Below are 44188 nucleotides of genomic sequence, written 5' to 3'. Positions count from 1 at the left end.
CTCCTTCTCCCTTTACTCTTCCTTGTTCGTGGCTTTTTTTTTTGTATTGTTTGTGTTCGCTGGCTTGTTCGTGGCGTCTGGGGGGGGGGGGGGGGGCCCCCCCCCCCCCCCCCCCCCCGGGCCGGTCACCTCCGGTAGCGCGCGGAGACGCGGGCGAGCTCGTCGCCCCGGCCGGTCATGTACCGCTGGCGGACCCAGGAGGTGAAGGCGGCCAGTGCGGCCGGTGACGAGCCCGGCGACCACGCCTCCTCCTTCGTCAGATCGAAGTAGGTGAGGAGCTTCAGGTCCGGGTACGCGCCGGAGCGCAGGGTCGCGTTCATGTCCCTGATCCACCGCGCCTTGTCGCCGCCGTCCTCGGTCGAGGCGAACTCGGCGATCATCACCGGCCGGCGTGGTGCGACGGCGCGGGCCTTGGCGTACGCGGAGGCGAACGTCGCGTCGAAGGTCGTCCAGTGGTCGGCGGCCGGGTCCCAGGAGGGGCCGAAGCCCCAGTTGTAGCCGTCGACACCCACCCAGTCGACGTACGCGTCACCGGGGTAGGCGGCGGCCGGGTCGTTGTACGGCGCGTCCGGGGACGAGCCGTTGTTGAAGGCCCACACCCATTGGACGTTGCGCGCGCCGGCGGCCACGACGAGGTCGTGCACGTGGCGGTACGCCCGCACGTACAGGGCCGGGTCGGCGCCGTTGTTCGCGATCCCCCACGGATACCAGTTGCCGTTGAACTCGTGGCCCCAGCGGACCAGGATCGGCTTGCGCACGGCGGCGAACTCCCTGGCGCGGGCCTTGATGTAGTCGTCCCACGAGCCGTCGACGACGTCCTGCAGGTGGATCTGCGCGGGGTCGTCCGGGCCGAGGGCGGTGTCCCAGGGCTCCCACGTGTAGTGCGGCATGATGCCGTGCCGCCACAGTGCCTTCGCCTCGGCCACGGGGAACGGGCGGCCGCCGGCCCAGCTGTCGAACCACATCACGCTGGCGGGCGTGACGCCGTACAGCTTCCGCACGTCGGCGGCGATCGCGGTGGGGTCCTCTTCGCGGAACATGCCCAGGTACCGCGGCGGCGGCCCGGCCGGACCGGGGGCGGCCTCGGCGGCGGTGCCGGTCGCCGCCACGGTGGCGGTCGCGACCGCCGCGCCCAGCAGTACTCGTCTGCGCATGGTGCCTCCCGATCGGTGGTGAGCACGCTCCGGTTGTGTTCTGATAGACATTCATAGTTGGTAGCGCTTCCAGTTTCAAGACTGATCTCACACCACCCACCGAGCTGAACGCGCTGGAAGCGCTTCCGGTATCCGCCAATACCGCGCAGGACAGGAGACCGCACATGCGACGGACGAGACTGATCGCGCTGCTCCTCGCCACCCTCGGCATCACCGCCACGCTGGGCGTCCACCAAGCGGAGGCCGCCATCGGTCCCAGCTTCGTGGACAACTTCAACAGCTTCGACACCGGCCGCTGGCACAAGGCCGACGGCTACAGCAACGGCAGCATGTTCAACGCCGGCTGGCGCGCCGACCACGTCAAGTTCAACGGCGGCGTCATGAGCACCAACCTGAACACCACACCCTGCCCGGGCGGCTGCTCCGGCAAGCCGTACGCGTCCGGCGAGTACCGCAGCAACGACCTGTTCACGTACGGGCGCTTCGAGGCGCGGCTCAAGGCCGTGAAGAACCCCGGCACCGTGACGTCGTTCTTCACCTACACCGGGCCCAGCGACGGGCAGCCCTGGGACGAGATCGACGTGGAGATCCTCGGCAAGAACACCAACCAGATGCAGACCAACTACTTCACCGGCGGCGTCGGCGGCCACGAGACCGTCATCAACCTCGGATTCGACGCCTCGGCCGGCTACCACAACTACGCCTTCGAGTGGTGGAACGGCGGCACCATCAACTGGTTCGTCGACGGGCGGCTCGTCCACCAGGAGAACGGTTCGCGCGGGCCGCTGCCCACCCGCCCGCAGCGCATCATGATGAACCTGTGGCCCGGCATCGGCGTCGACGGCTGGCTGCAGCCGTTCACCTACCCGGGCAGGACGCTCACCGCCAGCTACGACTGGGTGCGATACACCAGGTACTGACGCGGGTCAGGCCGACTCCCTCACCACCATCCTGGTCGGCAGGATCAGCGACGACGGTTGCCCGCCGTCCAGCAGCTCGACCAGGATGCGCGCGGCCTCCCGGCCCAGCGACTGGACCGGCTGGTGGACGGTGGTGAGCCTCGGCTCGGTGTGCAGCGCGATCGGCATGTCGTCGAAGCCCACCACCGCCACGTCGCCGGGCACCGCCCGGCCGGCGTCGCGCAGCACCGCCAGCGCACCTGCCGCCATGTTGTCGTTGGCGACGACCACGGCGTCGAGGTCCGGCCGGGCGCTCAGCAGCGCTCGCATGGCCTCGGCGCCGCTCGCCTCCAGGAAGTCGCCGGGGGCGGTGGCGTGCGGCTCGAGGCCGGCCAGGCGCAGCGCCTCCACGTAGCCGCGCAGCCGCTCCCGGCCCACGGCGGTGTCCTCGGGTCCGGTGATCATCGCGATGCGGCGGCGGCCGCCGCGCAGCAGATGCTCGGTCGCCGCCCGCGAACCACCGGCGTTGTCGACGTCGACGTACCACGGCGGCGTCCCGTGCGGCGGCAGGCCGATGAACACCGTCGGCAGCTCCGAGCGCGTGGCGATGTCGACCAGGGGGTCGGCGCCGCGGGTCGCGACCAGCATCACGCCGTCGGCGCCCCGGGTCTGCAGGAAGTGCCGCAGCCGCCGCTGGCCGTGGTCGTTGGTGACCAGGCTCAGCATGAGGTGCAGGTCCGTCTTCTCCAGCGCGGCGGACGCGCCGACGATGACCTGCGCGAAGAACGGGTCGCCGAACACCTCGGGGCCGTCGCCGGAGACCGCCAGCACCACCACGCCCGTCTGGCGGGTGGCCAGCGCCCGCGCGCTGCGGTTGGGGGTGAACCCGAGCTCGCGGATCGCCTTCTCGACCGCGTCCCGCTTCGCGCGGCTCACGTTGGGCCCGTTGTTGATCACCCGGGAGGCGACGGTGCGGGAGACACGGGCGCGCTCGGCGACCTCGTCGAGCGTCGGCGGTCGGGACGGCCCCGTTGACGGCATGCTGGTCCCTCCGCTCACGGTCCAGCCATGGTAGGAAGCCCGCGCGAGCCCTGTAAAGCCGTCAGGCCCGAGCCGGGCCCTGCGGCCGGGGCCGGCCCAGCGCGGCGAGGACCGTGTCCGACCGGCTGTCGAGGGGTCCGTTCAGCTCCAGCACCGGCGTGTCCTCCCAGGCGTGCAACGGGTCGTCGTACACCAGCTCCAGCATCGCGGCGTTCGCACGCGAACGGAGACCGGGCAGCTCCGCGGCCGGCAACATCCGCTCCGTCTCGGCCGTGATCACCGTGATGACCAGCAGGTCCAGACCGGCGAACGCCGGCCGCAACCAGGCACCGTCCACCTCCTCGGCGGGGTCCGCTCCGGCCGCCACCAGGTATGCGAGGTAGTCCAGCGGCGTCCGGTCGAAGATCACGCCGGACGGCGACGGCGGCGAGCACAGGCTCCGCACCGAGCGGGCCAGCATCGCCCGGTAGTCCTCGGGTGAGGGCGGGAACTGGAACTCGTGGCCCTCTCCTCCAGCAGGTAGTACGGCTCGTCGGCGGCGACATGCCCGGGCAGCCGCGCGCACAGCGCCTCGACCAGCGTCGTCTTCCCGGTCCCGTGCGTCCCGGAGATCCCGACCCGCATCCGCACCCCCACCACCCCGGCCAGCGGCACCCAGGAGGCGATCATAGGCTCCCGCGCACGTGGCTCAGTGCGATTCGCGGCTCACCCGGGAGCCGGAGGAGCCCAGCAGGAAGGAACAGTCGGCGCCGGTGTCGGCGCCCAGCACCGTGTCGACGTAGAGGCGCTCCCAGCCGCGGGTGGGGCGGGCCAGGGCGGCGAGCAGCGCGGGCGCCGGCGGGCGGGCGTCCAGCTCGGCCTGGGGCACGTCGACGGTGAGCGTGCGGCCCGGGACGTCCAGGACGATCATGTCGCCGGTGCGGATGCGGGCGAGCGGGCCACCCGTGGCGGCCTCGGGGGCGACGTGCAGCACGACGGTGCCGTACGCGGTGCCGCTCATCCGGCCGTCGCAGATGCGGACCATGTCCCGGACGCCGGCGCGCAGCAGCTTCTCCGGCAGGGGCATGTTCGAGACCTCCGGCATGCCCGGGTAGCCCTTCGGGCCGCAGCCGCGCAGGACGAGGACCGTGGACTCGGAGACGTCGAGCGACGGGTCGTCGATGCGGGCGTGGAAGTCCTCGATCGAGTCGAAGACGAGCGCCGGGCCGCGGTGCCGCAGCAGGGCGGGCGAAGCGGCGGCGGGCTTGATGATCGCGCCCAGCGGGGCGAGGTTGCCGCGCAGCACGGCGATGCCCGCGTTGGCCAGCAGCGGCGCGGCACGGGGGCGGATGACCGACTCGTCGAAGACGGCGGCGCCGGCCAGCGAGTCGACCAGCGGCGCCCCCGTCACGGTCACGGCCTCCGGGGACAGCAGGTCCAGCACCGAGTGGAGCACCGCCGCGAGGCCGCCCGCACGGTACAGGTCCTCCATCAGGAACCGGCCCGCCGGCTGCAGGTCGACCAGCAGCGGTACCTCGGCGCCGATGCGGTCGAAATCGTCGAGGCTCAGCGGTACACCCAGCCGACCGGCGATCGCGAGCAGGTGCACGACGGCGTTGGTCGAGCCGCCGGTCGCGGCCAGGGTGACGATCGCGTTGTGGAACGCCTGGGCGGTCATGACGGCACCCGGCCGGCGGTCCGCGTGGACGAGCTCGACGGCGAGACGCCCCGACGCGTGGGAGCGGGCGAGGAGCCGGCTGTCGGCGGCGGGGATGCCGGCGGTGCCCGGCAGGGTCATCCCGAGCGCCTCGGCGAGCAGCCCCATCGTCGACGCGGTGCCCATCGTGTTGCAGTGCCCGCGGCTGCGGATCATCGAGGACTCCGAGTCCAGGAAGCCCTGAGCGGACAGCGTCCCCGCGCGTACCTCCTCCGACAGCCGCCACACGTCGGTGCCGCAACCGAGCGGCGTGCCCCGGAAGGTGCCGGTGAGCATCGGGCCGCCGGGCACGACCACGGCGGGCAGGTCGACGGAGGCGGCGGCCATCAGCAGCGCGGGGATCGTCTTGTCGCAGCCGCCGAGCAGGACCACCCCGTCGATCGGGTTGGCGCGCAGCATCTCCTCGATCGCCATCGCGGCCATGTTGCGCCACAGCATCGCGGTCGGGCGGACCTGCGTCTCGCCGAGCGACACGACCGGCAGGTTGTGCGGGACGCCGCCGGCCTCCCACACGCCGCGGGCGACGTGGTCGGCGACCTCGTCGAGGTGGCGGTTGCACGGGGTGAGGTCGGAGGCGGTGTTGGCGATCGCGATCTGCGGACGGCTGCCGTCGAGGGCGTCGGCGGGCAGGCCGCGGCGCATCCAGGCACGGTGGATGTAGGCGTTGCGGTCGTCGCCCGCGTACCACTCGGCGCTTCGCAGTCGTGACATGTGACCCGCTTCCCGGAAGATGGAGCCCGTGCGCGCATTCGTCATCATCGGCCCCCACCGCGCCGAGGTCCAGGACGTCCCGGAGCCGGTCGCCGGCGCCGGGCAGGTCGTCGTCGACGTGGAGCGGGCCGGCGTGTGCGGCACCGACGTCGAGTTCTTCACCGGCGAGATGTCCTACCTGCACGACGGCCAGGCCGGGTATCCGATCCGCATCGGGCACGAGTGGTGCGGCGTGGTCCGCGACGCCGGTCCCGGCGTCGACGGGAGCTGGGTCGGCAGGCGCGTCACGGGCGACACCATGCTCGGTTGCGGCGGCTGCGGCAGGTGTACGGGTGGCCGCCAGCACCTCTGCGCGGACCGGCACGAGATCGGCATCCGCCACGGGTGGCCCGGTGCCCTCGCCGAGCGGCTCCTGGTGCCGGCCCGGGCCCTGCAGGCGCTGCCCGACGAGGTGGGGCCGGCGCTCGGCGCCCTCGTCGAGCCCGGCGGCAACGCGCTGCGTGCCGTCCGCGGTGCCGCGCTCTCCCCCGGCGACCGGCTGCTCGTCGTCGGGCCCGGCACCATCGGGCTGCTCGTCGCGCAGATCGCCGCCGCGCGGGGCGCCGAGGTGCACCTGCTCGGCGTGACGGACGCGTCGGTCGCCTTCGCCCGGGGACTCGGCTGCGGCGCCGTGTGGACGGCCGGGACGCTGCCGGCGCTGCGGTGGGACGCGGTCGTCGACGCCTCGAACGCGGCGACGTCGCCGGCCGCCGCGCTCGACCTGGTGGAGCCCGGCGGCCGGGTCGTCTACATCGGGCTGTCCGGGACACCGAGCCTGCTCGACTCGCGGACCCTCGCACTGAAGGACGTGACCGCGGTCGGGGTGCTCAGCGCGTCCGGCGGCCTGGCCGGCACCGTGGAGCTCTACGCCTCCGGCGCCGTCGACCCGCGCCCCCTGGTGGCGGCGACGATCGGGCTGTCGGAGGCGGCGTCCGCGCTGTCAGGCTCCCGCCCGGCCGCGTGGGGCGCCGCCCCGAAGATCCACATCGACCCGTCGCTGCCTTAGCTGTGCAGCACCCACAGGTCGCGGAACGACGTCCAGTCGCCGTTCAGCGTCTCCTTGCACAGCGTCTCCATGAAGAACCCGGCGTTGCCCTCCGGCACGTTCCACCAGATGCCGCACAGGGGCCGATCGTCGCCGCCGGTCAGCGCGTACTCGACGTACTGGCCGGACGCGCCCGAGCCGCCGGTCTTCGGGCCGGGCCGGGTCTGGCCGGGGGCGAGGGTCGCCGACGACACGCTGAGCGTCGCGCGGAACGCCCGTGAGCCGTCCCGGTCCGCCTGCTTCTGGAACCGTACGAAGTGCAGGTCGACGGCGCCGTACCGGCACAGGACGTGCTTCGCCTCGTCGTTGCTGAGCTTCGGGCCGTCCTTGTCCGTGTCGGCGACGCAGCCGCCCATGTCGGCCAGCCACGGCGTGGCCAGCGGCAGCAGGTCGCCGTCGAACTTCGCCTCGTTGAGCTTGCGCTGCCCGGCCTGGAACGTGGACAGCGTCGGGCTCACCGACGGGCTGGGCGCGACGGTGGGGGCGGCCACCGGCTGGTCCTTGTCGAAGCCGCCGCCGAGGAAGTAGCCTCCGCCACCGGCGAGGACCGCGACGACCACCGCCACGACGATCCCCAGGACCAGGCCGCCGCGGCCGCGGGACGGCTCGAGGTCGACGGGTTCGGCGAACGGCTCGGGTCGCGCCGGCGGCCGGACGGGCGCCGGGCTCGGCGGCACCGAGGTCTGCGCCGCGGGCCATGACGACTGCTGCGGCGGCGGACCCGGCACCTGCACGTACGGCGGGGCCGACGCCTGCCCGTACGGCGGGCCGGAGACCTGCCCGTACGCCACGGCCGGTGGCTGCTGCGGGTGTCCCACGGCAGGCTGCCCGGCAATCGGCTGCGCCGGGTACTGCTGCGCCGGTGCGTGCTGCTGGGGCGGTCCGTATTGCTGGGGCGGCGGTCCGTACTGCTGGGGCGTCGCCGGCCCGTACTGCTGCGGTGCGGGCTGACCGTGTTGCTGCGGCAGTGGCGGATATTGCTGCGGCGGCGGGCCGCCGAGCGGCGCGGCTCCGGGCATGCCCGGCTGTGCGCTCATCGGCGCCACACCCGGCATCGTCGGCTGCGCGCTGACCGGTGCCACACCTGGCATCGTGGGTTGGACGCCCATCGGTGCCGCGCCGGGCATCGTGGGTTGGACGCCCATCGGTGCCGCGCCGGGCAACGTCGGCTGCGGAGGGTTCGGCGGTGGGCCCTGCTGCGGGTTGAGCGGCGCGGCGCCGGGCAGGCTCGGGCCGGGCTGCGCGGCGGGGTCGGCAGCCTGCGCTGCCGGGGGTCCGGCCGGGGTGCCGGGCGGCGGCAGCCACGCCGGTGACAGCGGCTCGGTCAGCTGCTCCCACTCCGGGTCGTGGTCGACGCCCCCCTGCATCGGCCAGGCCGCCGGCGGATGCCCGTCCCCGGCCGGGTCGCCGCCGCCGGGACGCTGACGCGCATCATCACTCACGAGCGGCAGGGTATCAATGCACACCGAACTGGGCAGGCCCACACCGGCCGCAGGTGCGCGCTACCCTGTCGCACGTGCGGCACATTCGACGGATCGGCGCTCAGGCGGTCGCCGGGCTGCTCGCCGCCTGCGCGCTCGGCGCCGTCCCCGGCCCCGCGTTCGCGGCGCCGTCGGCGTGCGGGCCGAGCTTCACCGACAAGCTGACCGAGACCCCGTGGCCGCTGACCCGGCTGCACCCGGAGCTGGCGTGGCCGATGACGAAGGGCGACGGGGTCATCGTCGCCGTCATCGACTCCGGGGTGTCCACCACCCACCCGTCGCTGAAGGACCAGGTCCTGCCGGGCAAGGACTTCGTGCAGGCCAACGGGGTCGGCGACTGCGACCAGGTCGCGCACGGCACGTTCGTCGCGGGCATCATCGCCGGGCTGCGCCTGCCCGGCGCCGGGTTCTACGGGGTGGCACCGGGCGCGAAGATCCTGCCGATCCGGGTCCTCGAGGACGACGGCAAGAACTTCGACCAGGAGCTGCCGAACACGATCGCCACCGCCATCGACTACGCCGTCGACCACGGCGCGGGTGTGATCAATCTTTCGCTGGTGACGCAGCCGACCCCGAAGCTCGCCGCCTCGGTCAGCCGGGCATTGAGCCGCAACGTCGTCGTGGTCGCCGCCGCGGGCAACGACGGCGCCGCGCAGAACGCCAACCAGCCCGCGTATCCCGCCGCGTACGACGGGGTGATCGCCGTCGCGGGCGTCGACGAGCAGGACAAGCACGTGTCGACGTCCACGTCCGGCGACTACGTCGACGTGGCCGCGCCCGGCGTGCGGATCCAGGGTCCGGCACCGCAGGGCGGCGGGTTCGGGCTGCGCTCCGGCGGCGGGACGAGCTTCGCCGCGCCGTATGTCGCCGGCACCGCCGCCCTCCTGCGCGCCTACTACCCGCAGCTGACGCCGCAGCAGATCGCGGCCCGGATCACCGGCACCGCCGACCAGCCGCCCGCCGGGCGCAACGCGCAGGTCGGGTTCGGCACCGTCAACCCGTACCGTGCGGTCGCCGCCCTCATCGACGACACCGCACCCGCCGAGGCCGCCCCGGCAGGTCTCGGCCCGGACGACGGCGGCCCGGCGGCCGAGTCGCAGCTGCCGGCGATCTGGGTCGCGTTCGCCGCCGTGCTCACCACCGGGCTCATCTGGGCGGGCCTGTTCGTGCAGCGCGCCCGCCGCCGGCTGCGCGGTGTGCCCGCGGCCGCGGCGGTGAGCACGCGACAGGACCCACGGCGGGGTTCAGGAGACCGCTTCGAGCCGACGATCGGCCCGATGAACGTCCGCCCACCGACCGTCCACCGCACCCCCTCGTCCCGCGGGCTGGCCAACGCGTCCCGCTCGATGAGCATGCCGACGTCCAGCACCGGCGGCGGCACCGGCGGCCGCTAGTCCACAGCACCGGCGCGGCCCGCAGCGGCCGGTCCTGCGACGGCCGGCGGGTGGACGCACGACCGAGTTGTCTGACGCACGCCGAACCGCCGCCTGTCCCACTCGGGCCGCCCTCACCGCTCCTGCCGCGCGACCGGCGCCCGGGGCGCGCCGCTGGCCCGAGCGGTCCGACGGCAGCGGTGGCACGGTCCACAATGGCCGGTCCTGCCACGAGCGGTGCCCGCCGACCCGGCGCGCGGCCGCCGGCCCGAACGGGTCGGCCGGGAGCAGCGACACAGTGGAGCAGCGACACGGTCCACAGAGGCCGGTCCCGCCGCGAGCGGTGCCCGGTGCGCGGCCGGCCGTCCCGAGCGGGTCGGTCAGCGCTGGTCCTGTTGCGGGGGCGGGCCCCACTGCGGCGGGCGGGGTCCCGGCGGCGCGGCCGGTGGCTGCTGCCCGGTGACCGGCCCGGTCCGGGGGTCGACCGGCGGCTGCGGTCCCGTGACAGGTCCGGTGAGATATCCCGTCGGTGACGGCTGGCCGGTGACGGGTCCGGTGTGGTGCCCGGCCGCCGGCTGCTGGCCCGTGAACGTCCCCGTCTGGTAGCCGGCCTGCTGATGCCCTGCGGGCGGGTGGCCGGGCGGCGGGGGATATCCGGGTGGACCGTACGCGCCTGAGCCCCCGGGCGGACCGGTGGCGCCGGGGGCGCCGGGCGGGCGGTAGCCGGGGAGGGCCGCGGTGCGTTCGCGGCGGCGGTTCATGGCGCGGATCGGCAGGACGATGGCGAGGACGAGGACGGTGAGCACGACGAGGCCGACGCCGAGGACGATGGCCGCGCGGATCGCCGGGCTGCCGAAGTCGCCGTCGCCGGTGCCGCCCGTGGTGCCGGGGTCGGCGGACGCGGTGCCCGCCGCGACGGGGCCGAGCGGGTCGGCGGTGACGGCCGGCACGTCGGCGGTGAGCGCGGCCAGGGGGTCGATGAGCCCGTTGCCGAAGCGGTCGTCACGGCCCGCGGGGCCCTTGTCGACGGCGGTCTTGAAGAGGCGGTTGACGACGTTGGCCGCGTCGAGCTTCGGGTACTTCGACCAGATCAGGGCGAGGGTCCCGGAGACGAACGCGGCGGCGTCGCTGGTGCCGGTGCCGGTGCCGAAGCCCGACGCGACGAGCTTCTTGGGTTTGGCGCTGATGATGTCCTGGGCGGGTGCGGCGATGTCCATCGTGTCGTCCTGCAGCGAGCCGCTCCACAGGTTGCCGTCGCGGTCGGTGCCGTTGACGGTGATGACGCCGGGGTAGCTGCCGGGGTGCGGGACGTGCTGGTCGCCCTGCGTGGTGTTGCCGCCGGCGGCGACGACGATGACGCCCTTCGACCGGGCGTAGGCGACCGCGTCGATCTCCGACTGGATCGGGTCGCCCTTGCCGCCGAGCGACAGGTTGATGATCTTCGCGCCGTTGTCGGCCGCGTAGCGGATCGGGCCGGCGAGCGAGCCGGAGAATGGTGCGGGCAGGGCGATCGGCAGGATCTTCGCCTTGGGGGCGACGCCGAGCATCTGCATGTTGTTGGCGCCGCCGCGGGCCGCGATGATCGACGCGATGCCGGTGCCGTGCCCGTTGGGGTCGTCCCAGCCCTTCGCGCTGGTGCTGCCGAGCATGCCGGTGCCGGCGAGGACGGCGCCGCTCAGGTCGGGGTGGGTGGCGTCGACGCCGGTGTCGATGACCGCGACGGTGACGCCCTCGCCCTGCGCGACCTTCTGCGCCTGGGTCAGCTTCAGCGCGGCGATCCACCACTGCCGCTCACGGACCGAGTCGGCGTGCGCGGCCCGCGGCGCGACCAGCCCGGCCGCGACGCCGCCGGACAGGCCGAGCAGGACCCCGGCGACGACCGCCGCCGTCATCCGCCGCACGACCCGCCCCCGCCGCGCCCGCACCGCCGCCGGAGAATGCGCCGGAGAAGGCAACAGAGAAGGCGTCCGAGAAGGCGCCGACGGTGCCCGTACCGACGCCGCGGGCGATGCCGGAGAAGGCACCGGCGACCCGGTGGACGAAGAACGCGCCGGCGTCGCGGTGGACGGAGCACCCGCGGGCGCCGCCGGCAGCTTGGAGCGGCCGGGCAGCGCCGCCGTCGTGTGGTCGGGCACGGGGGTCAGCCCAGCACCGAGGGTGGCGCTTCGCTGTCGGAGCCCCATGGGTCGTCGTCCTCCTGGAGCCACGTCGTGTGGTCCTCGCCGTCTCCACCGTGACCGGCCGCACCCGGTGCGCCGCCCATCATCCCGCCGCGCAGGCCACCGGCGGCACCGCCGCGGCCGGCGCCCGCGCCGGGCACGCCGCCCCTGCCGCCGCCCGCGCCCGTGACGCCGCGGGCCGCGCCGCGGCCGGCACCCGCGCCGCCCATGCCCATGCCCGGCATCATGCCGCCCATGCCGCCGCCCATGCCGCCCGCGCCGGGGCCGCGGCCGATGCCGCCCGCGCCGAGACCGCCGGCGCCGAGACCGCCCGCGCCGGGGCCGATGCCACCGACGCCGCCGCCGAGGCCACCCGCGCCGGGGCCGGCGCCGACGAGGCCGCCGCCCGCGCCGGCCAGGCCGCTGCCGGGCAGGTCGTCAGGGTCGTAGCCGCCGCCGGGGCCGCCGCCGGGGTTGGTCAGGTTCGGGTCGTTGATGCCGCCGCCGGGCGGGTCGGACATGTTGTCGAGGCTCGGCCCGCCGCCGATGCCGGCGCCGCCGCCGGGCATCTTCGTGTTCGGCATGCCACCGCCACCGCCGCCACCGCCGCCACCGGGCAGGTCGGTCACCGGCACGGTGGTGTCCCGCGGGTCGGTGTATCCCTGCGGGTTGCTGCCGGGGATCAGCGCCATCGTGTTGACGTGCTGCTTCGCCAGCGCGTGGTAGGCGTCCTTGGCCTTGTCGTCCTGGCTGGAGATCCAGTCCCGCAGCTTGTTCGACGCCCAGTCCCACGTGAAGAACTCGCGGGCCTCGTCGAACCACTTGTTGCCGTACACCGGCAGCAGGTACTGGTAGATGGCGTTCGGGCCCCACGTGTCGGAGATCATGCCGTGGTCGATGTAGCCCTGCTTGGCCGCCATCACCTCGGCGATCATGTCGTCCGGGATGGGGATCTTCGCGATCGCGCCCTCGAGGTCACCGGCGGCCATGTCCAGGTAGTGCGGCAGGCTGGTGTGCTCGTCGATGATCGTCTGGATGGTGGTCACCATCGACGTGATGTGGGTGCGGTACGCGTCGCCGCCGGCGCCCTTCCAGATCTCCAGGTCCTTGCCGACCGCCTTCAGGACGCGCTCGACCTCGCTGAGGCGGGTCAGCAGCGCGCTCCACTCGCCCGAGGCCTGCTTGATGCGGGCGGGGCTGCCGGGGATGACGACCATCGCGATGACGTCCTCCCAGGAGGGGTCGCCCTCGTTGGCGTACGAGTCGCCGAACCAGCCGCCGTCCTGGACCGCCGCGGGCTTGGTGTACGTCGAGTCGCCGATGTCGCCGGGGTTGGTTCCGTCGCCGCTCATGTCCTACGCCACCGTCGTGTCGGAGCCCGGGTTGTACCCGGGTGCGTCGAACGAGGCGGGCGCCTGCGTCGTCGTGCCGTGCGTCGTGATGGTGTGCGGGTCCTGCGCGACCGGGTCCGTCTCGTTGCGGTTGTCCACCGCCGTCTGGTCCACCGGCACGTACGTGCCCGCGTCGAGGAGCTTCTTGATGTCGGCCATGCCGGCCTGGTTGCGCTCCTCGGCGGTGCGGTAGTTCTTCGCGATCTGCTCCGTCGGCCCGACCATCTTGCCGAGGTGCTTCGCGAGCTCGTGCAGCGACGTGTTCACCGACTTGTATGCGTTGTCGGCCTTCGCCGCGATGCCGAACGCGCTGTAGAAGCCGCCGAAGGGCGTCGCCTGCCCGTTGAGCTTCATGTCGACGCTGTCCATGTCGAGCCCGGACATGTCCAGGTGCTCGCGGATGTTCGTCATCTGCCCGATGCAGTAGGTCTCGACGTACCCCTGCAGCTCCTTGAGCAACGCGGGCAGCTTGTCGATCTGCTCGACATTGACTTCGGAGTCCTTGGGCAGGGCGGGTGGCTCCCCCATGGCGGCCTTTCCTCTCCTCGGCGCGGACCGCGCCAACCGCGGGCCGGGCTACCGGCCCGTGACACGGGACCGGCGTGGCACCGGAAGTGCCACGCCGATCCGAAACAGCGACGCCGTCGTGGCTAACGACTACCAGACCTGAGCGTTGTTCATCTCGGTCGTGATGTAGTTGGCCCGGGCGATGCCCACGGCCCCACCGATCTCGTTGAGCAGGTTGTTCATGTCCTTGACGGCGGCGTCCCACTTCGCCTGGTGCGCGTTGTAGGCGTCGCGGTCCTGGCCGTCCCAGGTCAGGTTCTGCAGCCGCATGCGCAGCGTGTCGAGCTCGGTGTCGATCGTCTTGGAGATGCCCTGGATGGTCTGCGAAGCAGTCTCCATCTGGGCGTAGTTCGTCTGGAAGTACGACATCCCTATCCCTGCCTCTCAGGCCGTCAGTAGTTGAGCGAGTTGCCGTACTTGTTCATCATCGCGGCCTGCTGCTCCTCGTTGGCCTGGTGCGTGTTGGCACCCTTGTCGAGGAGGTCGGCGATGTCGCTCAGCGCGGTGAGCAGCTTCGTCGAGTCCTGGTCCCAGCGCGTCATGACCTGCGCGAAACCGGACGAGGCCTCACCCTTCCAGGCGGCGACGAGATCATCGATCGCGCCCCGCAGATCCGTCAGCTTGCCGCTGACGGTGCCGTGCGTGGCACGGACATCCTTCGCGGCAGCGTGCATGGTCGCTGCATCGACTCTCGTCGGCTGCGTCACGCCAATTCACCCCTTCTCAGTCCGTCCCGCGGGACAAGGCACTTGGAAAAGCCCCCGTACGGTGGCACCGCGGTCATCGACGATGGTGTCTCTAATGCGACGGTATCGGAGTCCGGCAAGTTTGCGCAGCCCTGAACCGCCAACATCATGGCACAGGATCGATCCATGCGGTCTGGACGAGCTGCCTGCCGTCGCTCCTGCGCACGAGCGTACCGCGCCCCGGCGGCTGCGGGCTGGGGCGCAGATCACCGAACAGCGGCCCCTCCTCGCGGCTGCCGGACATCAGGAAACCGGGTGCGTCCAGCTCCCGCAGCCGCTGGATGACCGGCTCGTACAGGGCGCGGGAAGCACCGCCGACGCGCCTGGTCAGGATGAGGTGCAGGCCCACGTCCCGGGCCTGCGGCAGCAGCTCCATCAGCTGGGTCAGCGGGTTGTTGCCCGGCAGCGCGACCAGGTCGTAGTCATCGACGAGGATGTACAGGTCGGGGCCTCGCCACCAGCTGCGGTTGCGCAACTGCTCGGCGGTCACGTCGGGGCCCGGGAGGCGGTCGGTGATGGCGCCCTTGATGTTCGGCATCATCTCGTTCAGGGCCGAATGAGACGGCGCGTAGTCCAGCAGGTACTCGCGGTCCACGACGCCGAGCAGCCCGCGCCGGAAGTCGGCGATGAACAGCCGCGCCTCGTGCGGCGTCTTCGTCTCGATGATGCTGCGCGCGATGAGGCGCAGCAGCCCGGTCTTGCCGGACTCGGCGTCGCCGAGGATCAGCAGGTGCGGCTCGGTGGCGAAGTCCACGTGCACCGGGGCCAGGTGCGTCTCGTTGATGCCGATCGGGATGCCGGGGCGGGCCGGTCGCTGCTCGACCAGCTTCGCCAGCTCCACCCTGGGCAGCATCTTGGGCAGCAGCCGTACCGGCGGCGCGGGCTGGAACGGCCACGCCTCCCGGACCTGGCGGACCAGGTCGGCGGCCCCGGCCGCGAGGTCCTCGACGCCGTCGCCGCCCTCGATGCGCGGCAGCGCGGCGAGGAAGTGCAGCTTGTCGTGGGTCAGGCCGCGCCCGGGCGTCCCCGCCGGCACGTTGACCGCCGCGCGCCGGTCGATCTCCGACTCGGTCGGGTCGCCGAGCCGCAGCTCGATGCGGGTGCCGAGCAGGTCGCGCAGGTTGGTGCGGATCTCGCCCCACCGGTTGGCGGCGAGCACGACGTGGATGCCGAAGCCGAGGCCGCGCGCCGCGAGTGACCTGATGCGCTCCTCGAGCTCCTCGTAGTGCTCGCGGATCGCGCTCCAGCCGTCGACGACGAGGAACACGTCGCCGAACGGGTCGTCGGTGACCTCGCCGGCGTTGCGGGCCCGCCGGTACGTGGCGATCGAGTCGACGGCGAGCTCGGTGAAGCGCGCCTCCCGCTCGTCCAGCAGCGCGGTGACCTCGGCGACGGTGCGCCGGACCGCCTCGCCCTCGCGCCGGCCGGCGACGCCGCTGACGTGCGGCAGGCCGGCCAGGGAGCGCAGCGCGCCGCCGCCGAAGTCGAGGCAGAAGAACTGCACCTGCCACGGGCTGTGGGTCAGGGCCAGGGAGCTGATGAGGGTGCGCAGTGCGGTGCTCTTGCCCGACTGCGGGCCGCCGACGAGCACGACGTTGCCGGCGGCGCCGTCGAGCTCGACGACGAGCGGGTCGCGGCGCTGCTCGAACGGCCGGTCGACCAGGCCGATCGGGGCGGTGAGCCGGCCGGTGCCGGGCCAGCCGGTGGCGACCAGGCCGCGGCGCTCGTCGACGGTCAGCGCGCCGAGCAGCTCGCCGAGGGTGGCGGGCTCGCCGAGCGGCGGCAGCCACACCTGGTGCGCGGGAGCGCCCCGGCCGCGCAGCTTGCCGACGATGACGTCGAGCATGCTCTCGCCGCGGCCGGACTCCTCCGGCTCCTCCTGCGGCTCCTCGACCGGCAGCACCGGCACCGGGATGTGCTGGGTGCCGTAGGGGACGATCTGCATCCGTACCGTCGCCTGCGACCGCGGCACGAGACCGGCCTGGCGGTAGGTGCCGGACACGTACGCCGCCCGGAACCGCGTCATCGTGGTCGTGTCGGTCTTCAGGTAGCCGTGCCCGGGCGCGCTGGGCAGCTCGTAGGCGTCGGGCACGCCGAGCACGACGCGGCTCTCCACAGCGGAGAAGGTGCGCAGGCCGACCCGGTAGGACAGGTGCGTGTCCAGGCCGCGCAGCCGGCCCTCCTCGAGGCGCTGGCTGGCCAGCAGCAGGTGCACGCCGAGGGACCGGCCGAGCCGGCCGATCATCACGAACAGGTCGATGAACTCGGCCTTCGCGGCGAGCAGCTCGCTGAACTCGTCGCAGATGATGAGCAGGCTCGGCAGCGGCGCCAGCTGCTCGCCGGCGAGGCGCGCCTTCTCGTATTCGAAGCGTGACACGTAGTTGCCGGCGGCGCGCAGCAGCTCCTGCCGGCGGACCATCTCGCCGTTGAGCGCGGCCTGCATGCGGTCGACCAGCGGCAGCTCGTCGGACAGGTTGGTGATGACGGCACTGGTGTGCGGCAGCACGTCCAGCGACGCGAACGTGGCGCCGCCCTTGAAGTCGACGAGGACGAAGTTGAGGTCCTCCGACGAGTGCGTGATGGCGAGCGACACGACGATGGTGCGCAGCAGCTCGCTCTTGCCGGAGCCGGTCGCGCCGATGATGAGCCCGTGCGGGCCCATGCCGTCCTGCGCGGACTCCTTGAAGTCGAGGTCGACCGGCTGCCCGTCGGGACCGACGCCGATCGGCACCCGCAGCTTCTCCCGGTTGGGCCGGGGCCGCCAGGTCAGCAGCGGGTCGACGGCGGCGGCGTCACCGATGCCGAGCAGGTCCGGCAGCTCGATGCTGCGCGCCAGCGGCTCCTCCGACGTCGTCTGCTGCGACAGCCGGAACGGCGCGAGCTGCCGGGCGAGGCCTTCGGCGGCGATGACGCTGACCCGGTCCGGCCTGCCGAGCGGCGTGACCTTCTTGCCCTGGTCGGCGGCGATGCCGTCGGCGGTCACCTGCAGCGACAGCAGCCACCGCCCGGAGTCACGCGGGACCGTGCCGGACAGGTCGACGACGGTGGTGCCGTGCAGGCCGATGCCGAGCAGCTGGCACGTCGGGGCGACCTCGCCGCCGTCGACGACGACCACCAGATGCGGTGCCGTCGTCAGCGGCCGCAGCTCGGGCCCGAAGCGTGACCGGCTGTGCAGCTCGTCCTCGAGCACGGCCTCGAGGTCCGTCATCGAGTCGAACATCAGGCGCACCGCGCCGGCCGCGTCGGTCTGCCGGTCGTGCTGGGCGTGCGGCAGCCACTTGACCCACTCCCACTCCCCCCGCCGCTCGGGCGCGGCGACGACGGCGATCTTCACGTCGTCGGGCGAGTGCAGCGTCGCGAGCTGGCACACCATCGACCGGACCAGATCCGTCACGACGGGCCGGTCACCGCGCGGCACGATCCGGCTGAACGACCGCGCCGACACCGCGATCGGCAGGTCCGGCACCGTCTGCCGGGCCCGGATGAAGCGCCGCAACGCGATCGCCGTCATCGGCTCCAGGTCCTCGACCGGCTTCGTCTCCGGCGGGATGATCGCGACGGCGAGCCGTTGCGCGCCGAGCGCGATGCGGACCTGCCCGAAGTCGTCGTCGGTGGCGCGCCGCTCCCACCGGCGCTTCGACGCCGCGACGGACCACAGCACGTCCGGCGCCGGGTGCTGCCACAGCAGCGCCGCCCGCTGCTGCGCCGCCGCCCGCCGGGCCTGCCGCCGCACCTGCGCGAGGTAGCGCATGTAGTCGCGGCGCTCCGCGTCGAGCTCGGCCTTCGAGTCGCCGCCGCCGGCGTTCATCGACCCGATCGCCATGCCGATCATCGACACGCCGAAGAGACCACCGACGATCCACATCATCGGACCCGCGCCGCGGCCGCCGCCCGTGTACAGGAAAGCCATCGCGCCGACGCCGCAGATCATCGGCAGGATCATCAGCAGCTGCCCGAAGCCCTTCGGCAGCCGCTCCGGAAGCTCCGGGGGCGACTCCAGCAGCAGCTCGCCACGGGGCAGCTGTGGCCCTGGACGGCGGGGCGGCCTTCGGAAGACGACGGTGCTCACAGGTCTCCTCCTGCGCGGCGCGACGCCGGGGGATCCGCCTGGAGGGGCAGGCGGGGCACCGCGCTTTGCGGCCATCGTATGTAGTCTGCCCAGGACGCGATGACCCGCAGCTGCATCGGCGGGCGTCAGGGCGCTCGATCGAAGGGATCTGTGACGTGGCCACTACGACCGGCGGCGGGATGAGCCGGGTGACGATCGTCGCACCGAAGACCCGGGTCGACCTCGCGCTGCCCTCGGACGTGCCACTGGCGGACCTGCTGCCGACCGTGCTGCGGTATGCCGGTGACGGCCTCGCCGACGACCCCGCCGGCCGCGACGGGTGGGTCCTGTCCCGCCTCGGCGGCGCGCCCCTGGCGATCGACCGGTCCCCGATGCAGCTCGACGTCGAGGACGGCGAGATGCTGTATCTGCGCCCCCGCGGCGACGAGTTCACCGAGCCGATCTTCGACGACGTCGTCGACGCGGTCGCGACGTCCACCCAGGACCGCGCCGGCCGCTGGCGACCCGCGTCGACCCGCCGCTTCGGCCTGACCGTCGGCGTGTCGACGCTGATCATCGGTGCCGTCATGGTCCTGTTCTCCGGCCCGCCGCAGCTGCCCGCCGGCCTCGTCGGTCTCGGTGTCGCGGCGTTGCTGCTGGCCGCCGCGGCCGTGCTGTCCCGCGTCCTGCGCAACAGCCGCACCGGCGTCGTCTTCGGGGTGGTCGCGCTGGCCTACGCGGGCGTCGGCGGGCTGCTGCTCCTCGCCGGCGACCACCGCCTCACCGACCTCAGCGCGGCCAACGTGCTCGTCGCCGGGACCGCCGTGCTGCTCGCCTCCGCGGTCGCCACCGTGGGCGTCGCCTCCGCCGTGGCCGTGTTCCTCGGCACCAGCATGACCGCGGTGGCCCTGTGCGCCGCCGCGCTGGTCTGCATGATCTGGGACGCGTCCCCGGCCGCCGCCGCGGCGGTCGTCGCCGCCTTCACCTTCTCGACGCTGCCGCTCATGCCGATGCTGTCGTACCGCATGGCCGGCCTGCCCATCCCGTCCGTGCCGACCGACGCCGCCGACATCCGCACCGACAGCGAGATGGTGTCGAGCCGGCAGGTCCTCGCCCTCAGCGAGCGCGCCGACGAGATCCTCGCCGGCATGCTCGGCGCCCTGGCCGTCATCGGCGGGCTCGCGTCGCTGACCCTCGCCTGGGACGGCGGCGTGCCCGGCGCCTCGCTCGCCGCGGTGTTCGGTCTGGTGATGGTCGCCCGCGCCCGCTGGTTCATCAGCCGCCGCCAGCGCATCCCGCTGCTCGTGTCGGGTCTCGCCGCGCTCGGCGTGGTCGCGGTCGGCGCCTACGCGGCCGCCGACCAGGTGCTGCGGCTCGCGGTCGGGGTGACGGCCACCCTCGCGGTCGCCGCGGGCGTCATCGCGTATGCGGTCGTCGGCGCCGACAAGCGTCGCTCCCCGATGTGGGGCCGCACCCTCGACATCTTCGAGACGATCCTCATCCTGGGCATCATCCCGCTGGCGTTCTGGGTCAGCGGCCTGTACGGCTGGATCCGCACGATCCGCGAGGGCTGACCGCACCACGCGCCGGGCGGGTGTCCGCGCCAGGCGGCAACGGCCGGCCGCCGCGTGGATCGGAATCCCCGGTGCCGGTCACCAGCGACGGTGCGGCGCCGGAAAACGTCCGGTCGCCGCTCCGAGCGGGCTGGTCACCGCGTTCGGCGGTGAGGCCGCTGACCTCCGCGAGTGCCATGTCGGGCCGGATCAGGCGACCGGCCGCAGCACGAGCCGGGACACGCGTTGCCGGGCACCAGCAACAGAGCGGCGCCCGGAAACCTCCGGACGCCGCCCCGAACGGGCTGGTCAGTTGGCCGGCGCGGGCGGCGGCGGGACGGTGCCGCCGAGCACCGCGGGCGGGGCGCTCTCGTCGTCGCCCCACACCATGTCGTCCTCGGTGAGCCAGGTGTCGTGCTGCTCTTCCTCGTCGCCGTCGGCGTTGCCGCGGGCGGCCGGACCACCGGCGCCGCGCTGCTGGCCGAACAGGCCGTCACGGCCGCCGGTGCCCATCCGGGCAGGGTTGCCCGCGCCGGGGCCGCGCTCGCCGCCCCCGCGGGCGCCCGCCGTGCGGCCGGTGCTCTCCCGCATGTTGCCGGGGGTGGTCCGCTGGCCGGTCGTGCCGGCGTCACCGCCGCGGCCGGATCCCGGCTGGCCGATGAGACCGCCGGCCGGAACGCTGCTCGCAAGGCTCGTGCTGATGCCGATGCCGGGGCCACCGCCGCCGCCGAGCGTGACGAGCTGCCCGGCGAGGGCCGTGCCCGCGACGAGGGCGCCCGCGCCGACGACGCCGGTCTCGGCGCCGAGCAGTGACGTGCCGGTCGGCTCCTGCGTGGTCTGGGTCTGCGTCGGGTCGCCGCCGGTGCCGGTGGCCGGTCCGGTCGACACCGCGACGACGGACGCGGTGGTGGCGAGCTTGCCGTTGCCCGCCGCGTGGGTGCCGGGGCCGTTGCCCGGGGACGAGACGTGCGGGCCGCCCTGCGGGTTGGCGTCGGAGCCCGGGTCGCCGCCCGGCAGGCCGATCGGCGGCGGCAGCGGCTCCACGACCGCGGAGTTGCTGACCGCGTAGTCGGCGGCGAGGTTGGCCATCACCGCCACCATCGCCTGCTGGGCTTCCTTCTTCTGCTGCTCGTCGCGCTGGTGCCCGAGATAGCCACCGATGAGCGCGCCCGGCAGGCCGCCGATGGCGGCACCGCCCGCCGCGCCGCCCCACATGCTGTCGTTGTCGTCGGTCTCCTCGGGGCTGTCGGCCTTCTTCTGCGCGGTGCGCAGCGCGCCGCCGAACGAGGTCAGCGACTTATTCACGGTGCTCTGGTCGTCGGCGAGGCCGTCGGAGTAGCCGCTCACGACGCCGAGGCGGTGCCGATACTCCGTGCCGGCGTCGCCGGCCCAGTCGAGCTTCAGCAGGTCCTTGTCGATCTCGCCGGCGATGTGCCGGGCGGTCGTCTCGGCGGAGTGCCAGTCGGCGGACACGCCCTCGACCTGGTCCGGCTTGCCGGCCATGAGCTGGTCGTAGAGCTCACGGTGGCTCTTGCCCGCGTAGTGCGCCGTGTACTCATTGCTCATTGGTCGGGCCCTCCAGCTTGAGGGTCACGTCGCCCAGCGCCTTGCGGATCTCGGCCTGGCTGGCCGCGTTGCGCGACTCGGTGGTCGTGTAGTTGCGGATGATGCTGTCCGTCGCGCTCTGCGCCGCCTCGATCGCGGAGACCAGCCGGTTGGCGCGCTGCACGTGTTGCGTGTGCACGCGGTTGTAGGCGGCGAGGGTGGTGTTCGCGTCCTGGAAGGTGCCCAGCGCGGGCTTGCTCATCGAGTTGAGCTTCTGCACCAGCGCCTTGGCGTCGGTCAACCGGCTGTCGAGCCGGCTCCGGAACTCCTCAAGAGTGAGGAGGTCGACTCTGTTCGTGCCGTCGCCCATCAGATCCCCGTCTCGGTCCTTGTCTTCGACGTCCTCGTCTTCGCTGCCGCTGAAGTCAGGCTACTGGGTCGATACCAGTGAAATCGACCCTATCCGATCGACGCCGCCGCCGCGTGCCCCGGCCGGACGGCCCGGACCGGCGCCCCGACCGGGACGAGGACGGGCTCGACGGGGTCTTCGAGGGCGGTGGTGACGACGGCGCCTTGGACGGCGGGGGTGCCGCGGACGGCGCCTTGGAAGCGGGCGCCGGCGTCGCCGGAGCGACGAACTTGCGGGCCACCTCGGGGTCGAGCGCCGGGCCGCGCGGCACCAGCGCCAGCAGGCTCGACGGCACCCCGACGGGCGTGACGCCCTCGTAGCCGAGCGCCGCCTGCGCCTTCACCTCGCCGGTGTCCTGCAACGGATACCGGATGCCCTGGTCGGTGATGAGATACACGGTGCCGGTCGCCTGCGCGTCCGCGCCGGGCAGCGCCTGGGCGAGGGCGCCGTGCCCCTCGGGCAGCGTGACCTGGTCGGCGGTCGTGCCGGTGCGCAGCGCGGCGCGGTCCGGGTCGAGCGTCAGCTGCTCCGCGCCGGGCCCGAACAGCGACAGCGCGGGCGTCTGCCGCCCGCCGGCCACGGCCGCGTCGAACCGCGCGCACATCGTCGTGCCGGTCGTGTCGGCCTTGACCGGCGGCTTCGCCTGCGGGAGGCCTTCGGGCTCGACCGGCGCCGTGCCGAGCGCCTGGGCGGCCTGCGTCGCGGAGATCTCGACCGCGTCCTTGCCGTTGGCCAGCAGCAGCGCCGCGGAGACCGCGCCGATCGTCGCCAGGCCGGTGCGGGTCAGGACGTAGTACTGCTGGCCCGATTTGTAGACGGCGCCGACCTCGGCGGTCGCGCCCGCGACCTTCTTCGTGCTCGGCTGGCCGGCGCCGGGCAGCTTCAGCGCCGCCAGGTCGGGACCGGACGTGACCGCGTCCAGCAGCGCCTTGTCGATCTGCATCGGCGTGATCGACGCGAGCTCCAGGGCCGTCAGCGTGGTCCGCTCGGAGATCCGCAGCCGGTGGTCGTGCCACAGCAGGTACAGCGGCAGCTCGTTGCTCGTCGACGTGGACACCAGCAGCGCCTCCTCACCCAGCGGCACGCCGCCGGACGGGGTGCGGCCGATGACGAGCTGCGTCGCCGCGGCCCCGGCGCCGGTGACCTTCACGCCGCACACGTTCCACGGCAGGCCGACGAGGTTGCCCTTCGGCGGCGGCGGGTCGGGCGCGTCACGGATCCCGACCGGCGGGCCGACGGGCAGGTTGACCAGCGACTTGTGCGACATGGTCCGCACCTTGGGGCTGGGGTTGCCGACGATGAGCCGGGCGGAGGTGAAGTTGAGCACGGGGTGCAGGCGGCCCTCGATGTACACGTACCGGGCGCCGCTCTCCCGCTCGATCACGATGTCGTTCTCGGCGGGCTTGCCCCCGGACGGGTTGATGAAGCCGTAGACACCGACGACGGCGAGCACGATCATGCCGACGAGCAGGCTGCCGAACAGCGACATCCCGAGCCGCCGCACGGGCAGCTCGTTGCTCTCCGGCTCGCCGGACAGCATCGCCGAGACGATCCGGCGCGTGACGAACCGGTACGCCCGCACCTGTTCGTATCGCGCGACCATGCTTGGCGCCTCCCGTGCCGCTCACCGAGTGCCGTGCCACTTCACCGAGTGGCGATCGTAGCGGGTCCGCGTCGATGCCGGTGGCCGCGACCGTCACGGACAAGACGGCGCGGACCGCGCGAACCAGGCGCCGCCCGTACACTGTGGGCGCCTCGCGCGGAGGGAGCTCGGGAACAGGTGACATCGGCAACGGCTCAGGGCAGGCCACCCGTGCCCATCCCCGGTCCCGTCCCAGGCGGCCGGCCCGCCCCGGCGCGACGGCTGCGGCCCGCCCAGGGCGGCCCCGGCGAGTTCGGCACGGCCCAGCTGGTCGCGATCGAGGTCGCCGCCGTCGCGGTCGGCGCGGCCACGTTCGCCGGCACTCCCGTCGCGATCGGCGCCGGTGCCGCGGTCGCCGCGGGCGCGCTCGCGGTCGGCCTGAGCCGCTCCGACGGGCGGTGGGCGTATCAGACCCTCGGCCTGCGCGCCGCCATGCGCCGCCGCCGCAACGCCGGTGCCTCGGCGCTCCCCGCTCCGGGTTTCCGCGTGTACGGGTACGACGACCGCGGCACCGACCTGGGCATCGGCCAGGACCGCGACGGGTGGTTCATCGCGATCGCCGTCGGTGGCGCCGACGAGATCCTCGGCGAGCGGCGGCCCGCGCTGCGTCTCGACCGGCTCCTGCGGCTGCTCGACGAGGGCACCGCCCGCCCGTCGGCGCTGCAGCTGGTGAGTCTGCGGACCGTCGCGCCCGCCGGCGGTCCAGCGCCCAACAGTCCCGCCGCGAGCTCCTACCGTGAGCTGCTGGCCCTGACCACCGGCCGGCAGACCGGCCCCGCCGCGCATCTCACGTGGGTCGCGGCCCGGCTCGACGCGGCCGACGCGATCGAGGCCGCGGCCGACCGGGGCGGCGGCGTCGACGGCGTGCACCGGGCCCTCGCCGCGATGGCCGGCCGGCTCGGCAAGGCCCTCAACACCGCCGGCGTCACCTACCAGATCCTCGACCCGACCGGCCTGACCGCCGCCGTGCACGCCGCGTGCGGTCTGGACGCGCTGCCCGCCGGGGCACCCGTCACCGCCCGTGAGCGCTGGCAGGGGTGGCTCGCCGCGGGCCGCCAGCACGTCGCGTTCGAGGTCGAGCAGTGGCCGGCGCCGTTCGACCCGGCCGCGGTACAGGCGCTGATGCGCATCCCGGCGGAGCATCTCGTCGTGTCGGCGGTCGCCGCCCGCCGGGGCGCCGACGTGGGCCTGCGGACCGTCGTTCGGGTCATGGCCGCCCCGGAGCGGCTCGCCGCCGCGGTCGGCACCGTCCGCGAGTACACGAAGACCCTCGGTGTCCGGCTGCGGCCGATGCACGGCCTGCACCAGCCCGCCGTCTACGCGTCGGCGCCGACCGGCGGGGGCACCCCGTGAGGCGGCGGCCCGGCCTGGAGTTCACCGGCGACCAGGGCCTCGTCGGCGGGGTCTCGCTCGGCACCGAGCCCGGCGGGATCATCCTCGGCTTCGACCAGCAGCAGAGCCCGGTGACCCTGCAGCTGTTCCGCGCCCAGCCGACGCGGGTGCTGCTGATCGACCGCGGCTGGGTCGAGCGGCTGCTGATGCTGCGGGCCCTGGCGATCGGCGCCCGGGTCGTGGTGCACACGCCCGACGAGCCGCTGTGGTCCGGTTTCGGCGAGTCGGTCACCGGCCGGCAGGACCTGTTCCACGCGGCGCCGCCGTACCAGACGGTCGAGCTCCCCGGCACGGTCACCAACCCGGTGCTGTTCGTGGCCGAACGGCACCCGTTGAGCGTGCCGGACCTCGGCCCGTGGCAGGCGCTGCTGACGGTCGCCGGCTGGTTCGGTGAGTACGTGGCGCAGTCGCTGTTCGAGGCCGACGTCGTGATCCTGCGCCGGCTGACCGAGCGGCAGCTCGCGGCCGCGGCGACGCTCATGCGCCTCGACGCGATGCAGGCCGCGACGCTGCAGGCCACCCCACCCGACGGGCTCGTCGTCTACGAGGCCGGGACGTGGCGGTATCTGCGGCTCGCGACGACCCAGATCGAGCAGCAGCTCTTCGGAGGTCCGCAGTGAGGCGCCTTGCCCTGGCCGTCCTGGTCGCCGCCTGTGCCGTGCCCATGGTCGGGGTCACGCCCGCGTCGGCCGAGACGATGCGGGACCGGCAGTGGTATCTGCGGACCCTCGACGTCGCCGGCGCGCAGAAGATCACCGCCGGCGACGGTGTCGTGGTCGCCGTCCTGGACACCGGCGTCGGCACCCACCCCGACCTCGACGGCCAGATCCTCGACGGCACGTCGTTCATCGGCGAGCCGGGCTCCTTCCGCACCGACAACGACGGCCACGGCTCGGCGATGGCGGGCGTCATCGCGGCCAAGGGCGGCAACGCCGACCACCTGCTCGGCATCGCCCCCAAGGCGAAGATCCTGCCGGTGCGCATCTCCGCGAGCGGCTCCGGGATGGGCCCGACGAACATCCCCGAGGGCATCCGCTGGGCCGTCGACCACGGCGCCAAAGTGATCAATATCTCGATGGGCGGCACCGTCATCGACCGCACCGCCGAGGACGCGGTCCGCTACGCCCTGGACCACGACGTCGTCGTCATCGCCGGCAGTGGCAACGTCTCGGAGTTCCCCGCCGGCAGCGGCGTCATCGCCCCGGCCCGCATCCCGGGCGTCGTTGCCGTCTCCGCCGTCGACCGCGAGGGCAAGTTCTGGGACGGCGCGATCCGCGGCCCGGAGGTCGTGCTGACCGCCCCCGGCGTGGCGGTCCCGCTGGTCTCCGCCTCCGGCGGCGGCCGCACCGTCGGCTACTACCCGACGGCCAACGGCACCAGCGCGGCGACCGCCGTCGTCTCGGGCGCCGCCGCCCTGATCCGCGCCAAGTACCCGCAGCTGCCGGTCAACGACGTGATCCAGCGCCTGATCGCCACCGCCGACGACGCCGGCCCGCCCGGCCGCGACCCCGACTACGGCTACGGCCGCCTCAACCTGGTGAAGGCGCTGACCGCGGACGTGCCGCCGGTCGCCGCGAACCCCCTGGCCGCGTCCGCGTCCGCCGCCCCCGGCCCGGCCGCCGAGGACGGCACCAACCTCTTCGTCGTGCTCGCCGCCGTCGCCGGCTCCGTCGTCCTGCTGGTCGTCGTCGTCGGAGCCTGGCTCCTCGTCCGCCGCCGCAGGTGACGCCGCCCCGCCACGGGATCGCGTGAGCGACGCGGACCGGAGCGGGCCGTGCCGGTCAGGTCTGGTGGACGACGGCGTGGCCGGTGTCGACGTTGACGGTGATGGTGCGCGGGGAGGACGGGTCGCGGGTGACGTCCACGTCGGACAGGCCCCGGTCGCTGCGGACCGCGTACGAGGCGCCGCCCGGCACGCGGACGTCGACCTCGCCGGTGGCGACGGTGGCGACGACGCTGGTGGGCGAGGTGGTGTGGCGCAGCTCGATGCGACCGGAGTCGACGACCACGCGGTAGGAGGCGCCGCGCAGGCCTGAGCCGTTGACCTCGCCGGTGTCGACGGTCGCGGTCGTGTCGCCGGACAGGTCGCGCAGGGTGAGTTCGCCGGTGTCGACGGTGATGTCGGTGCGGGTCGCGGCCGGCACGGTCACGGTGAGCGTCACCTCGCAGCGGCGGCAGCCGGTCGACGCCAGCTCCAGCCGGCCCGCCTCCGTGCGGTGCGCGGTGACCGGCGCGGTGCCGCCGCTCGGCCAGCGGTGCCGCTCGACGACCGTGACGGGCCCCTCGCCGGACTTCACGGTCACGTTCATCGCGTCGCCGGTGACGACGAGACGCGTCACCGGCTCCTCGACGGTGTACTGCCGCGACGTGGTCTCCCGCGGGCCGAACCCGCAGCCGGTGACCGACGCCAGCAGCAGCACCGCGACGACGGTGGGAACAGCACGCATCGTGGTCCTCCCGAGGACGGCCGGGGATGGCCGGTCCTCAGCCTCCCCCGGATCGGCGGGCGGCACATGCGGGTTCCTCACTGAGCCTGCACTGAACCCGGCCCCTTAGGGGTTCAGGTTGAGCAGCGCCCGGTAGTACGGCACGAACAGGTCCGCGCCCTTGGCCTCGGCGGTCTCCGCGGCGCCGAGCAGGCCGAAGCCGGGGCCCCAGCCGGCGCCGTGCTTCGGGCCGAGCGGGAGCACCAGCATGTCCGGCGCCGGCGCGTGGGTGACGAGGTCGCCGCCGGTCAGCTCGGCGCGGATGTTGGCGGCGACGACGTCGGCGTGGGCGTGCGCGAGGCGGGCCATCTTCAGCTCCGGCACGTCGGTGACGTCGCCGACCGCCCACTGGCCGGGCCGCCCCACGACCCGCAGGTGCGCGTCCACGGGCAGGGGCGGGCGGGACCTCGTACCGTGGCAGCGGAACCAGATGTCGGCGTCGATGCCGTCGACGCTGAACCCGCCGACGCGCCCCGGATCCGCCGGCGGCGCGGGCACGCGGGTGCCGAGCAGCAGCCGGACCCCGAGCTCGTCCAGCTGCCGGCGCACCTCCGCACGGAACTCGTCCGGGAAGCGGCCCGGCAGCAGCACCGGCGACGGGTCCGCCACGGTGACGCGCTTCGCCGGCCAGGCGGCGGCGATCTCGCCCGCGAACTCCAGGCCGACCGGTCCGGCGCCGAGCAGCAGCACCCGGTCGGCCGCGGCCAGCTGCTCGTGGGTGGCCCGCAGGCGCTCCTTGGCGGTGCCGCTGTCGTCGATGTCGAGTTTCGCCGGGTACGGGTAGCCGACGCCCGTCGCGACGACGACATGGTCGCCGGTCAGCACGGTCCCGCCGGCGAGCTCGACGCTGGTGCCCTCGACCCGCACCGCCCGGTCCCGCAGGATCTTCCCGTTGGTCAGGAGGTGGTCGTACGGCAGGAAGACCCGCTCGACCCAGCCGGGGTCGACGACGGCGCGCAGGGCCGCCACGTGATGGACGAACGTGTCACGGGGTTCGACGACGGTCACCTCGGCGACGTCGTCGAGCGCTTTGGCGACGGTGCTGCCGCCGTACCCGCCGCCGACGACGAGCACGGTCCTCTGGTCGTGTGTGGTCATGCCGCCACCGTCGTCCCGGAGCCGCCGGGCAGGGAGTCCGAGCCGAGGCTGGTAGCGGCGGGGACACGATCGGCGGGGCGCCGCGCGGTACCGTCGGACCGTGAGCGACAACGAGCTCGGGGCGCTGCTGCGCTCCCGCCGGGAGGCCCTCGACCCGGCGGCCGTGGGCCTGCCGACCGGCCCCCGGCGCCGGACCCCGGGACTGCGCCGCTCCGAGGTCGCCGCGCTCGCCGGCGTCAGCGTCGAATACGTGATCCGCCTCGAGCAGGGCCGTGACCGCCGCCCGTCGCCGCAGGTCCTGGCCGCGCTCGCCGACGCGCTGCGGCTCACCCCGGCCGAGCGCACCCACCTGCTGATCCTGACGAAGGCCGCCGACGGCGGCTTCCGCTGCCGCGCCGCGGCCACCCCCGGGCGCACCGTCCGCGCCGGGACGCGGGCGCTGCTGGACCGGCTCGAGCCCGCACCCGCCGTGCTGCTCAACCGGCTCGGCGAGATCCTCGCCCACACGCCCGCGTTCACGCTCCTGGCCGCCGCGACGGGCCTGCTGGACGGTGACCCGCCGTCGTGGCCGCGGTTCGTGTTCACCGACCCGCGGGCGCGCACGGTGTTCCCCGACTGGGAGCACGTCGCCGACGAGCAGGTCGCGGCCCTCAAACAGGGTCCGTTCCGGCTGGACGGCGCCGTGGCCGGGCTCGCCGACGAGCTGACCCTCACCGCGGGCACCTCGTTCGGCCACCGCGCGGCGACGCTGCCGGGCCTGCCGCTCGCGCACGGGGTGCTGCGGCTGGCGCACCCCGTCGAGGGGGAACTGCGGCTGGCGTACGAGACCCTGGACCTGCCCGCCGACGACGACCAGCGGCTCGTCGTCTACCTGCCGGCCGACGCCGCGGCGACCGCCGCCCTGGACCGGGTCATCGGCCGCCACCCCCGCGCCCTGCGCGCCGTCCCCGCCTGAGCCCCGCGGCTCCGGACGGTCAGAGGAAGTCCCGCCAGAAGGCCACCGTCGCCTCCGGGTTCCAGCGCTGATCGGTCCTGTCCATACCCGGGCCGCCGAACTCCTGATGGATGTAGTCGACCAGGTCCGTGCCGTAGTAGATGATGTCGGTCTGCCAGACCGACAGGACCGGATGCCCGGCGGTGCCGCGCCCCGCGGGCAGGAAGCGGTGCGCGTAGACGGGCACCAGTCGGGGCACCTGCGCCAGCCTCAGCCGCGCCGTCTCCACGGCCGTGTCGAGGTCGGCCGGCCGGTCACCCCAGGTGTCGTGCCACGCCGCTTTGTGCTCCACATCGAAGAGCACCCCTTCCACCGGCCATTCCAGCTGCTTCCGAACGGCGTCGGGGTCGTCGGAGCGCCAGTCCGGCCACGGCATCTCCCACGCGTGGGACACGCCCTCCTCCGGCTCGTACGGCACGTTCACCGGCAGCCCGGCCGCGAGCAAGGCCCGATGGTCGTCGGCGAACTCGAATCCGTGCGTCTGCTCGATGCGGTCGAACTCCGCATCCGTCAGGCCTGGCGCGATCGCACAGGCCCCGGTCTGCGCCAGTCGCCGCGCCGCCTCCACACCCAGCCGGGCACCATCACCGATGATCACGCTTGGACGATAACGCCTTGCAACCCGCCGCACAGCTCGTTGTCACGCGACGCCGCGCTGGTGGACGGGCCCGGAGGCCGCACCGACGTCGTTGTCGGTGCGGCTGGCCCTGGCCGGTCAGCCGCGCTTCGTGACGGCCTTGCGGTAGTCGGAGTTGAGACGGCCGATGAGGGTGAGCGGGATGCCCTTCGGGCAGACGGTGGTGCACTCGCCGGTGTTGGTGCAGCCGCCGAAGCCGGCGTCGTCGTGGGCCTCCAGCATGCTCACGACGCGGGTGTCGCGTTCCGGCTGGCCCTGCGGGAGGAGGCCGAGGTGGCCGACCTTCGCGGCGGTGAAGAGCATCGCGGAGCCGTTGGGGCAGGCGGCGACGCAGGCGCCGCAGCCGATGCAGGTCGCGGCCTCGAAGGCGGCGTCGGCGTCGGCCTTCGGGACCGGGGTGGCGTGGGCGTCGGGGGCGGCGCCGGTGGGGGCGCTGATGTAGCCGCCGGCCTGGATGATGCTGTCGAACGCGCCGCGGTCGACGACGAGGTCCTTCACGACGGGGAACGCGGCGGCGCGCCACGGCTCGACGTCGATGGTCTCGCCGTCCTTGAAGTGCCGCATGTGCAGCTGGCAGGTGGTGGTGGCCCGGGAGGGGCCGTGCGCCACGCCGTTGATCATCATGCCGCACATGCCGCAGATGCCCTCGCGGCAGTCGTGGTCGAACGCGATGGGCTCGTCGCCTTCGAGGATCAGCCGCTCGTTGAGGACGTCGAGCATCTCCAGGAACGACGCGTCCGGCGAGATGTCCGTGACGTCGTACGTGACCATGCGGCCGCGGGAGGAGGGGCCGGTCTGGCGCCAGACGCGCAGCTTGAGGTTCATTACTTGTAGCTCCGCTGGCTCGGGTGGACGTATTCGAAGTCGAGGGTTTCCTTGCGCAGCACGGGCGGCTCGCCGGTGCCGGTGAACTGCCACGCGGCGACGTAGGAGAACTCGTCGTCGTGGCGCAGGGCCTCGCCGTCGGGGGTCTGGCTCTCGGCGCGGAAGTGCCCGCCGCAGGACTCGGCGCGGTGCAGCGCGTCGACGCACATCAGCTCGGCGAGCTCGAAGAAGTCGGCGACGCGACCGGCCCGCTCCAGGTTCTGGTTCAGGGTCTCGCCGGTGCCGGGCACCTTCACCCGGGTCCAGAACTCCTCGCGCAGCGACCGGATGAGGCTGATCGCCTTGGTGAGGCCCTCCTCGGTGCGCTCCATGCCGCAGTACTCCCACATGATGTGGCCGAGCTCGCGGTGGAACGAGTCGACGGTGCGGTCACCGTCGACGGCCAGCAGCTTGTCGAGACGATCCGTGACGGCGGTGCGCGCCGCGACGACCTCGGCGTCGTCCTCGGACAGCGCGCGGAACGGCCCGGCCGCCAGGTAGTCGTTGATGGTGTTCGGCAGGACGAAGTAGCCGTCGGCGAGACCCTGCATGAGCGCGGACGCGCCGAGCCGGTTGGCGCCGTGGTCGGAGAAGTTGGCCTCCCCCACCACGAACAGGCCGGGGATCGTCGACTGCAGGTCGTAGTCGACCCACAGCCCGCCCATCGTGTAGTGCACGGCGGGATAGATGCGCATCGGGGTGGTGTACGGGTCGTCGCCGGTGATCCGCTCGTACATCTCGAACAGGTTGCCGTACTTGGCTTCCACGGCGGCGCGGCCGAGGCGGGCGATGGCGTCGGCGAAGTCGAGGTAGACGCCGAGCCCGCCGGGGCCCACACCGCGGCCCTCGTCGCAGACGTTCTTCGCGGCCCGGGAGGCGATGTCGCGCGGGACGAGGTTGCCGAACGACGGGTAGATCCGCTCGAGGTAGTAGTCGCGCTCGTCCTCGGGGATGTCGGCGGCGGTGCGGTCGTCGCCGGCGCGGACCGGCACCCAGACCCGGCCGTCGTTGCGCAGCGACTCGCTCATCAGCGTGAGCTTGCTCTGGTGCGTGCCGGACTCGGGGATGCACGTCGGGTGGATCTGCGTGTAGCACGGGTTGGCGAACAGGGCGCCCTTGCGGTGCGCGCGCCACGACGCGGTGACGTTGCAGCCCTTGGCGTTGGTGGAGAGGAAGAAGACGTTGCCGTAGCCGCCGGACGCGAGCACCACGGCGTCGGCGAACTCGGTGCTCACCGCGCCGCTGACGAGGTCACGGACCACGATGCCGCGGGCCTTGCCGTCGACCACGACGAGCTCGAGCATCTCGTGGCGGGTGTGCATCTCGACGTTGCCGAGCGCGACCTGCCGTTCGAGGGCCTGGTAGGCGCCGAGCAGCAGCTGCTGGCCCGTCTGCCCGCGGGCGTAGAAGGTCCGCGACACCTGCGTGCCGCCGAAGGAGCGGTTGTCCAGGAGGCCGCCGTACTCGCGGGCGAACGGCACACCCTGGGCGACGCACTGGTCGATGATGTTCACCGAGACCTGCGCCAGTCTGTACACATTGGACTCCCGCGCGCGGAAGTCGCCGCCCTTCACCGTGTCGTAGAAGAGCCGGTAGACCGAGTCGCCGTCGTTGCGGTAGTTCTTCGCGGCGTTGATGCCGCCCTGCGCGGCGATCGAGTGGGCGCGGCGCGGGCTGTCCTGGTAGCAGTAGGAGCGCACCTTGTAGCCGGCCTCGGCGAGCGTCGCGGCCGCGGAGCCGCCGGCGAGGCCGGTGCCGACGACGATGACGGTCAGCTTGCGGCGGTTGGCCGGGTTGACCAGCTTGGCGCCGAACTGGCGGCGCTCCCAGCGGGTCTCGATCGGCCCGTCGGGCGCGGCGGTGTCGGCGATGGGCTCGCCCTCGCTCCAGAAGTTCACTTGATCGCTCCGATCGTGACGGCGAACGGCACCGACAGGTAGCCGACGACCAGGACCAGGGAGAGCAGCAGCGCGATCGCGCGGGCCCGGCGCTCGCCGCGCGGCGTCTGCTGGCCGAGGGTGCGCAGCGCGCTGAAGATGCCGTGCCGCAGGTGGAAGCCGACGGCGACGATCGCGAGGGTGTAGAAGAGCGTCACGTACCAGCGCGACGGCGCGAAGTCCGCGACGACGTTGGCGTAGGGGTGCTGGGCGTCGCCGACCGGGTTCACGGTGCCCGTGGTCAGGTCGAGGATGTGGAACACGATGAACAGCGCGATGATGACGCCGCCCCAGCGCATCGTGCGGGCCGCGTAGCTGCCCTGCACCTTGGGCCGGTGCGCGTAGCGGACCGGGCGGGCCTTCGCCGCGCGCCGCGCCAGGACGACCGCCGCGACGATGTGGCCCACGACGGCGACGGTGAGACCGCCGCGCTGGATCCAGAGGTACCAGGTGTGCGGCAGCAGCGGGGTGCCGATGTCGCGCAGCCAGTGCGCGTAGTGGTCGAACGCCTCGGCCCCGACGAAGATCTTCAGGTTGCCGGCCATGTGCGCGAACAGGAACAGCACGAGCAGCAGGCCGGTGCCGGCCATGAGCAGCTTGAGGCCGACCGATGACCTGCGCTTCTTGGGCTTCGCCGGTGACTGGACCGGCTTGACCGCTGTATCTACCGCCACGGGATCGACGGTAAGGACCGCCGTTTTCATTCGTCCAATGCATCATGTACGCAGTCGCGATAGCCGTACGCTATGAAGGTGCAGCTCCAACAGCTTCGATACTTCGTGTCAGTGGCCGAATCGGGACATTTCACGCGTTCGGCCGAGGCGCTCGGAGTGAGCCAACCGACACTGAGTAAACAAATTCACACCCTGGAGACCACGCTCGGTGCACCCCTGTTCGACCGGTCCCGGGGCGGCGTCATGCTCACCACCGCCGGCGAGACGCTGCTGCCCCTCGCGCGGCGGATGGTCGCCGACGCGGACACCGCCCGCGACGCCGTGCAGGAGGTCGTCGGGCTGCGCCGCGGCCGGGTCCGGCTCGGCGCCACGCCCAGCCTGTGCACGTCGCTGGTGCCCGCGGTGCTGCGCCGCTTCCACGCCGCCCACCCCGACATCGCCCTGCACGTCGACGAGGGCGGCTCGCAGGACCTCGTCGCCGGCCTCGTCGCGCACCAGCTCGACCTGGCGCTCATCGTCGCGTCCGCGCACGGCACCGACCCGGCGCTCGACGTCGTGCCGATCCTCCGCGAGGACCTGGTCGTCGCGTCCGTCCACCCGCTGCCCGACTCGCTGACCCTCACCGACCTGCGGGACACCCCGATGGTCATGTTCCGCATCGGGTACGACCTGCGCGACGTCACCATCGAGGCCTGCCGGCGGGCCGGGTTCACGCCGCGGTACTCCGTCGAGGGCGGCGAGCTCGACGCGGTCCTCGCGTTCGTCGAGGCCGGTCTCGGCGTCGCCCTCGTGCCGAGCATGGCCCTGGTCAACCGCCCGCTCCTGCGCGCCACCGCCCTGGCCGCCCCCGGCGTGCACCGCACCATCGCCCTCGCCAACCCGCGCGGCGCGGTGCTGTCCCACGCGGCGCGGGCACTGCGCGCGATGCTGCTGGAACAGAGCGTGCAGACGCCGGGGGTGCGGCGTGTGGAAGCGCTAGAGTCGCCGGCATCCGAGGTCAGGGGGAGGCCGGGGTGAACGATTTCTTCGTCGATCCGAGCGGGTTGCGGGCACTCAGCGGGATGCTCGCGGGGGCGGGCGGCGACGCCCGCGACACGCTGGACTACACACGGCGGCACTGCACGCTCAGCTGGGACCGGCGCGGCCTGCTGATGCTCGTCGCCGACCCGCACGGCAAGGCATACGGCCGGGTCACCGGCGCGCTGGGCCGGCTGCGCGAGCTCAGCGACGGCGCCGCCACGCAGGTCGGCCGGGCCGCCGACGGCTACTCCTCGACCGACCACACGGCGGCCGCCGCGCTGGACGCCGCCTTCCCGGGCGCCACCGACCCGCGCGGGCTGCACGGGACGCTGCACCAGTCGCGCCCCGACCTGCTGCCGTCACGCACCCCGTTCGCCCACGCGAGCGTCGTCCTGGCACCACCGGCCTACGAGCCGCAGACCGACGTGTTCACGCTCAACCCGCTCACCGACCTGCTGAGCCCGGCGGCCTGGATCCGGCAGGTCGCGGTGTGGCTCTTCGGCACCGACCCGTTCGAACCCTGGCTCACGGCGTACAGCGGCGACTGGCGCGCCTACGAGCACTGCATGCACGCGTGGCCGCACATCGGCGCCGCCGCGCTCGCCACCGGCGGCTCCCTGATCACCGGCGCCGCCGACGTCACGACCGTCTGGCGCGGCCACGCCGCCGAGGCCGAGCAGGAGTTCCAGCTGCTGCTCGGCGGCGCCGCGACCGCGCTCGGCCCGGCCTGCGACGAATACGCCCGCCTCTACCCGCTGGCCGTCGACGCGTGCCAGCAGCTGTACGCCGCGACCGCCAACCTCGTCGGCCAGCTCATCGACGCCCTCATCATCGTCAACGTCGCGGGCATCGTCGGCACCGCCACGATCGAAACCGGCGTCGGCGCCCTCACCGGCTACGCGGCCGCCGCGTATTACACGTGGCAGGCGTATCGGCTCTATCAGGAGATCTCCCGGCTGTATGGGGTTGCCGAGACCACCATCCGCCTGCTCGCCGGCCAGATCGAGGCGGTGCAGGCGGGCGCCGAGGTGACCCGGCTGCCGTCCGTCGAGCCGTACCACCACCCGGCAGTCCCCCGATGACCGGCGACCCCGTGGCCCTGGCCGTGCTGCGCCGCCTGACGGAGCTGCGCCCGTCCGGCGACCCGCTGCACACCTTCGCCGCAACGGTCCTGGCGGGCGAGGCGACCTTGCGCGCCGCCGCCGGCCACCCCGCCTTCGAAGCCGCTCTCACCGAAGCCGCACAGAACGTGGAACACGCCCCCACGCAGGAGGTGAAGCCCGCCGCCGACCGGCCCACGCCGGACGTGGGGCACGCCGCACCGCAGGACCTGAGCCCACCACCGGACGATCCGCGCAGGAGGTAGGGGGCATACCGCCGGGTCGGTCCACGCAGGAGCAGGGACGCGCCGCCCGGCGGTCCACGCAAGAGGAGGGACGCGCCGCCGACGGTCCGCGCAGAACCTGAACGCGCCGCCCGGCGGTCCGCGCAGGACCTCAGCGCGCCCGGCGGTCCGCGTAGGAGGCAGGGCACACCGCCGGACCGGTCCACGCAGAAGGAAGGACACACCGCCGGACCGGTCCGCGCACGATCCTGAGCACGCCGCCCGGCGGTCCGCACAGGAGGCAGGACGCGCCGCCGGGCCGATCCGCACGGGACCTGAGCACGCCGCCCGGCAGTCCGCGCAGGAGGTAGGGGGCATACCGCCGGGCCGATCCACGCAGGAGGGAAGGACGCACCGCCGGGCCGTCCGCGCAGGAGGTAGGACACATTTCCGCGTAGGAGGAAGGGCGCGCCGCCGGGCGATCCGCGCAACACGTGGAGCACGGCCCGCGGAGGTCCTGACGCACACCCCCGCGCACGACACGGAGCACGCCCACGTAGAGGATCTGACGCACGCCCCCGCGCAGGCACGGATCTGCGCACCTTCGCCGGCCAATTCGCGGTCGCCGGAGCACGCCTCAGGGCAGTCCGCGCAGGATGTGATGCACGCCGCCGGACGGTCCGCGTGGGACGTGGAGCACGGCCCTCGCGGAGGAGGCGGACCACCATCCTGCCGATCCGCGCAGGATGTGGAGCTCACCGCCGCGCAGGACCTGAACGCGCCGCCGGGCGGTCCGCGCAGGAGACAGGGCACACCTCCGCACAGAGGAAAGGCGCACCGCCGGACGGTCCGCGCAGAGCAAGGGGCACACGGCCAGGCGATCCGCGCAGCACATAGAGCACGGCCCGCAGAGGACCTGACGCACGCCCCCGCGCAGGACGCGGAGCATCACCCCGGCCGACCCACGCAGGACGCGGAGCACGGCTCCCGCGGAGGACCTGAAGCTCGCCCCACCCAGGACGCGGAGCACGCCACCGTGCACGGTGAAGCACACCGCCGGGCAGTCTGCGTAGGACGTGGAGCACGGCCCCCGCGCAGGAGGTGAAGCACACCGCCGGACGGTCCGCGTGGGACATGGGGCACGGCCTCGCGCAGGAGGCGGAGCGCCGCCCCGGTCGATCCGCGAAGGACGCGGAGCGCACCGTCGTGCAGGACCTGAACGCGCCGCCGGGCGGTCCACGCAGGAGGCAGGGCACGCTTCCGCGCAGGAGGAAGGACCCACCGCCGGACGGTCCGCGCAGCACGTGGAGCACGGCCTGCGGAGGACCTGATGCCCCGCAGGACGCGGAGCACCACCTCGGTCGACCCACGCAGGACGCGGAGTACGGCCGCCGCGGAGGACCTGACGCACGCCCACGCGCAGGACAGCCGAGCACGCCGCCGCGCACGGTGAAGCACACCGCCGGGCGGTCCGCGCAGGACGTAGAGCACGCCCCGCCCAGGAGATGAAGCAGCCGCCGCGCAAGGGGAAGCACACCGCCGGGCAGCCCGCACAGGACGTAGAGCCGGCCCCGGCGCAGGAGGCGGAGCACCGCCCCCGGCGGTTCGCGCAGGACATGGGGCACACCTCCCCGTAGGACATGGAGCACGACCCCGGCCGATTCGCGCAAAGACATGGAGCGCATCTCCGCGGAGCAGCACCCGACCGGCCGCGGCAGGACATGGGGCGCGCCGCAGTGAAGGGCGTGCAGGGTGGAGCAGGCCGCCGGGCGGGGCGCGTGGGACGTGGGCACGGTCCTGTGCGGTCGCGTCGGCTGCGACGAAGGCGGCCGCCGGCGAGTTGGTTGGACGGCTGTCCGTCAGTAGCCGGCATACCCCTAGGGGTCGCATTCAGGGATCGACCCTGGCTGTGATTCCCGGCCACCCCGGGCATGATGACGTCGCGGGGGAAAGATAGTGCTGCGAATGCTATTCACGTGTTGCCGTGCACATTCTGCTCAGGAATTGAGGAGTCATGGTGCGTGTCGCATTCTTGCTGGAGAAGATCCGAATGGCTGCGCGTGGGATAAAGCGCAGGTGGGTGATTGCCGGCGTCGGTGTGGTTGTCGTCCTCGCCGGTTTTCTCGTCTACACGGGGACGGACGGGAGAGCGGAAGAGGCCCGTGTCGTCGGATTGCCCGGTGGTGGGCGGCTGATCATTCCGCCGGGTGCGATGGCGGCGGACGCCGAGGTCAGCGCAAGGGTCTCCGCTGCCCAGCCGGACGGGCAGCACACCGGCATGCGGCTGCTCGGTCAGGCCGTGGAGCTGGTCTCCGACCCGCCGGACGCGATCCACGGCGTGCTGACCCTGGAGCTGCCGGTCGACATGACCGCGGTGCCGGCGGGTGTCGACCCTGCCGTCTGGTTCGGCGTGTCCACCTATGACGAGGCCGCCAAGGCGTGGGTGCCGCAGGCCGCGACGTACGACGGGACGCGGCACATGATCGTCGCGCTGATCAGGCATTTTTCCTGGTGGAACCCGTTCAGCTGGGACTTCGGCGGCTTCGGGGACAGGCTTGCCCAGCGGTTCGGGGAGGCCCTCGGCAAACGCGCGCCCGCGCCCAGGTGCCACGGTGGCCGGCCCGAGTGGGTGGGCGCACTCGAAGGGGTGTCGGCCGGTGACAACGCCGCCGTCCGCGCCTGCGCGCAGTCCGACGGGGACGCGCTGGACATCGAGCTGGTCAACAACCGCCCGTACGGCCAGGTGGTGCGCTTCGGCGACGCCGTCACCAGGGCGAGCCGCGAGGACATTCCCAGCACCGTCGGCGGTGTCCTGGCCGCCCTGGTCGACGCCACGATGGACGACGACGAGATCTACCTGCCGCCGCTGACCCGCGCGTCCGTCACCATCCGGCACATGGATCCGCGGGCGGCGGCGGTTTATCACATCGGGCCTTCGGTGCTCACCGTCGGCGCGGATCTCGCATTCTATCTGCTGGAGCCGCTCGACATCGTCGCCGATATCGCGGGGGCGGTCCGGAAGGCGCCCGACCTGTTCCGGCGGTGCGTCGTCCCGGACGGCGGGAATCGGCTCACCAATCGGTCGGCCGGCGCATTGTGGGAGCCGGCCAGAGCGATGTTCGCATGCATTTCGGCCGTGCTCCGGGAAAGCAGACCGGCCGATGTGCCGCAGCAGAAGCTGGACCGGCTCGCGGCGGCCGGTGAGCTGCTCAAGCGCGCCGGGCCGGTGCTCAACGGCATCCAGCTGGCCGGCGACGTGCTGTGGCACATCGGTGACCTGGTCGCCGACTGGTTCGCCAACACCGTGCCCGACCGTGGCAACGGGTTCGAGGTGCGCGCCAAGGACACGACCCAGGACACGCCGCCGCCCCCGCAGCCGGAGCAGAAGAAGAAGTCGTGGACCCGCTGCTTCAACCCGTTCAACTGGGGCGACTGCTTTTTCTGAGGTCAGGCGGGGTCGGCGAGGACGCGGTTGCGGCCGCTGCGCTTGGCGGCGTAGAGGTTGCGGTCCGCCTGGCTGAGCAGGGCCGCGGAGGTGGTGCGGCCGTCCGCGGTACTGGACACGCCGATGCTCACCGTCACCGGCAGGTCGCCGGTCAGCTCGGACCACGGGTGCCGCTGGACGGCGGTCCTGATCCGTTCGCAGCGGGCGACGGCATCCTCCGCGCCCGCGCCCGGCAGCACGACCACGAACTCCTCGCCGCCGAGCCGGGCCACCGTGGCGGGCTCGTCGACCGCCTCGGCCATGACGGTCGCGACGCGTTGCAGGACCAGGTCACCGACCTCGTGCGACAGGGTGTCGTTGATCCGTTTGAAGAAGTCGATGTCGACCAGCGCCGCGGACACGGGCGTACCGCGCTGCTCGGCGCGGCCCAGCAGGGCAGGCAGCTGCGCGTCGACGAACCGCCGGTTGTACAGGCCGGTCAGCGCGTCGCGCAGCGCCATCTCGCGGAACCGGACCGTCTCGCGCTGCCCCTCCCGGCTCTCGAACACCAGCTGTGCCAGCCGGGCCTGCTCCTCCCGCTCGGCGGAGCGCAGCGCCTGCGACTCCTCGTCGAAGCGGCACTGCTCCTCGTACGCCTCCCGGAAGCGACCCTGGCAGGCGTGCAGGCGGGCCAGCTCGCGCCGGGCTCTCGCCCCGACGTCGACCATGCCGCGCTGCCCACTCAGCGCCAGGCACCGCTCGACGGTCGCCTGGGCGCGGTCGAGGGCGCCGCCGAGCCGCTGCGCCTCGGCGAGGGTCAGCAGCACCTCGGGCAGCATGTTGCCCTCGGCGTCGCGGCGGGTGGCGGCCGGGTCGACGAGCGGCAGCAGCGTGCGTTCCGCCTCGGCGAACCGGCCCTGCAGCAGCTCGACCCGGGCGATCGTGTCCAGGTCGGGCGGGCGCAGCTCGACGCCGGTCCGCTCGACCAGCCGGCGCATCCGTTCGACGAGGTCACCGGCCGCGTCGGCGTCGCCGGCCTGGTACGCGGCGTACGCCATGTTGTTCAGCACCGAACGGCTCAGCTCGTGGTCGCCGGCGGCCGCGGCGATGTCGAGGGCCTCGGCGTGGTACGGCGCCGCGTCCGCCCGCGACACCACGTCGACCGACAGGGCCAGGATGACCAGGTGCGCGCCGCGAATCAGCGGTGGCACGTGATCCGGCAGGTGGTCCACCGACATCAGCGCGTGCCGCCGCGCCTGCGCGTTGTCACCGAGACACGTGTGCAGGATCGACAGCAGGAAATGGGTCCGGGCGAGGACGTACTGGTCGTTCTCCAGCACCGCCCACCGGTGCACCTCGTGCAGCAGCGGCGCCGACGCCGCGAGCTCCCCGCCGCGGGCCAGGGCGTCGGCGATCACGAGCCGTGCCCGGGCGGCCAGGTCGTCCCGGCCGAGCTCCACGGCGGCACGCTCGGCGGCCTCGGCCCGGTCCCGGTCGGCGGTGCGCCGGTCGACCTCCATGCCGAGCACCACGGCCGCGACCCTGTCGGCGCTGATCACTGCTGTGCCAGTCATGACCCGAACCATCGGCACGGCGCGAAAGAACCTGAGCAAAGCGCCGCGCCGGTACCTGAGCGCGGTGCCACGACCCGGGCACCTAGGATCGTGCGGACGTCGGCGGCAGCGGGAGGGGATCCCATGGAGATCTGGCAAGCGGTCGTGCTCGGCGTCGTGGAGGGCGTGACCGAGTTTCTTCCGGTCTCCTCCACCGGTCACCTGACCATCACCGAGAAGCTCATGGGCATCCCGATCGACGACAAGGGCGTCACCGCGTTCACCGCCGTGATCCAGGTCGGCGCGATCATCGCCGCGATCATCTACTTCCGCAACGACATCGCGCGGTTCATCACCGGGTTCGTGAAGGGGCTGCGCAGCGCCGAGGCGCGCAAGGAGACCGGCTGGAAGATGGCGATCAACGTCATCGTCGGGTCGCTGCCGATCGCCGTCATCGGGCTGCTGTTCAAGGACATCATCGAGGGTGAGCTGCGCAGCCTCTGGTTCGTCGCCGGGGCGCTCGTCGTGTGGAGCCTCGTCATGGTCATCGCCGAGCACCTCGCCACGCAGAAGGTCGGCGAGGCGGACCTGACCTGGAAGGACGCGCTGATCATCGGCCTGGCGCAGTGCATCGCGCTGATCCCCGGCGTGTCCCGGTCCGGGGCGACGATCAGCGTCGGGCTGCTGCGGCACCTCGACCGGGTGACCGCGACCCGCCTGTCGTTCTTCCTCGGCATCCCCGCCCTCGCCGCCGCCGGCATCCTCGAGGGTGTGCAGCGCGCCGGCGAGGTCAGCGAGACCGTCGGCTGGGGCGCCGCCGCGGTCGGCACCGCGGTCAGCTTCGTCGTGGCGTACGCCTCCATCGCCTGGCTGCTGAAGTTCGTGGCCAGCAACTCGATCGCCACGTTCGTCTACTACCGCGCCGCGGTCGGCGGCATCATCGTCGCCCTCCTGTGGGGCGGCGTCATCAGCGCCACCTGACCGACTCCGAGGCGCCGCCGGCCTACGAAATCCCGGCGACGCCGGTCGGTCAACGTCGCGATACTGCTGCGATGCGGCACCTGGCGTACCCCAAGATTCCCACGGCGCGGCAGCTCGGCAGCGACGCACGGGCCGCCGGCGGGCCGTGGATCGCCACCGAGAAGATCCACGGCGCGCAGCTCGTCATCGCCGCGGACGGAGCCGTGACCCGCGTCGGCAAGCGGAAGGCGTGGCTCGGCGGCGACGAGCCGTTCTTCGGCTGGCAGCTGCTGCGCCCCGCGTTCGAGCAGGCCGCCCGGCTCGCCCTTGCCGACGGTGCCGCCACGGTACGGCTGTACGGCGAACTGCACGGCGGCCACTACCCGCATCCCGGGGTGCCGCCGGTGCCGGGCGCGTCGGCGGTGCAGACCGGCGTCTGGTACTCCCCCGGCGTCCGGTTCGCCCTGTTCGACGTCCTGGACCACGAGCGTCCCGACGACCCGGGCGTCTACCGGACCTACGCCGAGGTCGCCGAGGTCGCCGGCGCCGCCGGGCTGGACGTGGTGCCGCTGCTCGCCCGCGGTACCCGCGCGTCCCTCGGCGCCGTGCCGGTCCGCTTCCAGACCCGGGTGCCGCGCGGGCTGCCCCCGATCGACGGGAACCTCGCCGAAGGGGTCGTGCTGCGACCCGACGCGGCGCTCGCCCCGCAGGACCGCACCGTGGTCAAGGCGAAGATCGACGAGTTCGACGAGCAGCGCTTCGGTGACAGCCTGCCGTGGGACCCGTACACGCGGATCCCCGCCGACGACCTCGCGCGGATCGCCGCCGGTCTCGTCAACCCGCCGCGGGTCGCGGGCGCCCGGTCCAAGGTGGGTTCGGGGCCGCTCGTCGACGAGATCGTCCTGGACGTCATGGTCGACCTGTCCGAGGCGTACCCGGCGGCGGTCGCGGCGCTCGACGACGGGCGGCAGGCGGCGATCGAGGATGCCGTCCGCCGGGCGGCTATCGTCGCCGTATGCCGTTCGACGTAGCACGCGCCCGGCGGGCCTACCCGGCCCTCGCCGAGGGGTTCGCCCACTTCGACGGTGCCGCCGGCACCCTGGTCGCCGCGCCCGTCGCGCAGGCGGTCGCCGGGGTCCTCGGCGGCGCCGTGAGCAACCGGACGACCGCGTTCGAGCCGGGGCGGCGCGCCCTGCGGATCGTCGACGCGGCCCGCGCCGCCGTCGGTGACCTCGTCGGCGCCGACCCGGCCGGGGTCGTGTTCGGGCAGAGCGCCACCGCCCTGATCTACACCGTCGCCCGTGGCCTCGCCACCACGTGGGGGCCCGGCGACAACGTCGTCGTGACCCGGCTCGACCACGACGCCAATGTACGGCCGTGGGTGCAGCTGGCCGAGGCCACCGGCGTCGAGGTGCGCTGGGCGGCGTTCGACCCGGCGACCGGCGCGCTGCCCGTCGACGTGTTCACCCCGCTCGTCGACGCCCGGACGAGGGTCGTGGCGGTCACCGCGGGCAGCAACGCCATCGGCACCCGGCCGGACGTCGCCGCGATCGCCGCCGTCGCGCACGCCGCCGGCGCCCTCGTCCACGTCGACGGGGTGCACGCGACCGCGCACCTGCCGGTCGACGTGGCCGCGCTCGGCGCCGACTACTACGTGACCAGCGCCTACAAGTGGTCCGGCCCGCACCTCGCGGCCTGCGTGGCGGCGCCCTCGCGATGGGAGCAGACGCCGGCGCTGAAGCTCGTGCCGTCGTCGGACGCGGTGCCGGAGCGCTTCGAGCTGGGCACGCCGAGCTTCGAGCTGCTCGCCGGGCTGGAGGCGGCGGTCGGGTTCCTCGCGACGCTCGACGGCGACCCGTCCGGCTCGCGCCGCGACCAGGTCCTCCGCTCGATGGCGGCGGTCCACGCGTACGAGCTGGGCCTGTTCGAGCGGCTCCTGGACGGGCTGCGCGCGGCGCCGTCGGTGGACGTCCTGCCCGCGCCGGCCGGCGGCTGCCCGACAGTGTCGTTCCGGGTCCGCGGGCAGGACCCGGCCGCGACCGCCGCCCGCCTCGGCGACCAGGGCGTGTGCGTCTTCTCCGGCGACTACTACGCCGCCGAGTACTTCACGGCGATGGGCCTGCGGGACACCGGCGGCGCGGTGCGGGCCGGCATCTCCCTGTACACGACGGGCGACGACGTGGACCGGCTCCTCGCGGCCCTCTGACATGGCGGAGGGCGGTCACCGTGGTGGTGACCGGCCCCCCACCCAGGGGTTGCTGTGTTGGTTTGGGGCGACACCAAAGTCTACTTCGCCGCCAGTGCCGGCGGTTTTTCCCCCCCCACC

Annotated in this window: 35 protein-coding genes and 1 pseudogene; 15 read left to right on the top strand and 21 right to left on the bottom strand. The window is 73.4% G+C overall.

The annotated features are described in order from the left end of the window. Nucleotides 1-125: 125 nt before the first annotated feature. Complete coding sequence (locus ACZ6TV_RS26110; protein WP_465299886.1) at nt 126-1154, bottom strand: glycoside hydrolase family 26 protein; 1029 nt, start codon at nt 1152-1154, stop codon at nt 126-128. Nucleotides 1155-1318: 164 nt separating this feature from the next. Between ACZ6TV_RS26110 and bglS the strand changes: the two genes are divergently transcribed. Next, nucleotides 1319-2074: a beta-glucanase gene (bglS, locus tag ACZ6TV_RS26105; protein ID WP_465299885.1), complete on the top strand. Its 756-nt coding sequence runs from the start codon at nt 1319-1321 to the stop codon at nt 2072-2074. A 6-nt stretch (nt 2075-2080) separates the two neighbouring features. On the opposite strand, the gene ACZ6TV_RS26100 is transcribed toward bglS, so the two are convergent. From ACZ6TV_RS26100 to ACZ6TV_RS26090, 3 genes and pseudogenes are all read right to left on the bottom strand, one after another. Then, nucleotides 2081-3094 carry a LacI family DNA-binding transcriptional regulator gene (locus ACZ6TV_RS26100; protein WP_465299884.1) on the bottom strand — a complete coding sequence of 338 codons (1014 nt, stop codon included), beginning with the start codon at nt 3092-3094 and terminating at the stop codon, nt 2081-2083. Nucleotides 3095-3155: 61 nt separating this feature from the next. Continuing rightward, nucleotides 3156-3718 (bottom strand): annotated as a pseudogene (locus ACZ6TV_RS26095) (ATP/GTP-binding protein). 64 nt (nt 3719-3782) lie between these two features. Continuing rightward, nucleotides 3783-5501: a dihydroxy-acid dehydratase gene (locus tag ACZ6TV_RS26090; RefSeq protein ID WP_465299883.1), complete on the bottom strand. Its 1719-nt coding sequence runs from the start codon at nt 5499-5501 to the stop codon at nt 3783-3785. Between the two features lie 28 nt (nt 5502-5529). On the opposite strand from ACZ6TV_RS26090, the gene ACZ6TV_RS26085 reads away from it, so the two are divergent. Beyond that, entirely contained in the window at nt 5530-6546 is a 1017-nt protein-coding gene (locus ACZ6TV_RS26085) for a zinc-dependent alcohol dehydrogenase (protein ID WP_465299882.1), read from the top strand. On the opposite strand, the gene ACZ6TV_RS26080 is transcribed toward ACZ6TV_RS26085, so the two are convergent. Then, nucleotides 6543-8027: a hypothetical protein gene (locus ACZ6TV_RS26080; protein ID WP_465299881.1), complete on the bottom strand. Its 1485-nt coding sequence runs from the start codon at nt 8025-8027 to the stop codon at nt 6543-6545. The genes ACZ6TV_RS26085 and ACZ6TV_RS26080 overlap by 4 nt on opposite strands. A 74-nt stretch (nt 8028-8101) precedes the next feature. On the opposite strand from ACZ6TV_RS26080, the gene mycP reads away from it, so the two are divergent. Further along, nucleotides 8102-9460 carry a type VII secretion-associated serine protease mycosin gene (mycP, locus tag ACZ6TV_RS26075; RefSeq protein WP_465299880.1) on the top strand — a complete coding sequence of 453 codons (1359 nt, stop codon included), beginning with the start codon at nt 8102-8104 and terminating at the stop codon, nt 9458-9460. 359 nt (nt 9461-9819) lie between these two features. Here mycP and ACZ6TV_RS26070 read toward each other — a convergent pair whose 3' ends face one another. From ACZ6TV_RS26070 to eccCa, 6 genes are all read right to left on the bottom strand, one after another. After that, nucleotides 9820-11331 (bottom strand): S8 family serine peptidase, encoded by a 1512-nt coding sequence (locus tag ACZ6TV_RS26070; RefSeq protein ID WP_465299879.1) that lies wholly within the window; start codon nt 11329-11331, stop codon nt 9820-9822. Between the two features lie 248 nt (nt 11332-11579). Continuing rightward, the gene (locus tag ACZ6TV_RS26065; RefSeq protein WP_465299878.1) at nt 11580-12950 is read right to left on the bottom strand and encodes a hypothetical protein; all 1371 of its coding nucleotides are present in this window, start codon (nt 12948-12950) and stop codon (nt 11580-11582) included. Between the two features lie 3 nt (nt 12951-12953). Continuing rightward, nucleotides 12954-13517, bottom strand: coding sequence for a hypothetical protein (locus ACZ6TV_RS26060; RefSeq protein WP_465299877.1), 564 nt, complete (start codon nt 13515-13517; stop codon nt 12954-12956). Between the two features lie 129 nt (nt 13518-13646). Further along, the gene (locus tag ACZ6TV_RS26055) at nt 13647-13925 is read right to left on the bottom strand and encodes a WXG100 family type VII secretion target (protein WP_465299876.1); all 279 of its coding nucleotides are present in this window, start codon (nt 13923-13925) and stop codon (nt 13647-13649) included. Between the two features lie 23 nt (nt 13926-13948). Beyond that, the gene (locus ACZ6TV_RS26050) at nt 13949-14263 is read right to left on the bottom strand and encodes a WXG100 family type VII secretion target (RefSeq protein ID WP_465299875.1); all 315 of its coding nucleotides are present in this window, start codon (nt 14261-14263) and stop codon (nt 13949-13951) included. Nucleotides 14264-14408: 145 nt separating this feature from the next. Next, the gene (gene eccCa, locus ACZ6TV_RS26045; protein ID WP_465299874.1) at nt 14409-18371 is read right to left on the bottom strand and encodes a type VII secretion protein EccCa; all 3963 of its coding nucleotides are present in this window, start codon (nt 18369-18371) and stop codon (nt 14409-14411) included. A 155-nt stretch (nt 18372-18526) separates the two neighbouring features. Here eccCa and eccD point away from each other — a divergent pair, with 155 nt between their 5' ends. Further along, nucleotides 18527-19924, top strand: a complete 1398-nt coding sequence (eccD, locus tag ACZ6TV_RS26040; protein WP_465299873.1) for a type VII secretion integral membrane protein EccD — start codon at nt 18527-18529, stop codon at nt 19922-19924. 288 nt (nt 19925-20212) lie between these two features. Here the strand turns inward: eccD and ACZ6TV_RS26035 are convergent, their stop codons facing one another. Genes ACZ6TV_RS26035 through eccB form a run of 3 tightly spaced genes read right to left on the bottom strand, consistent with a single transcriptional unit; the run spans nt 20213 to nt 23460 of the window. Then, nucleotides 20213-21469 (bottom strand): hypothetical protein, encoded by a 1257-nt coding sequence (locus ACZ6TV_RS26035; protein WP_465299872.1) that lies wholly within the window; start codon nt 21467-21469, stop codon nt 20213-20215. Continuing rightward, entirely contained in the window at nt 21459-21818 is a 360-nt protein-coding gene (locus ACZ6TV_RS26030; RefSeq protein ID WP_465299871.1) for a hypothetical protein, read from the bottom strand. The genes ACZ6TV_RS26035 and ACZ6TV_RS26030 overlap by 11 nt, the downstream gene beginning before the upstream one ends. A gap of 55 nt (nt 21819-21873) precedes the next feature. Continuing rightward, complete coding sequence (eccB, locus tag ACZ6TV_RS26025; protein ID WP_465299870.1) at nt 21874-23460, bottom strand: type VII secretion protein EccB; 1587 nt, start codon at nt 23458-23460, stop codon at nt 21874-21876. Nucleotides 23461-23670: 210 nt separating this feature from the next. On the opposite strand from eccB, the gene ACZ6TV_RS26020 reads away from it, so the two are divergent. Genes ACZ6TV_RS26020 through ACZ6TV_RS26010 form a run of 3 tightly spaced genes read left to right on the top strand, consistent with a single transcriptional unit; the run spans nt 23671 to nt 26617 of the window. Next, on the top strand, nt 23671-24852 hold the full coding sequence (locus tag ACZ6TV_RS26020) for a type VII secretion protein EccE (protein WP_465299869.1): 1182 nt from the start codon (nt 23671-23673) through the stop codon (nt 24850-24852). Further along, on the top strand, nt 24849-25511 hold the full coding sequence (locus tag ACZ6TV_RS26015) for a hypothetical protein (protein WP_465299868.1): 663 nt from the start codon (nt 24849-24851) through the stop codon (nt 25509-25511). The genes ACZ6TV_RS26020 and ACZ6TV_RS26015 overlap by 4 nt, the downstream gene beginning before the upstream one ends. Next, the gene (locus ACZ6TV_RS26010; RefSeq protein ID WP_465299867.1) at nt 25508-26617 is read left to right on the top strand and encodes a S8 family serine peptidase; all 1110 of its coding nucleotides are present in this window, start codon (nt 25508-25510) and stop codon (nt 26615-26617) included. The genes ACZ6TV_RS26015 and ACZ6TV_RS26010 overlap by 4 nt, the downstream gene beginning before the upstream one ends. 55 nt (nt 26618-26672) lie before the next feature. Here ACZ6TV_RS26010 and ACZ6TV_RS26005 read toward each other — a convergent pair whose 3' ends face one another. Together ACZ6TV_RS26005 and ACZ6TV_RS26000 are read right to left on the bottom strand one after the other, a co-directional pair. Beyond that, complete coding sequence (locus ACZ6TV_RS26005; protein ID WP_465299866.1) at nt 26673-27338, bottom strand: DUF4097 family beta strand repeat-containing protein; 666 nt, start codon at nt 27336-27338, stop codon at nt 26673-26675. 105 nt (nt 27339-27443) lie between these two features. Further along, nucleotides 27444-28475, bottom strand: a complete 1032-nt coding sequence (locus tag ACZ6TV_RS26000; RefSeq protein ID WP_465299865.1) for an FAD-dependent oxidoreductase — start codon at nt 28473-28475, stop codon at nt 27444-27446. A 100-nt stretch (nt 28476-28575) separates the two neighbouring features. Between ACZ6TV_RS26000 and ACZ6TV_RS25995 the strand changes: the two genes are divergently transcribed. Further along, a complete protein-coding gene (locus ACZ6TV_RS25995; RefSeq protein ID WP_465299864.1) occupies nt 28576-29430 on the top strand; it encodes an MmyB family transcriptional regulator in 855 nt (284 codons plus the stop codon). A 19-nt stretch (nt 29431-29449) separates the two neighbouring features. On the opposite strand, the gene ACZ6TV_RS25990 is transcribed toward ACZ6TV_RS25995, so the two are convergent. The 4 genes from ACZ6TV_RS25990 to ACZ6TV_RS25975 form a co-directional block, all read right to left on the bottom strand. Further along, nucleotides 29450-30067 carry a hypothetical protein gene (locus ACZ6TV_RS25990; RefSeq protein ID WP_465299863.1) on the bottom strand — a complete coding sequence of 206 codons (618 nt, stop codon included), beginning with the start codon at nt 30065-30067 and terminating at the stop codon, nt 29450-29452. 117 nt (nt 30068-30184) lie between these two features. Continuing rightward, nucleotides 30185-30931, bottom strand: a complete 747-nt coding sequence (locus tag ACZ6TV_RS25985; protein WP_465299862.1) for a succinate dehydrogenase/fumarate reductase iron-sulfur subunit — start codon at nt 30929-30931, stop codon at nt 30185-30187. Beyond that, nucleotides 30931-32868 (bottom strand): fumarate reductase/succinate dehydrogenase flavoprotein subunit, encoded by a 1938-nt coding sequence (locus tag ACZ6TV_RS25980; RefSeq protein ID WP_465299861.1) that lies wholly within the window; start codon nt 32866-32868, stop codon nt 30931-30933. The genes ACZ6TV_RS25985 and ACZ6TV_RS25980 overlap by 1 nt, the downstream gene beginning before the upstream one ends. After that, the gene (locus ACZ6TV_RS25975) at nt 32865-33581 is read right to left on the bottom strand and encodes a succinate dehydrogenase cytochrome b subunit (protein ID WP_465299860.1); all 717 of its coding nucleotides are present in this window, start codon (nt 33579-33581) and stop codon (nt 32865-32867) included. Before ACZ6TV_RS25975 ends, ACZ6TV_RS25980 begins: the two co-directional genes overlap by 4 nt. Before the next feature lie 72 nt (nt 33582-33653). Here ACZ6TV_RS25975 and ACZ6TV_RS25970 point away from each other — a divergent pair, with 72 nt between their 5' ends. From ACZ6TV_RS25970 to ACZ6TV_RS25955, 4 genes are all read left to right on the top strand, one after another. Then, nucleotides 33654-34598, top strand: a complete 945-nt coding sequence (locus ACZ6TV_RS25970; RefSeq protein ID WP_465299859.1) for a LysR substrate-binding domain-containing protein — start codon at nt 33654-33656, stop codon at nt 34596-34598. Then, the gene (locus ACZ6TV_RS25965) at nt 34595-35683 is read left to right on the top strand and encodes a type VII secretion target (RefSeq protein ID WP_465299858.1); all 1089 of its coding nucleotides are present in this window, start codon (nt 34595-34597) and stop codon (nt 35681-35683) included. Before ACZ6TV_RS25970 ends, ACZ6TV_RS25965 begins: the two co-directional genes overlap by 4 nt. Continuing rightward, a complete protein-coding gene (locus ACZ6TV_RS25960; RefSeq protein ID WP_465299857.1) occupies nt 35680-35967 on the top strand; it encodes a hypothetical protein in 288 nt (95 codons plus the stop codon). Before ACZ6TV_RS25965 ends, ACZ6TV_RS25960 begins: the two co-directional genes overlap by 4 nt. 1972 nt (nt 35968-37939) lie before the next feature. Then, a complete protein-coding gene (locus ACZ6TV_RS25955) occupies nt 37940-39370 on the top strand; it encodes a hypothetical protein (RefSeq protein ID WP_465299856.1) in 1431 nt (476 codons plus the stop codon). A 2-nt stretch (nt 39371-39372) separates the two neighbouring features. On the opposite strand, the gene ACZ6TV_RS25950 is transcribed toward ACZ6TV_RS25955, so the two are convergent. Continuing rightward, nucleotides 39373-40923 (bottom strand): GGDEF domain-containing protein, encoded by a 1551-nt coding sequence (locus ACZ6TV_RS25950; RefSeq protein ID WP_465299855.1) that lies wholly within the window; start codon nt 40921-40923, stop codon nt 39373-39375. Between the two features lie 123 nt (nt 40924-41046). Here ACZ6TV_RS25950 and ACZ6TV_RS25945 point away from each other — a divergent pair, with 123 nt between their 5' ends. From ACZ6TV_RS25945 to ACZ6TV_RS25935, 3 genes are all read left to right on the top strand, one after another. Continuing rightward, nucleotides 41047-41883 (top strand): undecaprenyl-diphosphate phosphatase, encoded by an 837-nt coding sequence (locus tag ACZ6TV_RS25945; protein ID WP_465299854.1) that lies wholly within the window; start codon nt 41047-41049, stop codon nt 41881-41883. Between the two features lie 71 nt (nt 41884-41954). Continuing rightward, entirely contained in the window at nt 41955-42893 is a 939-nt protein-coding gene (locus tag ACZ6TV_RS25940) for an RNA ligase family protein (RefSeq protein ID WP_465299853.1), read from the top strand. Then, nucleotides 42878-44068, top strand: a complete 1191-nt coding sequence (locus ACZ6TV_RS25935; protein WP_465299852.1) for a cysteine desulfurase-like protein — start codon at nt 42878-42880, stop codon at nt 44066-44068. Before ACZ6TV_RS25940 ends, ACZ6TV_RS25935 begins: the two co-directional genes overlap by 16 nt. Nucleotides 44069-44188: the final 120 nt, after the last annotated feature.

The sequence above is a fragment of the Dactylosporangium sp. NPDC051087 genome (assembly GCF_055586325.1).
Note: the sequence above shows the minus strand (reverse complement) of the source record. Positions and strands in the feature narration are given on the sequence as shown.

Coding starts and splice junctions, on each gene's coding strand:
- ACZ6TV_RS26110 (WP_465299886.1), bottom strand. CDS start 1,154: ATGCGCAGACGAGTACTGCTGGGCGCGGCGGTCGCGACCGCCACCGTG.
- bglS (WP_465299885.1), top strand. CDS start 1,319: ATGCGACGGACGAGACTGATCGCGCTGCTCCTCGCCACCCTCGGCATC.
- ACZ6TV_RS26100 (WP_465299884.1), bottom strand. CDS start 3,094: ATGCCGTCAACGGGGCCGTCCCGACCGCCGACGCTCGACGAGGTCGCC.
- ACZ6TV_RS26090 (WP_465299883.1), bottom strand. CDS start 5,501: ATGTCACGACTGCGAAGCGCCGAGTGGTACGCGGGCGACGACCGCAAC.
- ACZ6TV_RS26070 (WP_465299879.1), bottom strand. CDS start 11,331: ATGACGGCGGCGGTCGTCGCCGGGGTCCTGCTCGGCCTGTCCGGCGGC.
- ACZ6TV_RS26065 (WP_465299878.1), bottom strand. CDS start 12,950: ATGAGCGGCGACGGAACCAACCCCGGCGACATCGGCGACTCGACGTAC.
- ACZ6TV_RS26060 (WP_465299877.1), bottom strand. CDS start 13,517: ATGGGGGAGCCACCCGCCCTGCCCAAGGACTCCGAAGTCAATGTCGAG.
- ACZ6TV_RS26055 (WP_465299876.1), bottom strand. CDS start 13,925: ATGTCGTACTTCCAGACGAACTACGCCCAGATGGAGACTGCTTCGCAG.
- ACZ6TV_RS26035 (WP_465299872.1), bottom strand. CDS start 21,469: ATGAGCAATGAGTACACGGCGCACTACGCGGGCAAGAGCCACCGTGAG.
- ACZ6TV_RS26030 (WP_465299871.1), bottom strand. CDS start 21,818: ATGGGCGACGGCACGAACAGAGTCGACCTCCTCACTCTTGAGGAGTTC.
- eccB (WP_465299870.1), bottom strand. CDS start 23,460: ATGGTCGCGCGATACGAACAGGTGCGGGCGTACCGGTTCGTCACGCGC.
- ACZ6TV_RS26005 (WP_465299866.1), bottom strand. CDS start 27,338: ATGCGTGCTGTTCCCACCGTCGTCGCGGTGCTGCTGCTGGCGTCGGTC.
- ACZ6TV_RS26000 (WP_465299865.1), bottom strand. CDS start 28,475: ATGACCACACACGACCAGAGGACCGTGCTCGTCGTCGGCGGCGGGTAC.
- ACZ6TV_RS25985 (WP_465299862.1), bottom strand. CDS start 30,931: ATGAACCTCAAGCTGCGCGTCTGGCGCCAGACCGGCCCCTCCTCCCGC.
- ACZ6TV_RS25970 (WP_465299859.1), top strand. CDS start 33,654: ATGAAGGTGCAGCTCCAACAGCTTCGATACTTCGTGTCAGTGGCCGAA.
- ACZ6TV_RS25960 (WP_465299857.1), top strand. CDS start 35,680: ATGACCGGCGACCCCGTGGCCCTGGCCGTGCTGCGCCGCCTGACGGAG.
- ACZ6TV_RS25955 (WP_465299856.1), top strand. CDS start 37,940: ATGGTGCGTGTCGCATTCTTGCTGGAGAAGATCCGAATGGCTGCGCGT.
- ACZ6TV_RS25950 (WP_465299855.1), bottom strand. CDS start 40,923: ATGACTGGCACAGCAGTGATCAGCGCCGACAGGGTCGCGGCCGTGGTG.
- ACZ6TV_RS25945 (WP_465299854.1), top strand. CDS start 41,047: ATGGAGATCTGGCAAGCGGTCGTGCTCGGCGTCGTGGAGGGCGTGACC.
- ACZ6TV_RS25940 (WP_465299853.1), top strand. CDS start 41,955: ATGCGGCACCTGGCGTACCCCAAGATTCCCACGGCGCGGCAGCTCGGC.
- ACZ6TV_RS25935 (WP_465299852.1), top strand. CDS start 42,878: ATGCCGTTCGACGTAGCACGCGCCCGGCGGGCCTACCCGGCCCTCGCC.